Annotated in this window: 42 protein-coding genes and 1 pseudogene (1 of these 43 running past the window's edge); 29 read left to right on the top strand and 14 right to left on the bottom strand. The window is 44.7% G+C overall.

Annotation, left to right across the window (positions count from 1 at the left end; all coding sequences use genetic code 11):
* The 9 genes from ACYQ2M_RS16615 to ACYQ2M_RS16575 form a co-directional block, all read left to right on the top strand.
* Positions 1-1199, top strand: partial view of an acetoacetate--CoA ligase gene (locus ACYQ2M_RS16615; RefSeq protein ID WP_459917487.1) — the 3' portion only. 751 nt of this gene lie to the left of the window's left edge; the window shows 1199 of its 1950 coding nt (coding positions 752-1950); the start codon falls outside the window, past its left edge; the stop codon is at positions 1197-1199.
* A gap of 208 nt (positions 1200-1407) precedes the next feature.
* The gene (locus ACYQ2M_RS16610; protein WP_459917486.1) at positions 1408-2835 is read left to right on the top strand and encodes an NAD-dependent succinate-semialdehyde dehydrogenase; all 1428 of its coding nucleotides are present in this window, start codon (positions 1408-1410) and stop codon (positions 2833-2835) included.
* Positions 2836-2916: 81 nt separating this feature from the next.
* Positions 2917-3351 (top strand): DUF1499 domain-containing protein, encoded by a 435-nt coding sequence (locus ACYQ2M_RS16605; protein ID WP_459917485.1) that lies wholly within the window; start codon positions 2917-2919, stop codon positions 3349-3351.
* A gap of 6 nt (positions 3352-3357) precedes the next feature.
* Positions 3358-4563: an ABC transporter substrate-binding protein gene (locus ACYQ2M_RS16600; RefSeq protein ID WP_459917484.1), complete on the top strand. Its 1206-nt coding sequence runs from the start codon at positions 3358-3360 to the stop codon at positions 4561-4563.
* Positions 4560-6413: an ATP-binding protein gene (locus ACYQ2M_RS16595; protein WP_459917483.1), complete on the top strand. Its 1854-nt coding sequence runs from the start codon at positions 4560-4562 to the stop codon at positions 6411-6413. The genes ACYQ2M_RS16600 and ACYQ2M_RS16595 overlap by 4 nt, the downstream gene beginning before the upstream one ends.
* 35 nt (positions 6414-6448) lie before the next feature.
* Positions 6449-7147, top strand: coding sequence for a response regulator (locus ACYQ2M_RS16590; protein ID WP_459917482.1), 699 nt, complete (start codon positions 6449-6451; stop codon positions 7145-7147).
* Between the two features lie 18 nt (positions 7148-7165).
* Positions 7166-10465 (top strand): AfsR/SARP family transcriptional regulator, encoded by a 3300-nt coding sequence (locus tag ACYQ2M_RS16585; protein ID WP_459917481.1) that lies wholly within the window; start codon positions 7166-7168, stop codon positions 10463-10465.
* Positions 10466-10502: 37 nt separating this feature from the next.
* Complete coding sequence (locus ACYQ2M_RS16580) at positions 10503-11858, top strand: HDOD domain-containing protein (protein ID WP_459917480.1); 1356 nt, start codon at positions 10503-10505, stop codon at positions 11856-11858.
* Between the two features lie 44 nt (positions 11859-11902).
* A complete protein-coding gene (locus ACYQ2M_RS16575) occupies positions 11903-13174 on the top strand; it encodes a two-component system sensor histidine kinase NtrB (RefSeq protein WP_459917479.1) in 1272 nt (423 codons plus the stop codon).
* A 161-nt stretch (positions 13175-13335) separates the two neighbouring features.
* Here the strand turns inward: ACYQ2M_RS16575 and ACYQ2M_RS16570 are convergent, their stop codons facing one another.
* The 7 genes from ACYQ2M_RS16570 to ACYQ2M_RS16540 all read right to left on the bottom strand — a co-directional run bounded on the left by ACYQ2M_RS16570 (position 13336) and on the right by ACYQ2M_RS16540 (position 20657).
* The gene (locus ACYQ2M_RS16570) at positions 13336-13941 is read right to left on the bottom strand and encodes a peroxiredoxin (protein ID WP_459917478.1); all 606 of its coding nucleotides are present in this window, start codon (positions 13939-13941) and stop codon (positions 13336-13338) included.
* 212 nt (positions 13942-14153) lie between these two features.
* Complete coding sequence (locus ACYQ2M_RS16565) at positions 14154-14705, bottom strand: peroxiredoxin family protein (RefSeq protein WP_459917477.1); 552 nt, start codon at positions 14703-14705, stop codon at positions 14154-14156.
* Between the two features lie 306 nt (positions 14706-15011).
* The gene (locus tag ACYQ2M_RS16560; protein ID WP_459917476.1) at positions 15012-15881 is read right to left on the bottom strand and encodes a formate dehydrogenase accessory protein FdhE; all 870 of its coding nucleotides are present in this window, start codon (positions 15879-15881) and stop codon (positions 15012-15014) included.
* Positions 15882-16207: 326 nt separating this feature from the next.
* A complete protein-coding gene (locus ACYQ2M_RS16555) occupies positions 16208-16921 on the bottom strand; it encodes a 4Fe-4S dicluster domain-containing protein (RefSeq protein ID WP_459917475.1) in 714 nt (237 codons plus the stop codon).
* A 15-nt stretch (positions 16922-16936) separates the two neighbouring features.
* Positions 16937-20032, bottom strand: a complete 3096-nt coding sequence (gene fdnG, locus ACYQ2M_RS16550) for a formate dehydrogenase-N subunit alpha (RefSeq protein ID WP_459917474.1) — start codon at positions 20030-20032, stop codon at positions 16937-16939.
* Between the two features lie 245 nt (positions 20033-20277).
* A complete protein-coding gene (locus tag ACYQ2M_RS16545) occupies positions 20278-20421 on the bottom strand; it encodes a hypothetical protein (protein ID WP_459917473.1) in 144 nt (47 codons plus the stop codon).
* A gap of 83 nt (positions 20422-20504) precedes the next feature.
* On the bottom strand, positions 20505-20657 hold the full coding sequence (locus ACYQ2M_RS16540) for a hypothetical protein (RefSeq protein WP_459917472.1): 153 nt from the start codon (positions 20655-20657) through the stop codon (positions 20505-20507).
* 282 nt (positions 20658-20939) lie between these two features.
* Here ACYQ2M_RS16540 and ACYQ2M_RS16535 point away from each other — a divergent pair, with 282 nt between their 5' ends.
* Both ACYQ2M_RS16535 and ACYQ2M_RS16530 read left to right on the top strand, forming a co-directional pair.
* Positions 20940-25187, top strand: a complete 4248-nt coding sequence (locus ACYQ2M_RS16535) for a PEP/pyruvate-binding domain-containing protein (protein ID WP_459917471.1) — start codon at positions 20940-20942, stop codon at positions 25185-25187.
* 9 nt (positions 25188-25196) lie between these two features.
* Positions 25197-26462 (top strand): type I glyceraldehyde-3-phosphate dehydrogenase, encoded by a 1266-nt coding sequence (locus tag ACYQ2M_RS16530; RefSeq protein WP_459917470.1) that lies wholly within the window; start codon positions 25197-25199, stop codon positions 26460-26462.
* 78 nt (positions 26463-26540) lie between these two features.
* Here ACYQ2M_RS16530 and ACYQ2M_RS16525 read toward each other — a convergent pair whose 3' ends face one another.
* Entirely contained in the window at positions 26541-27176 is a 636-nt protein-coding gene (locus ACYQ2M_RS16525; RefSeq protein ID WP_459917469.1) for a LysE family translocator, read from the bottom strand.
* Positions 27177-27284: 108 nt separating this feature from the next.
* On the opposite strand from ACYQ2M_RS16525, the gene ACYQ2M_RS16520 reads away from it, so the two are divergent.
* The 5 genes from ACYQ2M_RS16520 to ACYQ2M_RS16500 all read left to right on the top strand — a co-directional run bounded on the left by ACYQ2M_RS16520 (position 27285) and on the right by ACYQ2M_RS16500 (position 38640).
* Positions 27285-30404 (top strand): PAS domain S-box protein, encoded by a 3120-nt coding sequence (locus ACYQ2M_RS16520; protein ID WP_459917468.1) that lies wholly within the window; start codon positions 27285-27287, stop codon positions 30402-30404.
* Positions 30405-30580: 176 nt separating this feature from the next.
* Entirely contained in the window at positions 30581-35224 is a 4644-nt protein-coding gene (locus ACYQ2M_RS16515; RefSeq protein WP_459917467.1) for a beta-ketoacyl synthase N-terminal-like domain-containing protein, read from the top strand.
* Complete coding sequence (locus tag ACYQ2M_RS16510; RefSeq protein ID WP_459917466.1) at positions 35221-36273, top strand: 3-oxoacyl-ACP synthase III; 1053 nt, start codon at positions 35221-35223, stop codon at positions 36271-36273. The genes ACYQ2M_RS16515 and ACYQ2M_RS16510 overlap by 4 nt, the downstream gene beginning before the upstream one ends.
* A 153-nt stretch (positions 36274-36426) precedes the next feature.
* Entirely contained in the window at positions 36427-37356 is a 930-nt protein-coding gene (locus ACYQ2M_RS16505; RefSeq protein ID WP_459917465.1) for an alpha/beta fold hydrolase, read from the top strand.
* A 387-nt stretch (positions 37357-37743) separates the two neighbouring features.
* A complete protein-coding gene (locus ACYQ2M_RS16500; protein ID WP_459917464.1) occupies positions 37744-38640 on the top strand; it encodes a glycosyltransferase family 2 protein in 897 nt (298 codons plus the stop codon).
* A gap of 74 nt (positions 38641-38714) precedes the next feature.
* Here ACYQ2M_RS16500 and ACYQ2M_RS16495 read toward each other — a convergent pair whose 3' ends face one another.
* Complete coding sequence (locus ACYQ2M_RS16495) at positions 38715-39350, bottom strand: YdcF family protein (protein ID WP_459917463.1); 636 nt, start codon at positions 39348-39350, stop codon at positions 38715-38717.
* Between the two features lie 167 nt (positions 39351-39517).
* On the opposite strand from ACYQ2M_RS16495, the gene ACYQ2M_RS16490 reads away from it, so the two are divergent.
* On the top strand, positions 39518-40660 hold the full coding sequence (locus tag ACYQ2M_RS16490; protein WP_459917462.1) for a radical SAM/SPASM domain-containing protein: 1143 nt from the start codon (positions 39518-39520) through the stop codon (positions 40658-40660).
* Between the two features lie 4 nt (positions 40661-40664).
* Positions 40665-41852, top strand: coding sequence for a glycosyltransferase family 4 protein (locus tag ACYQ2M_RS16485; RefSeq protein WP_459917461.1), 1188 nt, complete (start codon positions 40665-40667; stop codon positions 41850-41852).
* 587 nt (positions 41853-42439) lie between these two features.
* Here ACYQ2M_RS16485 and ACYQ2M_RS16480 read toward each other — a convergent pair.
* From ACYQ2M_RS16480 to ACYQ2M_RS16470, 3 genes and pseudogenes are all read right to left on the bottom strand, one after another.
* Entirely contained in the window at positions 42440-43417 is a 978-nt protein-coding gene (locus tag ACYQ2M_RS16480) for an IS91 family transposase (RefSeq protein ID WP_459917460.1), read from the bottom strand.
* Positions 43418-43535: 118 nt separating this feature from the next.
* Positions 43536-43946, bottom strand: a pseudogene (locus ACYQ2M_RS16475) (tyrosine-type recombinase/integrase); the annotation flags it as partial.
* A gap of 173 nt (positions 43947-44119) precedes the next feature.
* Positions 44120-44239, bottom strand: coding sequence for a phage integrase N-terminal SAM-like domain-containing protein (locus ACYQ2M_RS16470; RefSeq protein WP_459917505.1), 120 nt, complete (start codon positions 44237-44239; stop codon positions 44120-44122).
* A 479-nt stretch (positions 44240-44718) separates the two neighbouring features.
* Between ACYQ2M_RS16470 and ACYQ2M_RS16465 the strand changes: the two genes are divergently transcribed.
* The 11 genes from ACYQ2M_RS16465 (at position 44719) to ACYQ2M_RS16415 (ending at position 55204) form a co-directional block, all read left to right on the top strand.
* Positions 44719-45216, top strand: a complete 498-nt coding sequence (locus ACYQ2M_RS16465) for a transposase (protein ID WP_459917459.1) — start codon at positions 44719-44721, stop codon at positions 45214-45216.
* A gap of 102 nt (positions 45217-45318) precedes the next feature.
* Positions 45319-46203 (top strand): putative transposase, encoded by an 885-nt coding sequence (locus ACYQ2M_RS16460; RefSeq protein WP_459917458.1) that lies wholly within the window; start codon positions 45319-45321, stop codon positions 46201-46203.
* Positions 46197-46916, top strand: coding sequence for a hypothetical protein (locus tag ACYQ2M_RS16455; RefSeq protein WP_459917457.1), 720 nt, complete (start codon positions 46197-46199; stop codon positions 46914-46916). The genes ACYQ2M_RS16460 and ACYQ2M_RS16455 overlap by 7 nt, the downstream gene beginning before the upstream one ends.
* A gap of 75 nt (positions 46917-46991) precedes the next feature.
* The gene (locus tag ACYQ2M_RS16450) at positions 46992-47747 is read left to right on the top strand and encodes a class I SAM-dependent methyltransferase (RefSeq protein WP_459917456.1); all 756 of its coding nucleotides are present in this window, start codon (positions 46992-46994) and stop codon (positions 47745-47747) included.
* Between the two features lie 5 nt (positions 47748-47752).
* Positions 47753-48598 (top strand): ABC transporter permease, encoded by an 846-nt coding sequence (locus tag ACYQ2M_RS16445; protein WP_459917455.1) that lies wholly within the window; start codon positions 47753-47755, stop codon positions 48596-48598.
* A 3-nt stretch (positions 48599-48601) separates the two neighbouring features.
* Positions 48602-49780: an ABC transporter ATP-binding protein gene (locus ACYQ2M_RS16440; protein WP_459917454.1), complete on the top strand. Its 1179-nt coding sequence runs from the start codon at positions 48602-48604 to the stop codon at positions 49778-49780.
* Between the two features lie 35 nt (positions 49781-49815).
* Positions 49816-50832 (top strand): sulfotransferase domain-containing protein, encoded by a 1017-nt coding sequence (locus ACYQ2M_RS16435; RefSeq protein WP_459917453.1) that lies wholly within the window; start codon positions 49816-49818, stop codon positions 50830-50832.
* Positions 50833-51027: 195 nt separating this feature from the next.
* Complete coding sequence (locus ACYQ2M_RS16430; RefSeq protein ID WP_459917452.1) at positions 51028-52083, top strand: glycosyltransferase family 2 protein; 1056 nt, start codon at positions 51028-51030, stop codon at positions 52081-52083.
* A 246-nt stretch (positions 52084-52329) separates the two neighbouring features.
* On the top strand, positions 52330-53541 hold the full coding sequence (locus ACYQ2M_RS16425; protein ID WP_459917451.1) for a CDP-glycerol glycerophosphotransferase family protein: 1212 nt from the start codon (positions 52330-52332) through the stop codon (positions 53539-53541).
* Complete coding sequence (locus ACYQ2M_RS16420; RefSeq protein WP_459917450.1) at positions 53538-53933, top strand: FAD synthase family protein; 396 nt, start codon at positions 53538-53540, stop codon at positions 53931-53933. Before ACYQ2M_RS16425 ends, ACYQ2M_RS16420 begins: the two co-directional genes overlap by 4 nt.
* On the top strand, positions 53930-55204 hold the full coding sequence (locus tag ACYQ2M_RS16415; protein WP_459917449.1) for a CDP-glycerol glycerophosphotransferase family protein: 1275 nt from the start codon (positions 53930-53932) through the stop codon (positions 55202-55204). The genes ACYQ2M_RS16420 and ACYQ2M_RS16415 overlap by 4 nt, the downstream gene beginning before the upstream one ends.
* 112 nt (positions 55205-55316) lie before the next feature.
* On the opposite strand, the gene ACYQ2M_RS16410 is transcribed toward ACYQ2M_RS16415, so the two are convergent.
* Together ACYQ2M_RS16410 and ACYQ2M_RS16405 are read right to left on the bottom strand one after the other, a co-directional pair.
* Positions 55317-56312 carry an NAD-dependent epimerase/dehydratase family protein gene (locus ACYQ2M_RS16410; RefSeq protein ID WP_459917448.1) on the bottom strand — a complete coding sequence of 332 codons (996 nt, stop codon included), beginning with the start codon at positions 56310-56312 and terminating at the stop codon, positions 55317-55319.
* A gap of 3 nt (positions 56313-56315) precedes the next feature.
* On the bottom strand, positions 56316-57194 hold the full coding sequence (locus ACYQ2M_RS16405; RefSeq protein ID WP_459917447.1) for a class I SAM-dependent methyltransferase: 879 nt from the start codon (positions 57192-57194) through the stop codon (positions 56316-56318).
* Positions 57195-57671 lie beyond the last annotated feature (477 nt).

Below are 57671 nucleotides of genomic sequence, written 5' to 3'. Positions count from 1 at the left end.
CAGAAGAAATCCAATTTGAACAGCTTGACTTTGACCATCCCCTTTACATCATGTACTCATCTGGAACCACCGGACTTCCCAAGTGTATGGTCCAGAGTGGTGGCGGGGTGCTTATGCACCAGATCAAAGAGTTAATGCTCCACACGGATCTTAAGGAAGAGGACACCATCTTTTACTTTACCACCTGCGGATGGATGATGTGGAACTGGCTGACCGCTTCCCTTGCCACCGGGGCCACCCTGGTGCTGTTTGACGGCAACCCCTTTCATCCCGGACCCGATGCCCTGTGGCACATGGCCCAAGAGGAAAAAATCACCGTGTTCGGCACCAGTGCCGGTTACATTGCGGCCCTGAAAGCTGCCGGGGTCAAGCCCGGTAAAAACTTTGACCTTTCCGCCATGAAGGCATTGCTCTCCACGGGCTCGCCCCTTTCCAAAGAAGATTTTCAATTCATCTATGATGAAATAAAATCCGACATGCAGCTGGCATCCATCTCCGGCGGTTCGGATCTTAACGGCTGCTTTGCCCTGGGAAACCCCATGGGACCGGTTTATTCCGGCGAACTCCAGTGCCGGGGCTTGGCCATGAAGGTGTTTGCCTATGACGATGATGGCAACCCCATGGTGGGTCAGCAGGGAGAACTGGTGTGTACAGCCCCCTTCCCTTCCATGCCCATTTACTTCTGGAATGACGAAGACGGCTCCCGGTATCACTCGGCCTATTTTGAAACCTATCCCGGCATCTGGGCTCACGGCGATTTCATTGAAGTCACCGAACGGGGCGGTGTCATCATGTACGGCCGGTCCGATGCCACTTTGAACCCCGGGGGTGTCCGCATCGGCACCGCAGAAATCTATCGACGTCTGGAACAGATGGAAGAACTCAAGGACAGCGTGGTGGTGGGACAGAACTGGAACAACGACGTTCGGGTGATTCTTTTTGTCACCCTTGCTGAAGGACAAACCCTCACCGACGAACTTGTGGCAAAAATCAAGAAGGACATCCGCAACAATGCCTCCCCCCGGCATGTACCTGCCAAAATCATACAGGTACCGGACATTCCCTATACCTTGAACATGAAAAAAGTGGAGCTGGCCGTTAAAAAAGTAATCCATGGCCAGGAAGTGAAAAACAAAGATTCCCTTAAGAATCCGGAATCCCTGGATTTTTTTGAGCATATTTCGGAGCTCCAGGAATAAGACTACCATGAAGTAAAACAAGATGAGGCGTTTTTTTATGCCTATACGAGAAAACTCAAAGAAACGGCATCATCAAAGAACAGACAAAAAAATCTCAGATTTTGACAAACAATAAAAAAGCGGGTAGCTTGGATCCCATTATGCGTTTATATATATTCTATAAGCCCGGGGCCTCAGTACCCGCTTTTTCATATAGAAAGGAGTCAACATGTTCATCAACGGTCAATGGATCACATCAGAAACCGGAAAAACGTTCACCGTATTAAATCCCGCCACCGGTGATGTCCTTGCCACGGTCCCCGACGGCGGAGCAAAAGAAGCACAAACGGCAGTTAAGGCAGCCCATGAGGCCTTCTTTACCTGGTCTGTTCAGACGGCCTACCAGCGCTCGGAATTTCTTTACCGTGCCCATGGATTGATGATGGACAACCTGGAACACCTGGCCCAGGTGATGACAAAGGAACAGGGAAAACCCATCAAAGCGGCCCGCAACGAAGTAAAATACGGGGCTGATTTCCTGCTGTGGTTTGCCGAAGAGGCCAAGCGAGTGTATGGCAGAACCATTCCATCCGCAAGATCGGATCAGCGGTTCATGGTGTTGAAGCAGCCCGTGGGGGTCGTGGCTGCCATCACTCCCTGGAATTACCCGGTGTCCATGATCACGCGGAAGGTGGCCCCGGCTTTGGCTGCGGGATGCACCATTGTGCTCAAACCCGCCGAAGCCACACCCCTTTGTGCCATTGAAATGTTCAAAATCCTGGAAAAGGCAGGGCTTCCACCGGGGGTTGTCAACCTGGTAACGGCCCTTGACCCCGTACCCGTGGGTGAGGTTTTTATCTCAGATAAACGGGTTCGAAAACTGACTTTCACCGGCTCCACCACGGTGGGTAAACACCTGGCCCGGGGGGCAGCATCTCGGATGAAACGCGTTTCCATGGAATTAGGTGGACATGCACCTTTCATCGTATGCAAAGATGCCGATCCGGTTCACGCCGCCAAGGGGCTCAGCTTGGTGAAATTCTTAAACACCGGCCAGGCCTGCATCAGCCCCAATCGTATTTTTGTCCATTCTTCCATGAAAGAACCATTTCTGGCAGAACTTTCAAACCGGGTGGCCCGGATGAAGGCCGGGGAAGGTACCCTGCCAGGTGTCAGCATCGGCCCCCTTGTTAATGCCAGAGCCGTTGAGAAAGTGGACCGTCAGGTGAAAGAGGCCCTGAACAAAGGGGCTGAGCTTATCACCGGTGGATTCAAAATGCTGGAAGATGGTCTTGATAAAGGACATTTTTACGCCCCCACCATTATTTCCGATATCACTAAAGAGATGCTGATTTACAGGGAAGAAACCTTTGGTCCGGTAGCCCCGGTCATTATTTATGACGAGGAAAAAGAGCTTCTGACCATGGCCAATGATACCCACTATGGCCTGGCCGCCTATGTATACACCCAAAATCTGTCCAGGGCTATGCGTTTTTTTGAAGGGCTCCACTTCGGCATCATCGGCATAAATGATATTAATCCGACATCGGCCGCTGCCCCCTTTGGGGGAATGAAAGAAAGCGGCATGGGAAGAGAAGGGGCCATGGAAGGCATAGAAGAATATCTTGAAACCAAGCTGGGAGGGTTTTCAATATAACCCACATGCCAGACTATCCTGTCACAACGAAAAATGGAAATGGCATTACTGCATTTTAAAACGTCCAGGAGGACCAGTGAAATGAAAATAACACAATGGATATTTCGTATGACCGGACTCCTGATGATCTGCATGGGGTGCAAAACCCCGGAAATCGGGTTAACCCCGGCGGGATTGCGCCCCTGCCCGGACCGCCCCAATTGTGTGAGCAGCCAGGAAAATAACGACGAACACAAGATTCTTCCCCTGACATATTCCACAGACAAAGAAACGGCATATGCAAAAATCAAAAAGATAATTTCACACCAGAAAAATGCACATATTGTGGCGGAAAATGCCGATTACATACATGTGACGTTCAAGTCAAAAATAATGGGATTTATGGATGACATGGAATTCTGGTTCCCCAGAGACCAACAGTTAATTCACCTGCGCTCGGCATCACGGGTGGGATATTCCGATTTTGGTGTGAACAAAAAACGGGTGGAAACCATCCGCAACCTTTTTACAGAATAACGGCCCATGGCAAAAATCCCCCCCCGAGCTCTGTTATCCTTTGTTTGCTCCGGCCTCATTTTTCTGGTTTTATTATGCGCTTGCACTCCCCCCCGTGAACAGGACATTGCACCGGAAAACAGAAACGGCATCACGGAAAACGAAATCCGCATCGGCTCCTCCCTGGCCCTGGGCGGCCATGCCGGATACCTTGGCACTCAGATGCTGCAGGGCGCCATGTCCTATCTCCGGCACGTCAATGAACAAGGAGGAATCCACAACCGAGAAATCACCATTATTGCCTTGGATGACCGCTATAATCCCACCCAATGCCTTTACAATACCCAGCAGTTGATTCTCGAACAAAAGGTTTTTGCCCTGTTCTGCTATGTGGGAACCCCCACCACGGTACGGATTATTCCCCTGGTCAACGAAGCCCGGATTCCCCTGGTGGGCATGTTCACCGGTGCCAATCGTCTGCGACAACCGGTGAACCGGTATCTCATCAACATCCGGGCCTCCTATTACCAGGAAACCCGGGCGGCGGTGGATTTTATTGTCAAAGAAAAAAAATTGGATCAGGTGGCCGTGTTTTATCAATATGACGAATACGGATTTGATGGTCTCCGGGGTACGGAAATTGCCCTTAAAAAACACGGACTCGTCCCGGTGGCCAAGGGCTCCTATGTCCGAGGTACGCTTGACATTGACGCAGGCCTTGAAAAAATCATTGCCTCCAATGCCCAAGCCGTTATCATGATCGGTACCTACGATTCCTGTGCTAAATTCATCAACCGTGCCCGGGCGCGTCACTTTTCTCCTCTGTTTCACAATGTCTCTTTTGTGGGCTCCAAGGAACTGGCCAGACGACTGGGGGAAAATGGCGAAGGCGTCATGGTCACCCAGGTGGTGCCCCCACCCACCGTTGATTCTGATGCCCCTGCCCTGCCCGGGGTAAAAGAGTACCTGGCATTGCTTAAAAATTACTACCCCCGGAGTCGACCCAGTTTTGTGGGGCTTGAAGGATATCTCAACGCCAGAATACTGGTGGAGGGCATCACCCGGGCCGGGTCGGACATCACCCGGGAAAAATTCATTAAGGCCATTGAATCCATCGATCAGTATGACCTTGGCATACAAAATCCTCTCTCTTTTGGAAAAAATGACAACCAGGGGCTTAACGATGTTTATTATACCATTATCCACAACGGAGAACTGGTGCTGATAAAATGAACCATTTCAACCGCCTCAGCCTTAAAAATAAAATCTTTGTTTCCTGCCTGGGATTCATTCTTCTGGTGAGTTTTTTCATTGCCCTTTTTACCCGTTCCCTTTTAATCACAGGTCTCACCGGAGAGTTAAAAAAAAGAGGCATCGGCATTGCCCAGGGCATTGCCGACAGCGCCAGGGTGTATATCCTGACAAAAAACCGTGCGGAACTAACCGCCATTGCCTATGATGCAAAGCTTGGCAATCGCAAGGATATCATCACATATCTCATCATAAGCGATAACCGGGGCAATATCCTGGCCCACACATTTACCACGGGCTTTCCACACCACATTGCCACCTTTGTGAGAAATCAGGATTTTGAAAGGGAAAATATCACAAGCATGGATGTGAACCATCAATCAATGTTTCATGTGGTGGTACCGGTGAAAGAGGGCATTTATACCATCGGTTCCGTGCAGGCTGGCCTTGACAAGGGTCACATTGAAAAACTCATCTCCGATCTGCGCTTGCTTTTTTTAAGTTTTCTTTCCATGGTCACTGTTGTTTTCTTTTTTCTAAGCCATCGCCTGGCCCTGCACATCACCAAGCCTGTCTCCTCCCTAATCCGGTACACAGACCAGATCACCCGGGGAAATTTTAATATCCTTTTTGAAAACGATGGTGTTAAAAACAATTGGAACCCCGGAGTCAGGGACGATGAAATATCAAAGCTGACCAACTCGTTTATAAAAATGACTTCCCGGCTGAAACTGTCCACCAACAGGTTAAAGGAATCCCAGAAGAAATACCATGCCATGTTCAGAAGCGGACCCAACCCCATATTTGTGGTAAAAAAAGAATCCTTTGCCATCATGGATGCCAATCCCAATGCCACGGAGATGTTCGGTTACGAACGACGGGAACTGCTTGGCATGAGCCTTTTTTCCATTGGAGATCTAAATGAAACCTCCTTTACCCATAAATACTCCGAAGGCGAAACCATGGTAATCAGTTCCAAGGTGAAGTTCTATAAAAAGAATGGAGATTTTCTATTTGTCAATATCCATGCCAGTCCATCGGAATATCGAAACAAACCGGTTCTTATCGTGGCAGCAACGGACATCACCGAACTTGTGGAAAAGGATTCCCAACTGATCCAGGCCAGCAAAATGACCAACCTGGAAAAAATGTCCGCCGGTATTGCCCATGAAATCAATCAACCCCTCAATGCCATCAAAATGGGCAGTGAATACCTGTGCATGATGAAAGAAAGGGGTCAGATCGTAGAAGAAGATGATCTGAATATGGTGTTAAGCCAAATCAGTACCCAGGTATCCCGGGCTACTGAAATCGTGGGGCGGCTGAAAACCTTTTCCAGAAAAGCAGATTTTTCAAGGGAAGTAATCCAGATCAATGACTGCGTCCGGGCGGTAAACAAAATCATCGGCAGGCAGATCACCCTTCAAAACATAGATCTCATACTGGATCTGGCCCAATGGCTACCCCCGGTTCTGGCCCACAACAACAGAATGGAACAGGTGATATTCAATCTTGTCACAAACGCAAGGGATGCCATCAATGAGCGCATTGAAAAAAAAAAGGATATTGACAGGGGCATCATCACTGTGAGTACATTCTTTGATGAGCGCACCGTGGGTCTTGCCATTGCCGACAACGGCAACGGCATTGACCCGAAACACAGAGATCTCATATTTGAATCCTTTTACACCACCAAGGAAATGGGAGAAGGATTAGGGTTGGGACTTTCCATTATCCAGGGCATCATAAAGGACTATAATGGAACCATCCATGTGGAGAGTTCACCGGGCTCTGGTTCGGTTTTTAAAATTATTTTCCCGGCTCATGGTTGAACTGGGCCTGATCATCCGGTTTTAAGGAAAAATAGATGAAAATTTTAGTTGTAGACGATGAAAAACCCACCCTGTCCATGTTTAAGCTATTTTTAACGGCCTATGGATATGATGTGTACATTGCAGAAGACGGAGAAAAAGGGCTGGAAATTTTTAAACAGATTGCTCCGGACATTGTATTTACGGATATCAAAATGCCGGGCATGGATGGCCTGGAAGTTCTTTCCCGCATCAAACAGACAAAAATTGCCTCACAGGTCATTATCATCACCGGTCACGGAGACATGGAAAGGGCATTGGAGGCCCTGGATTTAAATGCCTCTGATTTCATCAATAAACCGGTGGAACGTCAGGCACTGAATGCGGCCCTGGCCCGGGCAGAAAAAAGAATTGCCCTGCCCTGTGACTTCCCGGCAAAATTAACCGTAACGACAAGGGATGTTCTGCTTATCATATCCATTAAAGGTAAATTATCGGCAGGTGCGGAACCATATTTTCTTTCACATATTTCACTGAAATCCTTGAAAAACATTCAACAGGTTCAACTGGTGATGGATGATAGTTTTTCCATTGACCGCCGGGGCATCGCCCTTTTAATGCAGGTTCTGCAGACCTTAAAGCAGCAGCAGATTTCCATAGTCATGGAAAACCTGACCTGCAATTATGCACGGATATTTAAAATGGCCGGTATGGATAAAATGGCAACTTTAAACGAAACCCCGGCCGAGGACTAAGCCCCAAAGGGTATCAAGATGAACCCAAACCGTCCCCCCAAAAGTTCCCATGCCGTCCAGCGCCTGCGCCTGTTCCAGGTTCTGGACAGCCAGTCTCATAAGCAAAATTTTATTATCACCGGACAGGCAGCCCAAGGTAAATCCACCCTTGTGGCCACATACCTTGAACGATCCCGGGAACAAGCGCTGTGGTTTCATCTTTCCAAGGATCATGGTGACCATGCCAAACTCTTTGATCTTTTACTCCAGGGTATTAAAGAAACATACAGCCTGACCCCGGAAATGGCATCCCCAGGAGAAATCCCACACACAACCCTTGGCACGGGCGGCACGAACAGGGAACTTTTGCGTCACATGGAAAGTCTTTCCGTGATGCTGAAAAACTTCACCCGGCCCCTGATCCTGGTGCTGGACGACTTTGAATCCCTTCAAGAAAACGATTCTGGCTTTCAACTGATCAAACATATTCTTGATCAGCATTTTAACGGGCTTAAAATCTTTGTTCTGTCACGGCGCATGCCCCGGCTTGACCTGAAGCTTTTCAAGATGGAAGGACACACCATGGTATTGGGCAATAAAGACCTGGCATTCACCATGGCGGAAACCCGGCAGTTTTTTGCCGGAAAACCTGTAATGAGCCCCGATGATATTAAAAAAATCCTGAAAATTACCGACGGATGGGCAGGAGGACTTGCCCTGGTGTCCCAGTCCCTTGACAGGTTCAACAACATTGACACACTTCCCGAACGATTGACATGGGAGGTTTTCAATTTTTTTTCCCGGGAGATCTACCAGAGCCTTGCCCCGGCCATCCGCAATTTTTTAATGAAAACCGCCGTGCTTGACACCATTGATCCCGAAGTGGCAAATTATATTTCTGCCTCCCATGACGCCTTTGATGTGCTGTGGGAGCTTGAGAAAAGAAACCTTTTTATCCAGCGCATTGATTCCGGAGGTAAATGGCCGGCATTTAAATATCATAAGCTGTTCCGGGAATTTTTATTACAGGATCTATTGAACGCAAAGGGAGATGAAACCATTCAACAGCTCAACCGGAAAGCTGGTCAATTTTACTGGAACAAAAAAGACCACGAGCTTGCCATGGATTATTTTTTAAAATCCAGTGCCTTTACGGAAATTGCCGACATCATTAAAATAAAGGGAACCGATTACCTCATCAAACAAAAAATATCACGTTTGAAAAAATGGATGGATTCCCTGCCCGAAGAAATGAACAAAAATGATCCCTGGCTTTTATTTTACCGCACCATGACCCGGCGTATCCAGGGGGGAAAAAAAAATATCCGGGATCTTAAAAAAGCCATTTCACTTTTTGAGAAAAACCAGGATGTCCGGGGTATACTGCTAAGTGTGGGCTATCTCATTGAAGCTGCGGTGTTTGTTCGCCAGCCTTCACGTAAAATACGGGAGTGGATCAAAAAAGGAGAAAAACAGCTCCAGAGTATTGGCCGAAAAAATCGATACCCTTGGGCCAGGGCCCTGCTGTGGCAGGAGATAGGACTGGGATACATTGCCGGGGACGGCAACATCCCCAAAGGGATATCTGCCTGCAAAAATGCCATATTACTGGGAAGACAGATACACAATGAAGATCTGGTTCTCAATGCGTCCATTACCTTGACCTTCGGGTATGTACAGGCGGGAGATTTTGCCAATGCACAGCAAATGTTGTCAAAGATAAAAAACCTCACCAGCGAAGGCAGGCACCCGGAGTATCGGGCCTTGAAGGGTATTGTGGACATTGATTTTGCCCTTAAAAACGGTGAATTTGATGTTGCAAAGAATCTTCTAACCCGATCCGAATCCGATATTGATAAATTCGGTTTGATTTTTCTCTATCCAGGATTTGTGGAAGCAAAGGCCCTGTATCTTTTATATACAGGGCAATTTAATGATGCCCGGCAGATGGCAGAACATCTCAATGATTTCTCACTCCTGGAGGGAAACGAATTTTACAATGGTATTTCCCACCGCATCAAAGCCTTAAGTCACCTCCGGGAAAATGCCTGCATCCTGGCACAGGGTGAAATCAACAAGGCGCTAAAGGCTCTGGATCAGGTCCCCAAGGGAGATATCCATTATTTTCTCACCCAGCAGATGGCCGGAATTATCTTGTTTCGCAACAGGGCCTATGACCAGGCCCGGGATCGCCTGATACCTGTTCTGGAATACTTCCAGAGTATTTCTTCGGATCTTTGCACCTGTGAAACCTGTTTAATTCTGGGATTAATCGCCTGGGAACGAAAGGATGCAGACACGGCATTTTACCATTTGAAAAAGGGATATGAAAAGGCCTGTAGAGAAAATTATTCTTTTTTTCCCTTGATTGATGAACAGACGTTGATCAAGGCACTGATCCTTCTGACAGCCCATGGAAAACTCCCCCCCCTTGCCCCCTACCCCCTTGGCCTTTTCCTGAACCAAGAACCCATGCAGGTGATGAATGCCATGGACGACATTCTTACCCAATACAAGGCAAAGTATCAAGACAAACCCCTGGAAAATATGTACCCATTGTACAAAAGACTGCTACCACGGATCAGAATTGAAACATTGGGGCAATTCATCATCCAGCGAAATGATAAAATATTGGACCATAGAAGCTTTGGCGGCTCAAAACCCATCCTGCTGCTCAAGGCCATCATATGCAATGGCTCAAAGGACATACCCAAGGAAATCCTCATTGATAAGCTCTGGCCCGATGCCACGGCAAAGGCCGGGGAAAAAAATTTCAAAATAAATCTGCACCGTCTGAGAAAGGCCCTGGAACCCCAGCCCAAAAAAGAATTTGGTTATTCCTATATTATCCACAAGGCAGGCCTGGTTTCCCTGGATGGAGATATTGTAAGTCTTGATGTGGACGAATTCATGGCCTCTGGAGCCCTGGGCATGGCAAAAGAGCAGGAAGAGGCATTTGAAAGCGCCATCGAGTATTATGACCATGCCATGGAATTATACAAAGGCGATTATTTCAGTGAAGAACCTTACATTGAATGGATGGCCCGGAAAAGGGATTTTTTCAGAGCTAGATTCATGGAACTGATGCAGAAAAAAGCAAGGCTCCATGAAGAACTGGACCAGACGAACAGAGCCATTGCCTCCTGGCACCGCATCCTTGAAGTGGAGCCCTGCTTTGAAGCCGCCTACAGGAATTTGATGATTTTGTATGCCGATGCCGGACGAAAAAACAAAGCACTGGCGTTGTTCAGACAGTGCCGGGACATCTTATCAAAAGAGCTGGCAACGGAACCTGATGCCCGAACAGTGAGGCTGTATGATCATATTTTATCCAGATAATTACTCAAGAATGTAATTAAGCCCGAATGAGGAGAGCATGCATAGATTTGAAAAACATTATGTCCCCGCCGGCAGCTACTATGTTGGTAAGTCAGCGCCTTTAATACTGAAGGCCTGGCTGGGAACCTGTGTCGGGGTCGCCCTTTTTGATCCAAAAAGCAAAATCGGCGGAATGATTCATATACTGCTTGATAAGCCACCCGCACACGCGAAAAACCAGGATTATTCGAAATATGCCACAACCGGCCTGCCTGTTTTATTTGAGAAGCTGCTGGCCCTGGGAGCTTCAGCAAAACATATCGTCGCATGCATTGCCGGTGGTGCACTTGTGGGACCAATGCATAAATATGACTTGGAATTTGATGTTGGCGGGCGTACCATGGAACGTGTTGTGAATTTTCTCACAGAAAAACAAATACGCATAACAAAGTCAGAAAGCGGCGGTTTTTTCACCTGCGCCTTAAACCTCAATATGCAAACCTGGGAATGTACTATTGACCCCATTGTATTTGAAAATGCGACCCCCAGGGATCATATCCGGATATCGACTGTGGATGAGATCAAAGATTCCATGCAGAACCTCCAGCCCATCCCACAGGTTGCATTAAAAATTCTACGACTCATCAACGAAGATACGTATGATATATCCTTGCTCAGCTCAGAAATAAAACAAGATCAGGTGCTCAGCGCCCGCACCTTAAAGCTTTGCAATTCAGCTTTTTTCAAGAAACGTAAAAAAATAGAAACAATGGATCATGCATTGGTCTATCTGGGTCAGAAAGTATTGGTTAAATTTATAATTTCGTCTGCCTTAAACACTTTTTTTGAACAGACAGGTATGGGTTACTCCCTCTGCAAAGGAGGAATCTATCACCATGCCGTTGGAACAGCCATCATTGCTGAGAAAATTGCAGAAAAAACAGGAAAAGCGGATATGGCTCTTGCTTATACCGGAGGGTTATTGCATGATATCGGCAAAGTACTCCTGGATCAATTTATTCAAGAATCATTACCGTTATTTTACAGACAATTATTTGAACAAGGAAAAGATTTTCAAGAAGCTGAAAAAAAGATCCTCGGAATCAATCACTGCCAAGCGGGAAGTCTCCTTGCTCAGCAATGGTTTTTTCCGGAGTCACTCAAAGAGGTCATAACATATCACCACAGCCCAGAGAATACAGTCCATTACAAAACGCTTGTCCACATCATTTATCTGGCAGACCTCGTCATGTCAAGATTCCATGTTGGATTAGAAGTTGAACAGGTAAATACCGACCAGTTACCCCAAAGATTGGATACACTGGGTTTATCAATGAAATCATTTCAGGATATTATAGACATGCTTCCCGTCAAAGCATTGGAGCCATCCCCACGCATGGTCTCCATGGCCTAAGGAATTTAGAGTGTAGCGCTTCGAGGAGGTTAAACCCAATTTATATGAAATATTATCTTTTATTGATTGCTTCAGTCATTGTTTGTGCCTTGTTTGTGATTGGATTTCCAAATTTATTATTAAAACGAACACGACGCGTTAAGGCAAAATCACTTCATCAGGATAATTTTATAGTGAACAACCTCCTTGAAGGCATTCCGATTCCCACCTTTGTGGTTGATAAAAATCATGTGGTAACCCATTGGAACAAGGCCTGCGAATCATTAACAGGGAAAAAGTCAGTTGAAATGGTGGGGACTAAAGACCATCCCAAGGCATTTTATGATGCTCAATCATATTCAATTGCTGACTTGTTGCTGGATAATGCTCTTAGCAAAACCATACAGAGGCACGGCAATGGAATATACAAAAAGTCATCTACAATGGCAGGGGCATACGAAACAGAAATTTTCTGCAGGCACCTTGGCATTAACGGAAAATGGCTTTATGGATCAGCAGTTTTAGTCAAAGACGAAAGCGGTAATATAAACGGTGCCATTGAAACCTGGCAGGATTTAACGGAATCAAAACAGCTGGAAAGGCAACTTATTCAGTCACAAAAAATGGAGGCCCTCGGTACCCTTGCCGGCGGTATCGCCCATGATTTTAACAATATTTTATCCATGATAATTGGATATGTGGATCTGGCGATTTTCAACCTGCCAGAAGACTCACCACTGAAAAATAGTATAAAACCAATACTTTCTGCTGCCAACCGAGGAAAAGGACTGGTCAAACAGGTTCTAACATACAGCCGCAAGGCTGAAATCAAAACAGAACCCCTTCTTGTCCGTCCATTAGTGGAAGAAACACTTGAGCTTTTTACCATCTCCTTACCAGCAAATATTACAATAAACAAAATCATACAGTCCAATGCGATGGTAATAGCAGATCCATCCCATATCCACCAAATTGTCATGAATTTATGTACCAACGCTCTCCATGCAATGAAAGACACGAATGGAAGTTTGACTGTGGCCCTGGAGGATATACAGGTGGATGAAAATCAGGTCAGCCATGAACTATGCCTGATACCTGGAGAATTTGTCAAATTAACCGTTGCCGATACAGGTCATGGAATCCCCACAGGTATCCAGAACAAAATTTTAACCCCATTTTTTTCAACAAAAAAAAGGGGGGAAGGCACCGGCATGGGGCTGGCCATGACCCATGGAATCGTGCAGCAATATAACGGGATAATTATGTTTGACAGTGATCCAGGTAACGGTACGAGCTTTTACGTATATTTACCCAAATATATTGATCATCAGGATTAATTTATTTAAGCATGGTCACAATATAGGCCACTTTTGGGTGGGCTCACCAATTATCATGACGACCCGATGTAAAGATCAATCCAAATTTTTATCATTTTTTTATACCCACTATTGATCCCGAGCTCCAACCTGAATCTTTTAAAGCGTGGGGTGCAGAAGCCTTAAAAATTAATTTTTTCCAATTCATCCACAATCATTTTAAGATCCGGACGAACATTAATATCACCCACATGGACAAACCGAAGTTTACCGGTTTTGTCAATAAGGAAAAGAGCTCTGTCTGCCATGCCGTCGGATCGCAACACCCCATAGCGACGGCTGACATCGCCATGGGGCCAGAAATCTGATAACACATCAAACCAGAGTGTTCCCATCTCTCCGGTCCAGGCAAAAAGTGTGGGGATGTTATCCACACTTATACCAAGGACAATGGTATCTGCTCCTTCAAATATTTCCCGGGTAATATTGTAACCCGGCCATTGATCCGAACACACCGGCGTCCATGCCGCCGGAATAAAAGAAATCAGGACATTCTTTTTTCCCCGGAAGGACTTCAATGCAACGGATTTTCCTGAGACGGCGGGCAATTCAAAATCCGGGGCCATGTCTCCAACCTGAACCTTGAGCTGACTGTCCACGGGCAGTAATTTTCCCGGATCAAAAATTTTATTTCCAAATCCCAAGGAACCGGCCATGGCACTGCCAGTGAAACCCGCAAAAAGCATGAATAGTACCAGACATCCAAGCCTTCGATGTATCATGGACATGACTGTTTATTTCACTCCTGTTTTTTTACGTAACGACGGGGTAACGATGGGGTCAGGCTTGCGTTATTGGCATTATCAGTGCTTTTGGCATTTTAACAGGCTGGGTTCGATAACGTTAATAACACAAGCCGTTGGTCTGAAATTCAGATCCATATACGGCTATGATAATACCGGAAACATGGAAATGGCACCCCCATGATGATCACATGGGATCATTGCGCTTTTTTCAAAAGACTTTTAAGAAATACTTCCGGGTGGGGTGCATCCCCGGGACCGGAGTAGAACAGATCAAAATCACCCTTTTCATTGCGCTTCAAGCCAAAGAAATGAGGGGTTCTGACCTCTCCTATTTTTTTATGAATGACAAAATCGCCGTCACTGAAAAGGGGGAAGTCAATGGCATATTTCTTTCGGAAAAACTCAACTTCAAAGGCGGAATTGCCAGCACCAATGCCCACCAACCGGATACTTTTTCCCTGGGACGGCAGGGCCTGAATCAGGTAAAACAGGGTGTTGACATTGGCGGCCTCCCGCTGGCAGATGGGGCAATACATGGAAAATATTTCAATAATAACAATATCTGCCTTGATCTGCCCCAGAACAAAAGGTTCCCCATTCTCCAGCCCCAGATATTGGCGATGAACGTCACTTGCTGGCGCAGACAGTGAAAAATCAAGTGTCGGTTCACTCGCCTGCCCCGGAACAGGACCGCACCAGATGGTGAGGGTCAGCAGGATCAGGCATATGAATTCAATACATCTCATGGTCATCTCCCCAGAATAGTGTATTTTTTTATTTAAAAATGCCGATAGCAGCCCCCCCAAGGGCCGTCCGGTCCAGCCCGATCGGCCCCAAAGGCGATCAGCCCTTTTGCCCTGCCGGGCGTTAAGGAGCGCAGGCTGTTTGAGGACAAACCTGCCCGCAGTTCCTGCGCTTTAGACCGGCAGTGCAAAAAGGCCGCCGACGGTCCCGGGCTGGATCGGATGGCCGTTGGGGGCGTCATATTGCCATTTTCATCAGTTGTTATTCTCTACCAATAATATCAAATCCAGGCGCATAGTAGCGTCGTATCAGACAGCATTGATCGGAGAAGCGCCATTGGTGTACCCCTTTTCCCGGGCCTTGATATCAAGGTGCAGGGAAGAGACCATCTCAAGACCGGGGAAAAACGCACGCTCCATGTTCCTTAAATCCACCACCTTAATATATTGATGGCAATGATCACAGAGATTGACCCGGTATTCGGCCTCTTCATCGCTGAAAAAATAAAGCTGCATGTCTTTATCGGTATTTTCACAGAAAACACACCCCATTCTTCCCACAACCCATTGATGACTGCAGAAGGCGCACTTTAAATGGCGCTTACCAGTCTCATCAAAAAATGCCATGTCCGGCTGATTGCCACAGATGGGGCAATAGTTTTTTTTCATGTCCGGCAGGGGGGCAAGATAGCTTGCAAGCTGTTCTGAACAGGCCTGAATACTTGGCAGCATACCCGAATAGGTAAAAAACATAAGTTGTGTAACAAGAACCCCTGCCGTTTGGGCCTGTTCTGCCAGAACGGTTTCCTGATTATTTAAAATGGCGGTTACCACCTTTTCCAGTTCAATGGTTTTATCCGTCAGTGCTTTTTTCAGCAAACCCGCCGCCTCGGACAGTTCCGGAGCCAGCCCATGGGCCAGATCACAGAGTTTCAAAAACAACCGGGAGGTCTCTTCCATATCAATTAAAAAAGCGGAAGGATCTATTAAGGGTAACTGGTTTTTCTGTTTCAGGGCAAGTTGTTCGCGTTCAATAACAATGGGGGACAACATAATTTCACCCCGACTTTCTTCCTGGGCCAGAAATACCTGGCTGTAAAAGTCCAGGATAGGCTGGTAAACAGGTCTGATCTTTTTAATCACATCGGCGGTCTGTTTTATCTGGTCCATGGTGTTCATAGGGCATTCCTTGTTTCTTGTTATGTGGGGTTTTTATATGAAAAGGCAACCTCCAAGGCAACCTCAGCAGAGCCGCCCCCCCGATGGGTAATAGGAACCGGACAATCGAGCTGTCTACAGTTCCGGTCCGAGCCCATTGCCCGTCGGGGCGGCGGCATAATACCATTTGGCTCCGCGTCTACGACCCGTTATTCGTTGTGACAGGATAGTCTGTCATGTGGCTTATATGAAAGGCTCATCTTGTTGAAATCGGGCTTGATCACAAGACCGGACACTTTGAGATAACAGGTGAGTGTCCTCATGATCAAGCCCATATTACCAACAAATTACACGCGCATCATCCTTGCAAAGGGCCCTATCATTTTTCGAAGGGCCACACTGCGGCTCATACCTCTTGGTGTAAGACGAGCCACTGCATATTCCGAATAAAGTTCCGGGTCAAATCCCACCAGATAGATAACATTGACCAGATCGGGATTCAACAGCCTGGCTTTGGGATATCTGAGCCTGACCCTGTCAAGACGTTTTTCTGCAAGGGCAAGCATCTCATCACGATCCCCAAAATTCATGGCCCCGGTGGGACAGGCCGTAACACATGCGGGCTTCAACCCGTTGTGCACCCGATCGTTGCACATATCACATTTGGCAAGGGTTCCATCAGCTGCCTTTCTGGGAATATCGTAGGGACAGGCGGCAATGATGTCATCTGCCTCAAGCTTTCGGGTTTCCCGGGAATAGAGAATAGCCCCGGTGGCATCATCTCTGTAAATGGCGGTTTCGTCATAGGCGGTTTCAAGGCAGGGTGCCTCTTCACAATGTCGGCATTGATCCGGAAAAAACAGCCACTGAAGTTTTCCATCAATGACCTCTTCTTTCATCCTGACAAGCTTATAGGTATCAAAGGAGAGATCCTGGGGATTCTGATGACTCCCTATATTTTTTGTTTCTTCTGCAGGAAGATCATGCCATTGCTTGCATGCCACTTGGCAGGCCCTGCAGGCGGTACAGACTGTTGTATCTATGAAAATTGATTTTGACATGGTGTCATCCTCTCCTTAAAGCTTTGTCACGTTGACCATGAAGGCTTTGGTCTCAGGAATCCGGGTATTGGGATCTCCCGCCGGCGGGGTCAGAAGGTTGGCACTCTCTTCTGTGCCGGTGGAAGGCCATCTCCAACCATAATGCCAGGGAATCCCCACCTGGTGAACGGTGGCGTACCCGACCTGAAAGGGTTTAAAGCGTTTGGTGACAATGGCGGTGCACTCCAGATTGGACCTTGCACTGGACACCAGAACCCGTTCTCCGTTTTTAATCCCCCGAAGTTCTGCCAGCTCTTCACTCATTTCCACAAACACATTGGGTTCCAGCTCCATGAGCCATTTCTGGGGGCGGGTCATAAGCCCCGTCTGCCAATGCTCGGACACCCGATAGGTGGTGCCCACAAAAGGGAATCTGGGATCGCAAGTGGCATGACCGTCCTCTTTGGTGGAGTACACCACCGCTGTGGGATTGACCATGCGGGAACTGAAATAATTCTTTTCCACAGGACATTCCAGGGGTTCGTAATGCTCGGGGAAGGGGCCATCTGCCCTGCCAGGCCCAAAAATCTGCCCAAATCCGTGTTTTCTCATGATAAAGGGCTGTTTGGCATCGGCACGCTTTGTTCCATCGGGATTTTCCAGGGGATACCATCCGCCGTCGGGCACATCACCCAGCCATTTTTTGGAGGTATATTTGCCGTTTTTGGCATCTCCGGCAAATTTGATCACCCACTGTTTGTCATCCCAGGGTTGACCCTTGGGATCCACCGATGCCCGATTGTAAAGAATCCGGCGATTCACCGGCCAGCACCAGGCAAATTCCGGGTAAATACCGATGTTATTTTCTGCATCCTTCTTGCTTCTCCGGGCGGACATGTTGCCTTTTTCCGTGTATGAGTTGCAATACAGCCAGTTGCCCGAAGAGGTGGAACCATCTGCCTGGAGAAATGCAAAACTGGGTACAAGGGTACCTTTCTTAAAGGACTTGCCGTTCACCGTCACATCTTTGATAAAATACCCGTTGATCTCCTTGGCTGCCTTGTGGGGATCATAGGCACCGTTGGTTTCATAATCCCATTTTAAATTGGCAATGGGTTCTTTAAAAACCCCATCGGATGCGGCGTATTTTTCCTTGATGCGATGGCCAAGCTCCATGATGATGTCCCCGTCGGGGCGGCTGTTGCCAAGGGGTTTCGGGCCCTGGTAACGCCACTGCATCCATCGACCGGAATTGGTGATGCTGCCCTCTTTTTCCACGGACACCGACGCCGGAAGCATAAATACTTCGGTGGCGATTTTGGAAGAATCAGCCCCCGGTCCCCGCCAGAAAGAGCCGGTTTCATTGTCAAAGATATTGACATTGACCATCCAGTCCAGTTTTTCCATGGCCTTTCTGATTTTTGAGGCGTTGGAACCGGAACAGGCCGGATTCTGACCCCAGGCAAAGAAACCATTCATTTCGCCTTTATACATGGCATCAAAGAGATCAAACCATGAGTAGACCCCGCCGTCATCGGTCTTTGGCAACCAGTTGAACCCGAACTGATTGTCAGGGGTACCCTTGTCTCCGAAAAAAGATTTCAAAAGACTCACGGAATATTTAGGGTAATTCTGCCACCAGTTGGCGGATAGCGGATCATTACTTTTGGGGGTAAATTTTTTGTTGTAGGCTTCAAGGCTGGCCGTGGAGGCACTGGGGGTTTTGAGGTAGCCAGGCCAGATATGCCATAACAGGCAGTGATCTGTGGAGCCCTGAACATTGGACTCCCCACGAAGGGCATTAACGCCACCACCGGCAACGCCCATATTGCCGAGCAACAGCTGAATCATGGCCATGGTGCGGATAATCTGGGTCCCCACGGTGTGCTGGGTCCAGCCCATGGCGTACATGATGGTACCGGCTTTCCCCCTTGCACCGGTTTCACAATAGGTCTCATACACCTTCAATAGATCTGCTTTGGAGGTCCCTGTAACCTTGGAAACCGTGTCCAGATCATATCGCTGGTAATGGGTTTTCAAAAGTTGAAAAACACATTGCTTGTGGGAAAGGGTTCGGTCCACTTTCGGAATGCCTTTGTCATCCATTTGAAAGGCCCAGGAGGACTTATTATAACCGCCCATGGAGGGGCCGGCCCCTTCATTCTTTGAGTATCCGGAAAAAAGCCCGTCCTTGAATCCAAAGGAATCATCCACAAGAAAAGGGGCATTGGTATAGGCTGCCGTGTATTCTTTGTTGTACAGATTGTTGTCCAGAAGATACTTGATCATGCCTCCCAGAAAGGCAATGTCTGTCCCGGATCGTAACGACGCATAGATATCTGCCTTGGATGAGGTTTTGGTAAACCGGGGATCCACACTGATGAGAGGAGCCCCTTTTTCCATGGCCTGGGTCACATATTTAAAAGAGATGGGATGATTTTCGGCAGCATTGCTGCCCATGATGAGAATACAGTCACTATTTTTGATGTCAATCCAATGATTTGTCATGGCACCGCGTCCAAACGACTCTGCCAGAGCCGCTACAGTTGCGCTGTGTCAGATACGGGCCTGATGTTCGACATACACAAGCCCAAGGGAGCGCATTAATGCCTGATAAATCCAGCACTCCTCATTGTCCATGGCCGCAGAACCCACAGATGCCATGCGCCTGGTTCGGTTAACAACCTGGCCCTTGGCATTGGTTTTTTCAAAGGTCTTATCCCTGGTTTCTTTCACCTTTTCAGCGATTTTGTCCAGTGCCCAGTCCCAGGAAACCGTCTGCCACTTGTCCGAATAAGGGGCACGGTACATGGGTTCGGTGAGGCGATTTTCATTTTCGGTGAGCTGTTTGATGGCAGATCCCTTGGAACAAAGGGACCCTCGGTTGATGACATGATCCGGGTCACCTTCAGTGTTGATGACACGACCATCCCCCCGCTTGCTGGTGTGGACAATAATACCGCACCCCACTGCACAATAACAGCAGATGGAGGTGGTTTCCTTTGCATACCGTGTTTTCAACATGCCGGCATGGGATTTGACCGGCTTAAGGTCAAACCCCAGTCCGCTGACGGCAATACCGGCAGCGGTGGCACCGGAAAACTTCATAAAATCTCTTCTGTCGAGTTTCATGTACATACATCTCCCTTTAAAATTAGGCCCATGCTTACAATCCTTGGGCTTGGTCACAACATGGGCCACTTTGGGGTGGGGTCACCAATTGTGACGGGCGGCCCACGCTGTGACCAAACCCTAATCTTCAATACCTTATTGATTATATGGCAATAACATAAAGGGGGTTACAGAAAGGTTACAGGGGATAATTATCACTGGGTATTTCTGGGATGCAGCCTGCATGCCCGTGTTTATTTTTTACGTCAGGTATTGCAGAAACTCCCATCACGGCTGGCCTTTTCCGTGCCTTTGGATATCCACTTCAAAAAACGATTGAAAAAACCGTCTTGCTTCCGATCATTGCCCTTACTTTCCGTCTTGTTTTCTTCCTGAATATTTTTTTCCATAATTTCTCCCATGATGTTGTGAATAAGCCCAACAGAGGTGCATTCCCATTTCCTCGGCATTGTATCATACAATTCCATGGAGCTTATTTCTGGGCCAACGGGGTCAGGCTTGTTTTATTGACATTATCGACCACAGCCTGTGCAAACGCCAAAACCACCGATAATGCTAATAACGCAAGCCTGACCACATTTTCAATTAAGCCTGAGATCAGGAAGATGTGAATGCGCCTGTCCAACAGTTACATCCCTTGACATTGTGGCATTTTATCACTAATAAATAATGTTGAACATAAGGATTCTCAGCCAATGGAGTGCATTCCCCTTTTCCCGGTAGAGGGGCATTAGCGATGGGGGCCAGGCGTACCTTAAAATCAGAGGCTTGGTCAAAATCAGATTCACAGGATACTATGATGATACCGGAAAAATGGGAATGCACCCAGGTAAGGCTTTATCCGGACCCTGGAACCATGACCGAAATATGTTGCACAACAGATGGTTGACCCAAGACAGGAGTGGAAGTGGCAATAAAATCAAAGGCATGGCATGATAACATGATGGAAACCCGGGTTCACATTGAAATAGAAGCCCGCTATCTCTTCCTTCTGGAGGTTTTTAAAGACTACCCTGCCCTTGGACAGGAACTGACGCTGTTTTTAAAAGAGCTGTGCAACCCCATGAGAAACTGGGATTTTCTGGTGAAAGAGGCCAGAAAATATTGCCTGGACAATCTTAATATACTTCGATCCCACCCCTTTGGTATAAGGGCTGTAGCCGGTTTTATTGATATATTTCACCGGGCAGTGGAATGCGCAGATACCCGGGAAACCCGTCAGGAAGCCGTGGACCAGTTACTGCAGTTTCTCCAACGTATTCTCCGGGAATATGGGCCTGATGCCGTAACCATAATGCCGGAAATAAATCGATCCCTGGTACGCATGCATCAGTACGATGACGACCGTTTTCTGCTGTTTGTAAAAAGTTACTACCGCCTGAACCGGCTGGCAGCTCTGATGTTAAAACTTTCCTCCCCCGAGGTCAGCCAGTGGCAGCCCCTGAACCGGGTGCTGTTTCGGTACCACGGGATGAACTGCACCATATGGCTCCTTGAAGAGGATCCCTTCACCGCCTTTGAAAGAGAGACAGGGGAGTCAAAACTTTCCCCCCGCGTGAAATCACTTTTTGATCCCATCTCCCATGAATCCATGGAGCGGATCCGTACACAACTTAAAAAAATGAAGCAGGACAATGAATTTCACAATGCAGCCATGACATTGCAGTTAATGAAATTTCCTGAATTCAACCAAATAACATCTGTGTATAAAGAGTTACCAAGACAGCTATTTCAAGCCGGAGAAACCCGCCGTCAGGGAAACCACTGGAAGGTCATTTCTCTGTTTCAGATCATAAACATCCCCGATCTTGCCATGATCCATGATGCCACATTGAAGGAAATCAACGCCACTTTAAGGTGGCTCATCGGCCATGAAAGTAGCCCCTACATCACGCAATTAATTCTCCAGACATTTACCATTTTAAAACTCAGGTCCCAGGCCTTTCCCGAGGCAACTCTGAATGCCATTTTAAATATGGGAAAAGGGGTTTACAACACCGGAGACAGCTATCTGGTAAAATTCTTTATTAAATGTGTTATCAGTTCAGGATTTCAGTTCCCGGACATAAAAGGGGTGGGACACAACTGGCAGGTAAAATCCAACCATGCCCACCTTTTAAATATACGGGTGTGGCTGGAGCTCATTTCCATGAATCCCCACTGGTCCATCAGTCTTATGTCCCGCCTGACCATTTATCTTTCCATATGTGGCGTATTTATAAAAGATACGGATCTTTTCCCCCGGGATATTACCAACCTTTTAAACAGCCCCATTGAACCGGTGTATCACCTTTTAAAGCAGCTGACCCGGCTTTTTCCTGTTTATTACAATGAAATCGGGGCAGAAGGCACCATACGGGATCTGTCCACCCGCATTGATGAGCTCAGCCAGCGACAGGATATTTTAATACATTTTTACCGTAAAAGAATCCATGTGGAGAGCAGTAACCGCATCATAGCCATGACCGAAGCCATTTTTACCTTCTGGCAAACGAAACGGATAAAAGGTCTTCTTCACTATGTGCCCAAGGATTTCACAGAACAGATTACCGCAGATACCCGCTATATTGACGGGGTACACGAAATAACCCAGATGCTGCTAGCCAACGGCATTGATATCCCCGAAGATCTGCTTTATTTGCCCGAAGACGAGCTCAAGGACATCATTTACCAGAGTGGTTCTTACAAAACAAGTCAAGTGGATCGCGAACGGGTGATGCTGCTCATCAGACTTTACCGCCTTCTCTATCAGAAATACACCCCCTCCTGTACGGAGATCAATCAGTACTTGGCCCACATCAACACGGCCCGGATTCCCCGGTTTAAAATTTTACGAGATGCCCTGGATGCCCAGAAAAATCCCGCTGTAAAGGTAAAGGCCCGACTGCAGAAACTTTTAAATTATCTGGGCCTGCTCAAAAAGGAACTGTTGTCAGAAGACAAATCCGAAGCCCGGGAGGATATTTTTAAGAAACGTCATTTCACGGCGGACATTCCTTCCCTTTACGGCAGTTACCATGAACCCAAATTTGATGCTCTTGGTTTGACTTTCCGCCTGGAATCCATGGTCAACCCCCTTTTTGAACAGCTCATTGAAGAACTGGATCTCACCCTGATCACCAAGGTGACGGTGCACAAGATCAGAAACCGCCTTCGCATGTTCTACACGGCCTTAAAGCTGGACGGCATCTCCTCATCGGAATATGAATTTCAGATGGTGCTGTTGACCCATTCCCTGGAGGTTCAGGGTTTCTCATTTACACAGTTTCTCGATATTTTCCAGAACTTGACCAAGGCCGTGCAGAACATCATGAACGACTATTTTCATACGGTTCACCAGGAGCACCTGGAAGATGCCCTGAAACGGATTCCCCTGGATCTTTTAAAAGAAAAATATGACACCGGAGATGGACTGACCAATGTTGGCGAACAGGTGGCCGAGGTGTTTTTCCGGGAACGCATGGCCACCTCCCTGGGTCTTCAACAGCTGGATCTTTTCTTAAGTAAAATCCTGACCACCCTGCACCAGCAGGCAAAGCAACTTCCCCAGGAACATCTTCAGAAACTGTTAATGTATGATCCCAAACGCATTCTCACCTCATTAACGGAACCAAAATCCTGGATACTGGGAGCCATGGATCTGGGTAACAAGGGAAATAATCTGGTGACTTTAAGTGCCTGCAACCTTCCGGTGCCCCCGGGATTTATCATCACCACAGAGGCCTTTCGATACCGGGAGCTCATTGACTCCTATCCCCCGGCCCTGGCCAATTTCCGGGAACAGGTGCTTTCTGCCCTGGGGGTGTTGGAAAAGACCACAGGTAAAACCTTTGGTGATCCGGAAAATCCCCTGCTGCTGTCTGTTCGAAGTGGTTCTGTCATCTCCCAGCCAGGCATGATGGATACCCTTATTGATGTGGGCATCAATGAAGACATTGCCCGGGGGATTGCAGAGAACACCGGAAACGGATGGCTGGCCTGGGATAATTACCGTCGGTTTCTTCAGTGCATCGGCATGATCCAGGGCATGAAACGGGATGATTTTGATGCCGTCATCCTTAAATTTAAAAAGCAATGGAACCTTCCCTACAAAATTCTGTTCTCCGACGACCAGATGAAAACCGTAGCCCTGGCCTACCGGGACAAGGTTAAAAAAGAAGGGGTTCATTTCAGCGATGATCCTTTAAAACAACTTTTCCAGGCCATTCGTCTGGTATTTGATTCCTGGAATGCCCCCCGGGCCCGGGCATATCGCCACATCATCGGCTTATCCCAGGATTGGGGCACCTCGGTGACGGTGCAGCAGATGGTGTTCGGTAATATTTCCAAAGGGGCCGGCACCGGTGTCATCATCACCCATGATCCGCGTTCCCCCAGAAACCAGATCAATCTATGGGGCGATTTCACACGCAAAAATCAGGGGGAGGACGTCGTAGCGGGTCTTGTGAACACCTTTCCCATTTCCATTGCCCAGCAGGAAAGGGAAATGAGAAACACAGACACCACCCTGGAAAGTCATTTCCCTGACATATACAAGGGTCTTCTGGCCTGGGCCGACACCCTTATCAACAAACAGGGCTGGAGCCCCCAGGAAATTGAATTCACCTTTGAAGGTCCCCGTCGGGAGGACCTTTACATTCTGCAGTCCCGGGATCTTGGCATCCGGGAAAAAAAATCCAGACCCCTGTTCCATTCACAGGCCCGGGCCATGGCCGAAAGCCGATACCTGGGCCACGGCATCGGGGTCAGCGGTGGGGCCATGTCCGGTCGTCTGGTCTTCAGTCTCCAGGATATCCGCCACTGGCGCAGCCAGGAACCCGAAACCGCTCTGATTCTGGTGAGAAACGACACGGTACCCGATGATATCCGGGAAATCCACGCAGCCGACGGACTACTCACCGCCCGGGGCGGCATGACCTCCCATGCCTCTATTGTGGCCTATCGTTTGAACAAAACCTGCGTTGTAGGATATCGTAACATGGTGTGCAACGAACGCAAAAAAGAATGCCGATTTGATGATATTCTGCTGAAAACCGGCGATTTCATCAGCATGGACGGACACAAGGGCAGTGTTTTCAAAGGCAAAATTGACATTGCCGCACCGGGGGAGAAAAAAAATCAAATAACCACTGACTCTTTAACAGTATTAAATTAAGGACAAATTATGAATTTAAACGAAAATGGCGGGAAAATTGGAATTAACGGCTTTGGACGCATCGGCAAACTCACGGTCTGGCACCACATCGGCAGAAAATACTTTGATGAGATTGTCATCAATGTGGGCCGACAGGTGGGCAAGGGCATGGAAGATCTGGCCCATTACATGGAACGAGACTCCACCTATGGACTCTTAAGTTCCTATCTATATGGATTCAAGGGCAAGCCGGTTATCACCGACATCAACGAAACAGACGGTACCATGATGGCGGACGGAGTGAAAATAACTTTTCTTAGATCCGCCAGAAATCCTGCAGACATTGCCTGGCAGGACAATGGCGTAAAACTGGTGGTGGATACCACCGGACAATTTCTTGACCCCCTTGCCCCGGCTGATACCCCCAAAGGCGCTTTGCGGGGACACCTTGCAGGTGGTGCAGAAAAAGTAATTGCATCTGCCCCCTTCAAATTCAAGGACAAGGGACTGGATCTGAAAGGCGCCATGCCAGAAGATGCCGTCACAACGGTTATGGGCATTAACGATCACGTGTATGATCCGAGAAAACATGTGCTTATCTCCAATGCCTCCTGCACCACCACCTGTCTTGCCCATATGATGAAGCCAATGCTGGATGTCATGGGACCCCAAAAAATTTTGTCTGCCTCCATGGCCACCATCCATGCTGCCACCGGTTCACAGCAGGTACTGGATCGACTGCCAGGATCAGGTGCCAAGGATTTACGAAAAAACAGAAGCATCCTCAACAATATTATTCTGACATCCACCGGTGCCGCCAATGCCCTTCGACTGGTTATCCCGGAAATGGAACGGATTGGGTTTATTGCAGAATCCGTTCGAATCCCCACCAGCACGGGATCACTTGTTATTCTGGTACTCAACCTGCAGGAAGATCTGTCAGGCGAGCCCATCCGCCGGGATGTCATCAACAACGTCTACCAGCAAGCAGCAAAGAACGACACCCGGGGATATCTGCACTACACAGAAAAACAAAACGTGTCCTGTGATATTGTCGGCATGCCAAGGGCCGCCGCCACCATTGAAGGCCATGAAACCCACACCCGGACGGCTGAGATCAATATAAATCTGTCCAACGTGCCGGGGTTAGACCAGAGCATCATTGCAACACTTGAAAATAAAAACATCCATGTACCCGTGACCCAGACCGTAATTTACGGCTGGTACGACAATGAACTGGCAAGTTACGTTAATATGCTGGGTGACCGCACAGTTACCATCGCAGAGGACATGTAAGATATTTGGTCCATGGGGGTTATATGTAAAAATAGCCCCCATTTTCATGCTTCGCTGTGTCGACAGGCCGACATTCTGCTAACGGTCCACGGCCAGCTTTAAACCAAAGGCAATCATCACGGTGCCTGTTACTCCCCCTATGATTCGGCTGACCCGGGGCCTTTGCAGCCATTTTCCAGCCTGATTCACCGTAATGGCCAGAAAACACTGCCAGATCATTGCAATCATAAAGTGACATGCGGCCAGCATCAGGGACTGCATCAAGGCAGATCCCGAAGGGGTGATGAACTGTGGCAGAAAAGCCATATAGAAAACAGCTGTTTTGGGATTAAGCACGTTGGACAAAAAGCCTTCTCTTAATGAACTCATGGGGTTAAAACCGGTGGACATGGGCTCATAACCGGGCTTGAGTATCGGCTGTTTTATGGAAAGCACCTCCTTCCAGTTATTGATCCCAAGCCACATGAGATAACAGGCCCCAAGCAGTTTAAAAGCCATGAAAGCCCAGGCTGTGTGCAATAAAATAACAGAAATACCCACGGCTGAAATCCCGGCATGGACAAAAAGCCCAGAACATATGCCAAGACTGCTGAACGCCCCATCCCTAAAGCCTCCCCGGGAGGTATTTCGGATAATCAACATGGTATCCACCCCCGGTGTAATGGTCAAAAGGGTGATGGCGATGAGATAACCGGGGAAAAAAGAAATTTCCATGACATGCTGTTCCTTAATATTTGATGTTATTAACAAACCTGGATGTTCAGGCATCCTTCAGGTGCCCCCAAAAATCAACTTGACGGTATAAGAAAAAAAACTATATCTATGCAAATGATTACTTTTCTTGATGTTCGCACCATGCTCGTGGTTATGGGTGCCACCATTCTCATCTCCGGCATTTCCATGATGTGTTATGCAATAAATCGCAAAATATACGGGGGCTTTGGTTTGTGGACCACAGGCCTTTTGTCTGGAGCCACCGGTTTTTTTCTCATCAGCTTTCGTCATATTCTTTCCGATATCATTACCATTATTCTGGCCAATGCCCTGGTTTACCTGTCCGTCATTCTGATTTATCTGGGGTTTGCTGCAATGGCGGAGAAAAAGATTAATTTTAGATTTCATCTTTCAATAATGGCGGCCCTGTCCTTTGCAGTGAATCCTTTTTTCACCTATGTCATTGCAGATCCCCCCGCACGCATCTGCCTGATTTCCTTCACCGCAGCCGTGTATTTTATCCTTGATGCCCGGATGGTCATGTTTCAAATAAAAGACAGTCATTTCAGACAAAATGTTCTGCTTTGCATCACCCTCATACTGCTTGCCGCGCTCTCCGGGTTTCGGGGAGTCTATTATCTTCTTCCACAACATGCAATAACGGATTATATGATCAATGTTCCGGCCCAGGGAATATTTTTACTGCTGATAACCCTTCTTCACATTTCCTTTGTAATGGGACTGATGCAGCTAAACGCCCAGATTCTTGAAAGGGAATTACTCCAGGAACAGGCCCGTCTGAAAAAAAGTGAAGAAAAATACCGGCAACTGGTGGAAGCATCCCGTCAAGGGCTGATCATTGCCCGGGATAACCCCATTGAATTTACGTTTATCAGTACCCCCATGGAAACCATCACCGGCTACAGCCCCAGCGAGTTGAAGCAATTGTCCCAGCAGCAGATGGTTAAACTGATACATCCCGATGATCAGGCCCAATTTCTGCACAACTTCAAAGGCCGTCTGGCGGCTCAGGATCTGCCTTCCATTCAACAGTATCGAATTATTCATAAAACCATGGGGACTCGATGGGTTGAAACCTACACGTCCCGCATTGAATATGAAAGCCACCCCGCCTTACATGCCCATTTTCTGGATATCACCCCCCGAAAACAGGCCGAAGCCATCAACACGGCACTTTTCACCATCGCCAATGCAGTGAACACCACTCCGGACCTCAATGCACTGTACCGCACCATCCACACCGCCCTTGGGACCATCATTGATGTGACCAATTTTTTCATTGCTCTGGTGAATATTAAGGCAAAAACCCTTTATTTTCCATATTTTGAGGATGAACAAGATAAGGATTTCCCACCCATCAGGGATTTCAGCATCAACCAGTCATTGACCGGCATGGTGGTTTCCCGGAAAGCCCCTGTTTTTCTGGATGAATCAACGCTGAAAAAACGTTCGGCGGAAAAAGAAATACAGGGAACCGCCCCCCTGATCTGGATGGGGGTTCCGCTTATTTCCAGAGAAAAGATCATCGGGGTTGTGGCGGTGCAAAGTTATACTAACCCAAACCTTTATACGGAAAAGGATGTGGAAATTCTTTTAGCGATTTCCCATCAGATTGCAATTGCCATTGAAAGAAAACAGGCGGAAAACGCTTTGCAAAAAAGTGAAAAAAAATATCGCCACCTGTTTACCACGGCACCGGCCGGCATTTATGAAATTGATTTTGAAAAAATGAAAATAATCAATGTCAACGATATCATGTGCAGATACTCCGAATATACGGAAAAAGAAATTCTGACCATGAATCCCTCTGATCTGCTGGATAAGGACGGTCAAAAAAACTTTGCCGAACGTATAAAATCCCTGAAAGCCGGCCATAAAATTCCCAAAACGGCGGAGTTTAATATTGTTAAAAAAAATGGTGAGGCATTACCGGTTCTTTTGAGCAGCGATTTAATCCATGAGGAAAACCACTTAAAGGGCGCCGTGGTGGTGGTCCACGACATCACCGAACGTAAAAAGATGGAACAGGAGAAAATACAAGCCCATAAAGTGGCATCCGAACAAAAAAAACTAGCTCTCATCGGCCAAGTCGCCGGTAAAATGGCCCATGATTTCAATAACATTCTGGGCATCATCATGGGTAATATTGAATTGATGCTCCTGGACTGTGAGAATTCGGCCATGACCAAAACTCTGGAATTGATCCTGAATCAGACCATGCGGGGAAAAAGCATGACCCGGAACCTGGTGGCCTTTGCCAGAACACAGGAACCCAGGCAGTCCTACTTTAATATCGCTGGAAAAATCGATGTGGTACTGGCCCTCATGAAAAAAGATCTGGAGGGTATTCAGGTGATAAAGAAATACCAGTCCCATATGCCCGACCTGCTGGCTGATCCAGACATGGTGGAACATGCACTGGTAAACCTGCTGCAGAATGCTATTCATGCCCTGGGACGGACAAAAAAACCCATGATCACCCTCAGCACCCAACACCTTGAAGACACCATCTGCATTAAAATCATGGACAATGGCTGCGGAATTCCCCGGGAACACCTGAAAAAAATATATGATCCGGCCTTTACCCTTAAAGGCGGCAACGACACCAGCGGTGCCTACCCAAGCCATGTGAAGGGTACCGGATATGGCATGGGCAATGTGCAAAAATATGTTCACCAGCACAAAGGAAGCGTTCAGGTAACCTCCAGCATCAATGCAGGCACCACTGTTACCATCACCTTTCCGGTGATTGAAAAGCCGCTTACAAGCTGGAAGAAAAAAGAAACATTACCCCCCCCAATTCACAACGGCAGGCACATCCTGCTGGTTGAGGATGAACAGGATATTTTCCATGTGCAGTACCGAATATTAACCCAATCCCCCTTCCATCACAGGGTGGATGTGGCACACAGCGGTCAAACCGCCATGGAACTTTTTGATAACAACAGCTATGACCTTGTCAGCCTGGATTACATGCTCCCGGGGGAATACAACGGCATGGCCGTTTACCACCACATTCGACAACAAAATTCAAACATCCCCGTTCTCTTTATTTCCGGAAACATTGAATTTCTGGAATCCATTAAAACACTGAAAGATCAAGATCATCGTCTGGAGCATCTGTCCAAACCCTGCAAAAACAAAGCCTACGTGGAAGGCATAAATGCCCTGCTGGACAAGAACTACGGACATGTCCATGGGAGTTGACCACTCATGTTTTTTACAAATATTTTACAATGCCGAATGGGCAGGAAGACCAAAGTATAACCCGCTTAAATAAATAAAAATACTAACTTAACACCAGTACAAATCACCCAAAAAAATCAGGATATGCCAAGGCTCCCCTTGTATTTCCCTTTTTTCTCCATTATATCCTTCGGGTTATGATTCCAAATACAGATAAAATAGCTGTTGTGGGCCTTTCGGGTATTTTCCCCGGGGCCCACGATGTGAATATCTTCAGGGAAAACATCCTGGCAAAAAAAGAGGCCATCGAGAATGTACCGCTCCAACGATGGGCACTCCCACCGGAACAGGTGCATTCCACCACCCATGAACCTGACACTGCCGCCTCAAAACGGGCGGGACTCATCACAGGGTTTAAATTTGATCCCCATGGATTTCGGGTAACACCGGAACTGTTATTAAGGCTTGATCCCCTGCATCATCTGACGCTTTCAGCAGGAAAACAGGTCATCTCCCAATGTTATTGCCCGGATGAAATCAAGGCAAAAACCGGTGTAATCCTTGCCGCCATATCTCTACCCACCCAGTGCACTTCGGATATTGCATGGCGGGTAATCATGGAAAACCAGGGACAGACACTCACAAGGTTTGATGCCCTTTCCGCCGGGGTGGTTTCTGTGCCTGCGGCCCTGCTGGCAAGGTCCATGGGGCTAATGGGGGGATGTTTCACCCTGGATGCTGCCTGCGCTTCTTCCCTTTTTGCCATCAAGCTTGCCTGTGATCAGCTGGTCCGTGGCCGGGCGGATATGATGATTGCAGGGGGTGTGTCCCGGCCCGATTCCCTTTATACCCAGATTGGATTCACCCAGTTAAAGGCCCTGTCTCCTTCGGGACGGTGCGCCCCCTTTGACAGCCGGGCCGACGGGCTTGTGGTGGGTGAAGGCACAGGCATGGTGGTACTGAAACGCATGGCAGACGCTTTGGCCTGTGGTGACACCATCCACGGGGTCATCACCGGTGCCGGATGGTCCAATGACATTGGCGGCAACTTGGTGGCCCCCTCCTCGGACGGGCAGATCCGAGCCATGGCCGCCGCTTATCAACAGGCCCGATGGTCCCCCGGTGATGTCCAGCACATTGAGTGCCACGGCTCCGCCACACCGGTGGGGGACGGTGTGGAATTAAACTCCATGAAGCGGCTATGGGAAAATGCCGGAATCACCCGGGGAAGCTGTGCCATCGGTTCCGTTAAATCCATGGTGGGGCATCTTCTCACTGCAGCCGGAGCCGCAGGGTTTATCAAAACCCTCCTGGCCATGAAGGCAAAACAGTTGCCTCCCTCTTTAAATTTTATTTCTCCACCAACAAACAGCCCACTTTCACACTCCCCCTTTCGGGTGCAGACCGATCCTGAACCCTGGGTGCCCCAGTCCCTTTCCGGAAATAAAACCCTTACTCCGGCCCGGCGTGCCGGTGTCAGTGCCTTCGGGTTTGGCGGCATCAACGCCCATGTACTGGTGGAAGAATTTAGAAAAGAAGCACCCGCCTTTTATTACACCTCTGAAATTAAAAATATAAATAAAATTACTGCCCAGGCAAACGGTTCTGACTGTGCGGATAAAAAGACGTGCCATGATCATGGACGCCATTCCGGGCACCCCATGGAAACCTCATCCCCAAAAAACAGACGACGCTTTTCCCATCCTGACCATGCCGTTGCCATCATCGGCATGGCCCTCTTAACCCCCCGGGCAGACAATCTTGAGACACTTTCCCATTTAATGATTTCCCCTGAAGGGATATCTGCCTTGTGTCAAACCCAGGGACCGGCGCAAAACAACGGTGTGTGGCTGGATGAAATCAAAACCTTTGCCGGTGAATTTCATATCCCCCCCAATCAGATCCCGGATCTGCTTCCCCAGCATCTTATCATGCTCAAAGCCGCCATGGCCGCATTAAAGGATGCAGGCATTGCCCCCCGCCCCGGTAAGGATCAATCTCCAAGGACACGGTTTGGAGCGGCCATGGGTATTGAATTTGATCACGGGGCCACGGATTTTCACCTTGGATGGCTACAAAACCACGAACATTACACATCCCCAGCGCAATCGCTCCATCCACCTGACGGGCATGATTTGCGGTTTGCGCCCCTCACGGCCAACAGAACCCTGGGGGCACTGGGGGGCATTGTGGCCAGCCGCATTGCCAGGGAATTTCAGCTGGGAGGCCCCTGCTTTACCCTTTCCGCCGATGCCGCATCGGGCATAAAGGCCATTGAGGTGGGGATAAATGCCATTGGGGCCGGAGAAACCGATCTGTTTCTGTGCGGAGCCGTGGACATGGCCGGGGATCTGCGCCAGCACCTTCTGGCCCGGTGTCTGGAGGGCACAGATTTTGGGAATTCTGTGAAAAACGGCAATGAAAAAGCCGACAAAAGCACATTTAGCTCAGACCAGATTCCGCCATACTCAGAAGGTGCCGCCGCCGTGGTGCTGAAATCCCTTGAAAAAGCCCTGGCGGACGGGGATCGCATTTACAGTGTCATCACCGGCACAGCGGACAGCAGCGGCGGGGAACTGGCCGCTGAAAATCCCTCCACCACACCGGCACTTGAAAAAGCATATGAATCAAGTCTTGAAACGGCCCTGAAGGCAAGCCACCTTTCTTTTGCCGACATTGATTTTCACATGGGGTCGGGCCATGGCATGGGCCGAGCCATGGCATCCCGGATATTAAAAAAAAACCATAACTCCCAGAAAAAAACCACTGGGAGGGCAACCATGGGAGAAACCGACCGGGTGCTGGGCCACACCTTTGGCATTTCCGGTCTTGTTTCAACAATCCAGGCATCCCTTGGGCTTTACCATGGTCTTCGGCCCACCGGGACCGGGACCATATCTCCCCCTGATCTTTCTGAAAATCGGTCAACCCCAGGCATCACCTGGATCGCCCAAGCCATGGAGAAAAATGACACAGCCCATGCCTGTGTGGCGTGCATCACCCGGGACGGTGCCTGCAGCCACATGATATTGCAATCATCCCCTGCCGGTTTGTCCCCCCTTGAAGACAAACGAAAATCTTCATTTTCAGATAAAGGAAAAAGCATCACTCACCCCACCCTTCATTCCCGGGATATTCCCACAGCTGATTTACCAGGACATGCAATTGTTTTAAAAGCCCATCGTTTTTCTTCCGCACGCCTGGATACCCCCAGGGATATTCCCCCGACAACCACAGGACCTCAAACTCGGCGATTCCCTGACGCAGACCGGCACAAGAAAACACCCCAAGCCCCAGATCCCTCAGCTGACTCCGGTGCAATTCAGTCTGCCATGCATGAAGAGATACCCCCTGCCAAGCCCGGTGAATTGCCATTTTCAAAAGAAAAAGAAACACCATCACCACATCATTTTCCCTCATCCGCAGCCATAACCACCCGTGCCCACATGAAATTTCTGGACCTGTCCCGGGAAAACACCATGGCCTTTGAAGCGCAATTTAAAACTCTCACCCAACTTGCCGCAACCATGGTCAACTCGGGTGGTGCTGCCCCGGAAGGGTTTCCGGCAAGAGACCATATGGAAAAAACGCATATCAATGATCCAATTGACGGAGATAACCAAAAAACAGTGCCACCCCTGTTTAACCGTTCCCAGTGCCTGGCCTTTGCTGTGGGAACTGCCGGCAGTGTCATGGGGGAAAAATTTAACATCATAGATACCTATCCTGTGCGGGTGAGGTTGCCCGATGAACCCCTGATGCTGGTGGATCGCATCCTGTCCATTGAAGGGGAAATGTGCTCCATGGGACCCGGCAAAATCATCACCCAGCACGATGTAAAACCCAAGGCCTGGTATCTTGACGGCGGCAAAGCCCCGGTTTCCATATCCATTGAAGCCGGTCAGGCAGATCTGTTTCTGTGTTCCTGGATGGGCATTGACCATCAGGTCAAAGGACACCGCCGATATCGGCTCCTGGATGCCCGGGTAACCTTTCATCGTCCCCTGCCCCACCCTGGGGAAACCATAGAATATCACATTGAAATTGATCGATTTTTAAAACAGGGAGAGGTGTATCTCTTTTTCTTCCATTACAAAGGATACATCAACAAGACACTGTTCATATCCATGCGGGACGGGTGTGCGGGATTTTTTACGCCCCAGGAGGTGGAAAACTCCGGTGGAATCATCCTGAAAAAACAAGAAACCATAATGGAAGAACGTACCGATTCTTTTCAGATTCCAGTACCGGTTAAAAAAGAATCTTACACGGAGAATCAGGTGGAGGCCCTTCGTACAGGAAATCTGGAAACCTGTTTTGGCAATGGATTCAAGGACATTGTTCTGGGAAAAAACATGAGATTGCCCGGGAACCGCATGCACCTCATTGACCGGGTCCTGTCCTTTGATCCGTTTGGGGGCAGGTTTGGGCTTGGCTGCATCACTGCCGAAGCCGACATCCATCCCGACGACTGGTTTCTCACCTGTCATTTTGTGGATGACAGGGTCATGCCCGGCACATTGATGTACGAATGCTGTGCCCACGCCCTGCGCATTTTCACCCAGCGCATGGGCTGGGTGTCCCCCCGGAATGATGTACATTATGATATCATTCCAGGACTTGAAAGTGACCTGAAATGCCGGGGACCGGTAACCCCGGAGACAAAAAAAGCCAGATACGAAATAGAAATCAAGGAGATGGGTTACCATCCGGAACCCTATGTGGTGGCAGATGCCCACATGTTTTCCGATGACCATCGCATTGTACTTTATAAAAACATGGGAATGAAGCTGGTAGGCCTTTCCCGCCGGGAGATTGAACTGATGTGGAGTAATAGATGAAATATTCAAAGGTCTACATTGATGCCCTGGGCTATGAACTGGCCCCCCACGTACTGACCACCGATGAGATCGAAGAACGCCTTCAACCCTTTTATAAGGCCTCCGGTTTTAAAATGGGACAGCTTGAGGTGTTGACGGGTATCAAGGAGAGACGACTGTGGGATGTGGATCACACCCTGGCCCAAGGGGCAGCAAAGGCCGGGCACAAAGCCCTGGAAGCAGGGGGGGTATCCCCCAACGATGTGGGTGCCCTGGTGTTCTGCGGTGTGGGCAGGGACGGATTTGAACCGGCCACAGCATGTGCCGTGGCCGATGCCCTGAAAATAAGCAACACCGCCCATGTATATGATGTATCCAATGCCTGCCTTGGCATGATTTCGGGCATGGTGGAGGTGGCCAATGCCATTGAGCTTGGCCAGATCCGAGCGGGCCTTGTGGTGTCCTGCGAAACGTCCCAGCAGATTGTGGACGCAACCATTGATGAAATCAACCGGGAAAAAAGCATTCCGTTTTACACAACAACCATTGCCACCATGACCGGGGGCTCTGGGGCGGCGGCCATCCTTCTCACCGACGGAACCCTGGGAAATGATGGGGGACGACGTCATGCCTTAAAAGGTGGTGTGCTGAAACATGACAACCGGTTCCATGATCTGTGCCGCTGGACCTTCAGTGAACCGGGCATGCCCACCCATGCCACAGTGCAGATGCGCACCAACGCCCACGGCGTGCTGGAAAACGGGCTGGCCCTGGCCGGGGCAACCTTTAAGGAATTTATCCATCACATGGATATCCCCAACGGCATGCCCGATAAATTCATCTGCCACCAGGTGGGTTCCACCCACCAGAAGATGTTTCACAAAATTTTAAACATTGATCCGGCACGGGATTTTTCCACCTTTCCCTATCTGGGCAACATTGGTTCTGTATCCCTGCCCATTACGGCGGCCATTGCCCAGGAACGGGGGTTTCTTGTTCCCGGGGATTATGTGGGGTTTATGGGTATCGGGTCGGGGCTTAATTGTCTTATGATGGGTGTTGAGTGGTAAATGGGGGGGGCTGGATTTTGGGTACCGGGTACTGGGTTTTGGATAGAAAAATTTGGTTGGGTTGGGTTTGATCATAAGACTTGATCACTGTGAGAAGCAGATGCACAATAATTGATTGTCATGGATGCCGGGGGCATCCACATAAGGAAACGTATGGAACGTATTATTAATGGGAAGCTTCTTTCTACGCAGGCATTTGCCCCACTTTACCCCTTCACGCCCCATCACCTGGAAACAGAGGGCCATAGTCTTTATTACCTGGATGAAGGCGCCGGTCCGCCGGTGATCATGCTCCATGGCAATCCCACCTGGTCCTTTTATTACCGTCATCTGGTGAAAACCCTTTCCCCGAATTATCGTACCATTGTGCCCGATCACATGGGCTGCGGTTTTTCGGACAAACCCGATGCCAAAGAATACAGCTACACCCTTAAATCCCGGGTGGCGGATCTTGATACGCTGATAAATCACCTGGATCTCAAAGAAAAAATAACCCTGGTGGTCCACGACTGGGGCGGGATGATCGGCCTTGCCTGGGCGCTGGATCATCTGGACCGCATGGACCGCATTGTCATCACCAACACCTCGGGATTTTTTCTTCCCCGGGAAAAAAAATTTCCCCTGCGGTTGTGGCTTTTAAAATACCTTGCCCCCTTTGCCGTTCCTGCTGTCCAGGCAGGCAATGTTTTTGCAAAATCAGCCCTTTACATGGCCCCGCGCCGGCCCCTTTCAAAACCGGTAAAAAGCGGATTGATCGCCCCCTACAACTCATGGAAAAACAGAATTGCCACCCTAAAATTTGTCCAGGATATCCCCCTTTGCCCCCGGGATGAAAGTTATACCCTGGTGAAATCAGTGGAAGATAATCTTCACCGGCTTGAAAACATCCCCATGATGATTTTGTGGGGCCGCCATGATTTTGTGTTTGATCTGTCCTTTTTAAGGGAGTGGCAGCGGCGTTTTCCTGGGGTGCCGGTGCATCTTTTTGAAGATGCCGGGCATTATCTGTTTGAGGATAAACCGGAGAAGACCGCTTCCTTGATTGATCAATTTTTAAAAAATGCTATAGCAAAATCAATTTAAAGGAATTAATGATAATAAAAACGCTGCACTATCAAAACTTGATCCTTCTCACTCTGGGCGATATCATGGGATACAGTAAGCTTAGCTTGACAAATGGGAAATCTATAGACCTGACGTCCTTAGCCTTGACCACATGTGCTGTCCCCGGTTCTGTATGGCGATAAATACCGCACCCAGGGGGACACAACTCAGCTGATCGGGTGGACTATTCCGCACTCCACCCTATCGGAGTGAAATATTCCAACAAAAAATGCAAGTCTAAACCCAAATTTTTGACAAGGAGGATTGATGCCCCCATGACCTTCCTGTTGAATTTCTGACTGTATTCTGTTAGATTTTTAGAAAATTTTTTTTAAAGGAGACTTATATGGGAAAGCACTTCCTGACATGACATCAAAAAAAGTATCCATTATCATCCCCGCTTTTAACGAAGCAGGATCCATTGGAGATGTAATCAAGAGCATCAAAACAATATACCCTGATTTTGAGATCATTGTGGTCAATGATGCCTCTGCAGACAACACCGCTGAAGTTGCAGAACAAGCCGGGGCAACGGTGCTCTCCCATCCCTATAATATTGGCAATGGTGCATCCATCAAAACGGGTATGCGAATGGCATCTGGTGATTTTTTTGTGACCATGGATGGAGATGGTCAGCACAGGCCTGAAGATATTGGAAAATTACTGGCGAAAATGGAAATTTATGACATGGTGGTGGGACAGCGCCAGTTTTCTGGGCAGGCATCATTTGGCAGATATGTGGGAAATCTCTTTTATAACAAATTTGCCTCCTATGTCACCAAATTCAAAGTAAAAGACCTCACTTCCGGATTCAGGGCCGTTAACGCCGGAATGGCAAAGAAGTTTTTGTATCTTTTCCCAAATACTTATTCTTATCCAACCACCCTGACCCTGACGGTTTTAAGAAGTGGCAGAAGTGTTAAGTACGTTCCAATATCCAGCAATAAACGGCAAAAGGGAAAAAGTGGAATCAATTTTTTTAAGGATGGGGTACGTTTTTTTATGATCATCATAAAAATATGTACGCTGTTTTCACCCTTAAGGATTTTTTTACCGGTGAGTGCTTCACTTTTTTTGATGGGCATGTTTCATTACATTATCACCTATTTTACTTCCGGCAGGTTTACCAATATGAGCGCTCTGCTCCTGGTTACAAGTGTTGTCGTTTTCATGATGGGGCTTGTCTCTGAACAGATATGCCAGATGCGGTTTGAACGGTCTGGGGATTTCAGGCTTGAGGATATCATCAAAAAAGTAAAATGATGGGCTTGGTCACAACATGGGCCGCTCTGGGAAGGGTTCCTACGACAATATTGTTTAGGAGGACAAGTATCCGGCTATGGCATCAGAACCTGTTTCCAAAAATAGAAAATCCATGCACCATACTCGGAAAGAACCCACCGGATTTGACGTCCGTCCTTCCACCATTCTTTTTCATCAAAGGGATCTGTTTTGGCGGCCACCATTGTTATGTTCAGACGTTCCTTGAAAGCTCGTTGCCATATGAACAGGGCACGTCGGGTATGGGACTTACTGGTAGTGATGATGATTTTTTTTATTTTTTCTCCCCGGAGGAATTCTCCGACACACCGAGCTTCCGACATTGTATCGTAAACATCTTCACCACTGATGTGAATGATATCTTTTTCGGGGACCCCCATAAAATTTAACAAACCCATATAATCGCTGTACCAGGGACAAGGGTGCCGGAATCCCTGGATTTCCAGATCGCGGAGAATATCCGATTTACGGTTGCCGTTAATTATTACTTTTTTCACAAAATTATTTTTATACAAATCCGCCGCTTCCACCAGGCGGGCATAATATTCAGATCCAGTATAAAGAACCACCACCGCTTCGGACTCCAATGGGAGTTGATCAATGACCAGAAAAGATCCAATACGGGGGCTTATCCAGATAAAGAAGATGGCGGCAACGCAAAAAATAAAAAATGTTTTTTTAATTTTTAACATACAGGTTTTTCCTTTAAAACGTTTTCCCTAATTCTTTAAATAGAGAAAGAATTGGCAGTGGTAAAGCTTAAGATAGCAGTACTCAAGGAACTTATAAAAAACCGAACCAGCTCGACTGAGAAATTAGAAGTAGCTGAATCTTGCATAAAAAAGGAACAATATTTTCAGTGGGATACATCAAAGCCCTTCTGCCCCATATCATCCAGTACAAAGCCGCCAGATACCGTCTGGCAAGGCCTGGCACCCCCATCAATCTGACCTTTTCCGTCACCAATACCTGTCAGTCCAGGTGCAAAACCTGCAATATCTGGAAAATATACCGGGACCAGCCAGAAAAACGCCACACAGAGCTGAACATCCAGGAAATTGAAAAAATTTTTCAGACCATTGGCCATGTCTATATTTTCAACGTCAGTGGCGGTGAACCATTTTTAAGGGAGGACTTCCCGGAAATTGTCAAACTGGCCTGTCAATACCTGAACCCCGGCATTATCCATATTCCCACCAACGCCATTGCCACCCAGAAGATTAAAACCCAGCTGGCCGACATTTTAACCCATATCCGAGCAAAGCATCCCCAGGTGCACTTGACGGTAAAACCCAGTCTGGACCACATCGGCAAAGAACATGACCACATCCGGGGGGTCCCCGGAAACTTCAATAAAGTACTCACCCTGTTTGATCATCTTAAGGAACTGAAACCCGATTTTCCCCAATTGCATGCGGAACTGGGCACGGTGATTTCCAGATGGAATGTCATGGATATTGAAGAGATCTCCCGGTACATTATCTCAACCCTTTCCCCGGACAGCTACCGCAACGAAATTGCAGAACAACGCTCTGAAATGTGCAACCAGAACGATCCCATCACTCCCAATGCCCGGGACTATGACCGGGCCATCCGTTTTTTTGTCTCCTCCATCCGCTCGGACATGGACAGAAAGGTCATGTTTCAAAGACTTACCAATGCCTTCCGGCTGGTATACTATCAACTTGCCATTCGGATCATGAAGGAAAAAAGGCAGGTGATCCCTTGTTATGCCGGTATCTCCAATGCCCACATGACCCCATACGGAGATATCTGGCCTTGCTGTACCCTTGGTTATGCAAAATCCATGGGCAATCTTCGAGATTTTGGATATGATTTTCACAAGCTGTGGAACAGCGCTTTGGCAGGTCAGATCCGCGGGGAGATCAAGGCAAGAGAATGTTATTGTCCGCTGGCCAACCAAGCCTACTCCAATATTCTCATGGATGCCAGTACAATGAAAAATATCTTTACTACTCTTTTTCGTTCAAAATTAAGGTGATGACATGATGTCACCCGTTATTACCATGTTGGGCTCCCTGCCCCCCATTCGAGGCATCAGCAGCTATTGTTTTGAGCTTTCACGGGAAATTGCCGGGCAGTGCCCGGTGCAGTTCATCTCCTACAAGGACAATAAAATTTATCCGTCTTTTCTCTATCCCGGTGGAGACATGACCGACAACACCTTCCCTTCCCTTAATGCCCCAGGTCTCAAGATCATCCCGGGCCTTGTCTGGTACAATCCCTTCACATGGCTGAAGCAGGCCCTGAAAAATTCCGGCGACATTCTCCATGCCCAGTGGTGGAGCCTTCCCCTTTTTCCCATCTATATCACCTTTTGTCTGATGTTCAAACTACGAAGAAAACCAGTGATTCTGACAATTCATAATGTACTGCCCCATGAGTCTTCCCCCATTTTTACCATGGCCTCTAGGATACTTTTCAGCCTGTGCAGTCATTTTATTGTCCATACCCGCATCAACAAAAAACAACTGAAAGACCATTACGGAATCCCGACAAAGAAAATTTCTGTCGTTCCCCATGGGCCACTTGATTTTTTTCACCATGAGCGCACTTGTGGTCCCGTCTCCTTCAAGGAAATCCTGGCAGTCAAAACTAATCTTGGGCTGCCTCTTCAAAAGAAAATTATGCTTGTTTTTGGTGCCGTCCGGCCTTATAAAGGATTGGATACGGCTCTGAAAGCCTTAGCCTATCTGATTTCAAAAAACCCTCATTTCGGAGGACACCTGCTGATAGCCGGAAAAATGTGGCGTGACCAGGACATTTACGAAACTTTTATAAAAGAGCACAATCTGTCAGATTATGTTACCCTCCATCCCGATTATATTCCCACGGATCAGGTGGCCCGTTTTTTTGCCATCTCTGATCTGGTACTGCTGCCCTACAGGAAATTTGACAGTCAGTCCGGTGTGGGAACCCTGGCAACGACTTTCAGAAAACCGATGATTGTCTCCCAAACCGGTGGGCTGCCCGATCTTGTACAAAACAAATCCATGGTCGTCCAGCCGGGCGACTGGAAAGGGCTGGGGGACCGGATCACCCATGTGCTGTCGGATGAGCGCATTTTAAAATCCATGCAACGGGATGCTGACACAACGGCCCAGAAAATTTCCTGGAAAAGAATTGGTGCCATCACGGCAAATATTTACCAAAAATGCCTTGATTCAGGATAAGGATCTGATGTTGATGTGATATGTTTCAGATTGTATACTTGTCACCACGGATCGACATGATCTGATTGATAACCAAATATTTAGTAAACACTAACGAACCACAATCTTATCTGAGGGGTTATGCACAAAACTAAAAAGGATAACCTTTAAACCTTTAGGATTGTGTCGACCTGTAAGGTCGATCTCAATCCTTTGTTCAAGAAGCCCGGCATCGAAGCCAATTCGAATTTTTTGCCATAAGGGTTTTACTTTGGATAGTTCAGGAAGGAGATCCCACCGAAATGGGACAACCTCCGGTGGGAAGGAGGATGGCTTTAAACAATTACTTTTAAATCATGTTATTTCAGCCAGCTCTTTGACATTTTGTAGATAAAAACGCCTCTCTTTTGTAAGCGTAAGCGCAGATATCCTTCTCCGTTCAGACGGAATAAAAAGAACGATTTTTAAACAACTGGTGCTCTAAATTTTACCCGGTATCTGCGGGGATCATTTGATGCGGCAGCACCGAATGGGAATATTTTAGTTCCCCCCCCACAGTCCGGGCAAATAAGCGTTGGTAACACCGTCTCAGTCCCAGAGGATAATTCTTATGCCTTTATCCCATAGGCAGATTTCATGAGTTGTCGAATGTGATCCAGATCAACTGAAGATGAAGGGCTCAAAAAGCCATAATACCTCAACTTCATAAAACCTGTGGGCAGCACATGTTGAAGAAAACGTCTGAGGAATTCCATAGCCTCAAGTTTCATGATGCGCCAGCGCTCACTGCCTGTTTTTTTGTACTTGAAAAAAACATCCCGACCCTCAACTTTGACAATACGATGGTCGGAGATGGCCACCTTGAAAACATAGGGCGCCAGGTATTTGATGCTAGTTTCGCTGTTACCCACGGCTTGACAATTCACATTCCAGGCAATCTTCCAGGCACTTACAGGTATCCGGGACAACAGGCCAGCTTTTTTCATCTCTTCGCAGAATTTTGCCCGGAATATCTTTGACATGGCCCTCACCGGCAGATAAAAATCAATTCTGGAAGGATGCCAACTGCCATCCTCCTTTAAAATTGCGCCACCAGCAACAATGTAATGGATATGAGGGTGGTACTGCAACTGGCGGCCCCAGGCGTGAAGCACTCCAAAGAAACCGGTGAGATCACCTCCGATATATTTGGGATCGGGCGTGAGTGTTTTCAGGGTCTGTGAAGATGCCGCGAACAGGGCTGTATATGCGGCTTGCTGGTTGCTGCGGATGAATCGTCGCAATTGTTCGAGTACCGTGAAGGTCATCATAAAGTGGTGACCCGGCAATTGTCGATTCATCTGCCCTTCCACCCATTGTTTGATTTTATGGTTTTGACATGCCGGGCTATGGCGGTTACCGCAGGATCTGAATGAAATGTGCTGAACATGGCACTTGGTGCATTCATAAACAACCAAGCCGCAAGCTTCTGTGCGACACTCCATGATGGCTTTAATAACCTTTTTGTGGTCATTGGGCATGAACGTTCCAAAGGAAGCCATATGCTCCGGCCCAAAGGTTCGAAAGATTTCATTAATTGAGTACACGGTCAAATCCTTTCATAGTCTTGTCTATGATTTCATAGGCATCTTCAGTGCCTTTGTTGGTGAAATGGAAATAGACCATGGTGGTTTCCAGCTGGCTGTGCCCCATGTAGCGTTGAATAAGCCTGGGGTTGGTACCAGCTTCCAGCAGATGTGTAGCTTATGAGTGCCGCAGAGTGTGGATGGAGACACGCCGCTTGGTGATACCAGCGGCAATTTTTGCCTGAAGAAAAGCACCTTGTACGCCCTCAATAGACATTGGAGTTTCCGAAACGGGGGCTTGACTTCCCCCTCTGCCCATGGCTGGAAATATCAGCTTGGGGTTTTTGTGGGTGACCCAATAATGTCGCAGCAGATAAAGGGTGTTTTGTGGAAGAGGGACGAACCTGTCTTTTGCCCCTTTCCCTCTTTGCACATGGATCATCATGCGATCTTTGTCGATGTCCGATACCTGCAGCGCAAGGCCTTCGGAAAGCCTGAACCCGCAGGAATACACAGTGGAAAGAAAGGCGTAGTTGTGAAAGGTGGTCACGAAACTCAGTATATCGAAGACCTCTTTCTGACTCAAAACACAGGGAAGCTTTTTTCCCTTTTGGCATTCATGTAGGTGAAAACATGCCATTCTCGCTTGAGCACATTTTGAAAAAAGAATCTGATACCGCAATAAGCAATGCGCATGGTGGCGGCAGACCACTGATCCTCGTTTTACCTGTGAAAAAAATAATCTTCCAGCTCAACTTCTGTGATGAGATCTGGCGTTTTGTTGTAAAAGTCTACCATCTGACGAACTGAGCGGGGGTAACATTGTTGAGTTCTCTCACTCATACCGGCAAGCTTGAGGGCTCTCATGGATTTTTCTTAATAATCTTTCATCATGACACTTCTCCTTATATTGGGGTTAAAAGGAACTACCCCTTAAAATTACAAGAAGTGTCTGTTTTTATAAAATTTTAAAAGGAAAAGGCGGATATGTTGGGAAACATCATGGGGCGAAAGTCTTGACGAATCTGCCGCGCAGCGGTTTACTTGAATATATGTTCAGAGTTCGGCACATGAAATCTAAGGTGTTGTAATTTCAAATGATATACTTCTCAGAATTTCGTGTACATTTCAACAATTTAAAAAATTAAATATTTGAATTTATAGGATAATTTTTTAAAAAAATATTTATAATTAAAACTTTACTGTTATAATGCAAATTAATGATAGCAAAGAGGATAAATAAAATTGGTCGATTGGGGATATATACAGAGACCGACGTCAGAAGGAGAACCTTCCGGAAGGTATTTGTGGATTATGTCCCCGTGGCCTATTTTAATGTGGATAAAATTAATGAACGGAAAATGGCAGTAATCGATCTTGTTGAGCAAGCTCATTGTAATCAGAAAGAAGCCGGAATAATCTGTGATTTTCACCGCAACACCGTATTCAAAATATTACGGGTAAAAAGACTTCTTGGTATCGAAGCCGTTTTTGAAGACAATCGTGGGCCAAATGGCCCTTTTAAGTACATTGGGAAAATTCGCTCTCACATCAAAAAAATGATAAGATCACATCCGGACTGGATAGACCAGAAAATTGCGGATGTAGCCTCAAAAGAATTGTCAATGGAAGTTTCCCGCAGTGCAGTTGCCAGAATAAGGTCTGAAAAGGAAAATCAAAACTGGCGGAATCGAAAGAAAAACAGGTCAGAATTATTGGAAGATGCGTATTTTGCCGATGCCCTGGACAAAGTTGATTTTGAAAAGAAGCAACTCGAATTAGATATGATCTGGGATCAGGAAATAAAAGAAGCTGTCTAACGGTGTTCTACAGAAGGTCCGATTGAAACTGAGAATTACTCTCAAAAAAACCTTACTGACCGCCTAATCTGCGGAGAACATTATAATTTTGCTGGGCAATTGATGCATCACTGTTTCTTAAATGAAATTGATTTCGACGAAATCACTTCGGTTTATCCTGTAAGCTCGGACAATATTTATCAGAGACAGGACATTTTGAGCACGATTTTTCATAGTATCAATTTGGGGATTCCTTCTATTGAAGGGCTCAAATTGATCAATCCTAGTGATATGGGCTTGCTTATCGGACACAACAGAGGGCCTGATAAAAAAACGATCAGAAGGCAACTTGCAGAGATTGGAAAACTTTATCAAAGTGATGCGTTGATAGACAACTTTGCGCAAGTTTTGTTGGAACAAAATTTTATTGATCGGGAAGTTTTCTTTATTGACGGACATTTTTTGCCCTACTACGGTCTGAAAGTCATCGCCAAAGGGTATTATACCGTTAGAAGACTGGCAATGAAAAGTAATGAGCTTTACACAATTACGGATCTTCAGGGACGACCATTATTTTTTATTACTGAATCCAATGAGATAGATTTCAGACCTATCATCTCAAGAAGTGTAAAGAAATTGAAGGAATACGGTATAGATCGCCCTATATTGGTATTTGATAGAGGTGGGTATGGCATTCATTTTTTTACACAATTGGATAAAGATGCTGATTTTATTTCATGGGCAAAATACGTTGGAGACAAGGCATTAAACAGTATTACAGACACCGACTTTACAGTTGGGTTATCATTCTGCGGTCATAATTATGAAGTGGCTGAGCAAAGCAGAACCGTGAAAGAATCTGTGCAAACGGCAAAAAAAGAAGGGCGTTCTGAACCTGCGGTCATCGATTTGAGAATGATCGTCCTGAAAAATGTTGATACTGGAAAAAGAATTGCCGTCTATACCAATAATAGAAACCTTCCCATGACATTGCCTTCTACATGCTGAATCGGTGGGGAAAATCGGAAAATAACTTTAAAGAATTGATGGCCCGCTTCAATCTAAATTATCATCCTGGATATGATCTCAAAGAGCTTGAAGATCAACCTCTTGTAGACAATCCGGATATTCCCTTGATCAAGCAGGCACTTCGTCAGTTGAAAAAAGAGATTGCAGGGTATGAAAATGAAATTTTGATATTGGAAGCAAAAGAGAGCAAACGTAAGGATATCGGACGACAAAAAAAGATATCTGTTTATCTTGCCCAAATAAAGGAATATCACAAAGATATAGCCGGTTTTGAGAAAAAACTCACTGAACTTCCGGACAAGGTATCCATTCTTGACATTTTGAATGGCAAACCAATGAATCGTTGTGATTTGGAAAAGAAAAAGATCTATGATGCAATGCAGTTTTTGGCATACAACTCGCGTGAAAGGTTGGTTGAGATTTTTAGAGATTGTTACAACGATAAGCGTGATGTCAAACAGGTACTGGACAGGATAACCTCCAGTCCCGGCAACATAAAACTACACGGAAAAACCTTGTTTGTTGTTTTAGAATGGATTGAAAACAATATCCATAGAGAAGCTGCGATTAAATTATGTCAAAAATTAAATAAAATGGATATTCGAATGGTAGGTGATTTAAATTTGAAATTAGCATTTTATATTTCAAAGTATCCCAAACATAGTCTCAAAAAGAGTTCATGCACAAATTGACATGAGAAAAAGTACCCTCATGTGCCGAGCTCTGATGTTTAAGATTTTTTCTAAAAAAAAAGAAGGTTATCTGAATTGGGATTAAAGTTTAAACCTGGTGATGAACACTATCGTGCCTATGTAGGCCCTCCTCAAGATTATGACTTAATTTCTGCTATGGTTTTTAATCTTCTTACCTGTATAGGCCTTCGTCAACATAATCGAATTTTGGATGTTGGGTGTGGTTCTCTTAGAGTCGGGAGGCTCTTAATTCCATATTTAAATGCTGGCAACTATTTTGGAGTGGAGCCAAACAAGTGGTTAGTGGACGATTGGGTCATGAATGAAATTGATCAAGATGTGGTAACGATTAAGAAGCCCATTTTTTTATTTAAAAATTCGTTGGATAAGTTTGACAAAACGTTAAATATCGACTTTGCTATAGCTCAATCCTTTTTTAGTCATACAGGAAAGGACTTAATAAAAAAGTGGTTGTCTGATATTTCATTTCACCTAACAACCAAAGGGGTTTTGTTGGCGACTTTCTTGATTGATAATGAGGACTATGTTGGAAGTGGTTGGATTTACTCAGAATATGCTAAATATAAGCAGGAAACAAGGAGGGAACTGGCATCTGAATTTGGGCTTGATTTTCAGATCATTGATTGGTTGCACCCTCGTCAAACATGGGCAATTTTTTCTAAAGGAAACTATGATAAAAGCTTAGTTGAAGGTGGTGCAATTTCATGGAACCGATTTTTGTCCACAGTAACCGATAAAGAAATGGTACCAAACACTCTTTATGTCCTTTCACACAGCGGCTTTGAAAGGATTAAGTGTAAGGCTATATAAAACATATGCTCAAAAAAAAAATCACAATCAACTCTCCCGATATAATGAAAACTAAAGGAATCTCAGTCTGGTTGACCATGTTCAGTGAATTATGGGGGAGCAGAGAATTGATATGGAGATTAATGATTAGAGACATATCGGTTCGCTACCGGCAATCTGTTTTTGGTTATGTATGGGCGATATTGCCTCAAATAGTCACGGTTGCTATTTTTACTTATTTATCTCAGCACAGGGTTTTGGATATAGGGCAGACGCAACTACCGTATATTGTTCATGCGTTATGGAGTATTTCAGTTTGGCAATTATTTTCAACCTGCCTGACGGGGTGTACTAATAGTCTGGTTAATGCCGGCTCTCTGGTTACAAAAGCAAATTTCCCAAAAGAGTCTTTGGTAGTGGCCTCAATTGGGCAGGCCATATTCGATTTTTTGATTCGCTTGCTTCCTGTTACAATAGTAATATTCTGGTATGGTTTTGTACCTTCATGGCATATTATATTTATACCATGCCTTTTATTTTTCATCATAATGATGGCCATAGGCGTGGGTTTTATTCTGTCAATAATTAACCTTGCCCTTAGGGATGTGAGCAATGCGGTCAGTATTATGCTGACCTTTGGCATTTTTCTATCTCCCATATTGTACCCTCCCCCTATGCAAGAGCCATTGTCATTGATTAACTGGGTCAATCCGTTTAGCCCATTATTGATAAGCACACAGGAATTCTTATCAGGTGTCCCACTATCCTATCCGTATATAATGAGTTTAGTGATGATAGGAGCGATGATTCTTTTCATGATGGGGTGGCGTATCTTTCATATAACAATGCCAAGAATAGCTGAAAGAGCATAATCAATGGAAAATAACGCATTAATAAAAGTTGAAAATGTAAGCAAGAAATTTTGTCGTTCATTAAATCGGTCCATGTTGTATGGGGTGCAAGACATTTCAAAAGATATTTTAGGTATAAACTCAAGCAGAGATAAATTAAGGAAAAATGAATTCTGGAGTCTAAAAAACATCTCGTTTGAAGTTAGAAGAGGGGAATGTCTGGGTATTATAGGACCTAATGGCGCAGGGAAAAGCACTTTACTAAAAATGATAAATGGTATCATTTTACCAGATAAAGGCAAGATCACTACGAAAGGAAAAGTGGGATCCCTAGTTGAGATCGGTTCCGGCTTTCATCCTATGCTATCCGGACGAGAGAATATCTATATCAATGGCTCAATACTGGGAATGAGTAAGAAAAAAATTGATAAAAATTTTGACAGCATAGTTGAATTTGCAGAACTGGCAGACACAATAGACATGCCAGTTAAACATTATTCCAGCGGTATGTATGTGAGGCTCGGCTTTGCTGTCGCAGCCCATGTTATACCCGATGTATTAATTCTTGACGAAGTTTTGGCAGTGGGTGATATGGCTTTTGTGGCAAAATGTTTTCAACATTTAAGTGAAATCAAAAAAAAGACTGCCATCATTTTGGTCTCCCATGATATGAGAAATATTTCAAGAATATGCAATAGATCCTTATTTATAAATAATGGTGAGCAACTTTACTTGGGAAATACTGAACAAGCGATTAAAATGTTTAGGACCCAAATTAGTCATGATGATAAAAAGAGTGACTGCTATAATAGTGATATTGTTGAAATTAAACATGTAAATGTAAAAAATTCAGTAGAACAATTTAATGATATTAAAATTCTTATAATCATTAAAGTCAACAAAAAAATCTCTTTGTTTTATAATGTAGCTATTCACAGAATAGACGGTGTTCATTGTTGCGGTATTTTATCAAAAGAAGATGATTTATATACATTTGATAAAGGTAAATTTGAGATCAAATTAAAATTGAATAAATGTTCTATTATGCCTGGAAGATATAAAATTACTGTGGCTCTATGGAATGATGATAAAACGGGCTTATTATCACTGTGTGAAAACATAACTGCTTTTACAGTTGTGGGGAATGAAGACACTCAAGGTGTTTTTATGCCAGAGCATAATTGGTTTGTAAAAACTGTATGAACTAAAAAAACAATTAAAGTTTAAAAAATAAAGATATGAAAAATTTAATTTTTGTTTTGGGTATGCATCGAAGTGGCACATCAGCTATGACAGGTGTGTTAAACCAACTAGGATGTTCATCAGGAAAGGATGAAGAATTATTATCATCAACTCAGTATAATGAACTTGGTTATTTCGAGCGAGAAGATTTTGTTGAATGTAATGAAGCAATTTTATGTGAAAATTTCCTTGGATTATTTCCGGAGTTGAAAACCTTGAATTATTTTGAAGACCTTAATACTCTTGATGGATTTGGTTGGCTTTTTGGTGCATGGGTTCCATATATAAAAGAAAACTTATCTGCAAATATCTATAAAAAAATCGATAAGTTTATCAACAATATTAAACTTTTCAAACAATCGTATGGATCGCCAATAACTATTAAAGACCCAAGACTGTCTCTTACATTTTCAATCTGGAAAAAATTTCTTAAATCCAAGGCACCTGTTATTATAATGATAAGAAATCCGTCAAATGTAGCAGATTCTCTATATAAGCGTGATAAGATCATACCTAATATATCAATGGACATGTGGTTAACATATACTAAAGCAGCCTTTAAAAATGCAACCGATTGTCCTTCAAAGGTTATTGATTATGATGATTTAATTAATAATACAGCCGAAACGGTTCAGTCTGTTATCTCTTTTTTACAAACCAATAATGTCGAAATCAATTTTAATTTCAATCAAGCAAAAAAACATATAAAAGCGACTCTGAGACATGAAAAGAAAATGGAGTTCAATTATATAAACCATGCTGCTTTAGATGTGTACAGCAATATAAAAAATGGTGATCTGAGTATTATTGAAAAAAAAAGTTGGCCTTTCAGAACGGATAAAAGAGGATGGGAAAAAGCTTTAATTCAGCCATTGTATGTTCAAAAAGAGTTTCAGAAAATTGCATTAATTCAAAGGACTAAACGACTTTTATCCCATCCAATTACAGGCCCCGTTATTAAAACAGTCCGGGCACTAAAGAATGATACTTCTTTTGGTAATTGTGAATATTGATCGTTTTCTTGAACGATAGAAATATTTTTCTCGTAGTATAAAAAGAAAAAATACTACTTATACTTTAATGACGTTGAAAAAAAGCCGCAACCATACGAGTTCAGTGTTTTGGCCTTATAAAACAAAATCACGATTCATAAGATATAAAATTATATATCCATTACCTTGTTACAAATGATTTTCAAGAGAAAATATATGTATAAAAGCCCTTTCGTTTCAATTTGCATCCCGGTATATAATGGTGCACAATATTTAAAAGAAACCATCCAGAGTGCGTTAGCTCAGAGTTTCTCAGAGTTTGAACTTCTAATAATTGATGATGGGTCGAATGACGAAAGTGTTATAATCATTTCAGAATTTGAACGCATTGATTCAAGAATTGTGTTTTTAAAAAACAACAATCGTTTAGGCTTAGTAGGCAATTGGAATGAGTGTATAAAAAACTCACATGGAAAATGGATCAAGTTTATTTTTCAAGATGATTTACTTGAACCCAATTGTCTCGAAAAAATGATTCATTGTATGGAAAAATCATCAGGTAAAGAAAAAATAATATTTTGTAAAAGAGATTTTATTTTTGAAAACATTTTGCGCAGTAAATTTGAGCTTGATTTAAATCAAAAAAAATTTATATGGGATATTTATCCAAAAAAAATTCATATCAAACCTATAGATACAATCAAAATTATTACAAGGTACCCAGGACAAAATATTTTTGGAGAACCTTCTTCCTTTATAATACACAGAGATATTTTTAACCAATTTGGTATGTTCGATTCTACTTTCCAACATATATGCGATCTTGAGTATTGGCTGCGTTTAGGGGTGAATAGGCAGATGCTAATGATTCCTGAGACACTGGTTCATTTCCGCGTTCATAATAAATCAACTACAAGTTTCAACCGTAAGGAAAAGTGGATACAAACGCGATACTTGGATAGACTTCAGCTATTTATAAAATTTATGAATGATAGTTCATATACCTTATTGAGAAAAGAATTAAATAAATGGCCTTCCAGAATGTTTTTAAAAAATCAGACAACAATTTTTGCAAGAAGAGTGAGAATAGATGTGCTATCAGAAAAAAACGATCAATGGGAAAAGGACTTTACCAACTTTTGTGAAAAATACCGTGATATTAAGACTCTATCTAATACAAATTACTTTATCTTGGCAATTCGATATTTTATTTCAAGGTTTTATCTTGAAATAAAATGGTCCCTAAGCAACATAGGTCAGAAATTGATATAAAGATTCTTGATGAGATAATATAACTTTAGGATTGACTGAAATATTAAAAACCATATAAAAGAACTTGAATTTAACTAAATAGAGCGTGTCGCAGAACTCAAATCAAATATTTCAGGGTGTTAGGTCAGATATCAAACTTTTTTTGAAAAATTAGCCGGAAATTAGACACCATAAAAAAATATAATTGCTTAATATTATAAATATCTTATTTCTGAGACACGCTCTAAATACAAAGAACTATTTGCGATGCTTATTTGGCGATTCATTAAGATAGTAGGCAATTACTTAATTCCGATTTTAGCCCCGGTTCCGTGGGTATTTGTAATATTTCAGAAATTAATAAAAGAAATATTATTTTCCAATAAGGACGGGAATAAAAAAATTTTATTAATTGCACAAAATAAAATAGCAGCAGATCATATAAAGCTTATTTGGGATTTATTTAAAAATGATTCAAAGCTTATTTTTTTTGTTACGGACGATCAATTATTTAGTAAACATTTTTCAAAAAAAGATTTGTCAGCCATAATTAATGTGAAATATATAAATATCTTACATGCCCTTTTATGTTATTGGGATTTAATAATTTATGTTAATCATCCATGGGGCTTTGGCATTTGGTTTGCACCATTTATTAAAAAAGTTTTTATTAATCATGGAATTTGTACTGGAAAAATAAATAATATGATGGGAGAAGACGGTGTTTATGGAAAAAGTAGAGTAATTCGACCATACTCTAAACCTTTTTACGATAAAATGTTTGCTGCCAGTTCCTTCGAAAAAGAACACGCCATTTCTTCAACTAAAGAACTTCTATATCGGGTTGCGGTTACTGGCTTCTTGAGAGCTGATTTGGTTGAAAAGTTGCAAAAAAAACAAAGGGATTTTATTAGAAAAAAACTTGGCTACACAAAAGAAGATATAATAATACATATTATATCAACATGGGGACAGACATCATTGTTTCAAACGATAGGTGAGAATTTACTTTATGAAGCAATCAAAATTTCAGACAAATATAAATTTATTTTTTCGTTGCATCCGCGACATGATGAGTTTGGTGATATAAAAGGAAGAAAAAGAAAAGATATATTAAATAAATATCAATCTCAAGGAATTCGACCAGCCAGCGAGTTGGCATGGGACGAGTATGTTGTTGCTAGTGATATTGCTATTTCAGATCAGTCTTCTTTATGTTTGTATCATGTTCTGTTAAATAAACCTGTTATATTAGTCCCGGTTAATAGTGAATCCTATGTTAAAAATTCAGTATTTTATCAGTTAAAAAATTTAACACATATATTAGAATGCCCTAATAAACTTGATAACATAATACAAATTGCCATAAACGAAAGTAACAAAAAAGAAATTTATGAACTTAGCTTAGCAATCCGAAGTTATCCAGGTTGTGCAGCTGAACGTTATAAAGAAGAAATATATAGGTTGTTATTTATATGAAAAAAAGAGTTATAACCTTTGGTACATTTGATGTTTTTCACGTCGGCCATTTACGCATATTGAAGCGCGCCAGCAACTTTGGCGATTATTTAATTGCAGGTGTTTCTACTGATGCATTGAATTTTACAAAAAAAGGGCGTAATCCCTTTTATCCTCAAGAAGAACGTATTGAGATCATCGCTGCTCTGCGTTGCGTAGATGAGGTATTTTTGGAAGAATCGCTTGAGCTTAAACGTAACTATATTAAAACTTATAATGCGGATGTTTTGGTAATGGGCGATGATTGGGCTGGAAAATTCGATGAATTCAAAGATATTTGTCAGGTTAAATATTTACCCCGCACACCTTCTATATCAACAACTGCTGTAATTGAAAAGATAAGGATACAATGAAACCACTGATTAACCACCAATTAATTAACGCATGGATTATTGCCATACGTCAAACTTTGGTAGCAACAGCGGCAAGATTGTTTGGATTTACCTTAACCTGTTTAATAAAACGAGATCCTGAATTAACAGTGGTCATAAACCGTCCAGGAACTTCTTTTGCAGATAATAGTAAATATTTTTTCGTTCATGCCACTGACTTGGCAAGGAAAGACGAACGGGTTGTTATGTTGACAGTAGATCCTTTCATACAAAAAAGGATTGCTGATGCAGGAGGTAAATCAGTTTTACACCCATCTTGGAGTTCTATCAACCTCTTGCTTCGATGCGGTAAAGTAGTAACTGATATGGACTGGTTTAATTTTGGTTCATATCCTTTAACACAGGGTGCTAAATTAATTCAACTCTGGCATGGTGCACCACTTAAACATATTGAGTTGGATTTATACAGAAAACGACTTAACAAGATGCCTGCATGGATGAGGCCTTTATTAAAAATTCAAAAAACGGTGATAGGGCGTTACCCGGTCTATGATGTGGTTGTATCAACATCCCAATGGTTTATTGACAGAGCATTTAAACAATGTTTTAAAGCCAGGCAATTTGTCGCAACAGGTTATCCTCGTAATGATATTTTATTTGGCTGGCCTCCATCTGATAGTGTTGCTTATAGGCTGGCCCAGATCAATGTGGATAAAAAAGCATTGGAAACCGTTACAGCTGCAAAGTCCCAAGGGCAAAAAATTTGTCTGTATGTTCCCACGTTTCGAAAAGATATGGCTGACCCGTTTAAAACTGTAATTGATCTGGCACGTATTTCCGATTTTTCACAAAAAAATAATCTGCTGTTTTTATTAAAACTGCATCCATTCATGCATGGACATTCCCAAATCAATCAGTATTCCAACATACTCGAATATGCACCCCTTTGTGATGTATATCCGCTCATGCCCTTGTGTGATCTGTTAATAACAGACTATTCCTCAATCTTCTTTGATTTTTTGCTGCTTGACCGGCCTGTTCTTTTTTTTGCGTATGATCTGGAAGATTATTTAAGTCATGATCGGAACATGTATTTTGATTATGGAACCATGACTCCTGGAAGCAAATGTCAGACCTATGATGAACTTGAAATACATATTAAGTCTATTATTAATAATGATTTTCAGGATGAATATGCTGAAATGCGAAAAAAAATTAGGCATTATACGCATGACCACACAGATAACCAGGCCAACCGGCGACTTATTTGCGATCGTTTAAACAAAATGTAAAAGACATGGGGAATGCCCCTTTTTTAAAAGACTGCAGGGTTACCGTCTCACTGCTTGAATAGTAAGGGGGCAGGCACACTCTTTATTTTTTTCAATAGTAAGTCCACCTGTATCAAATTACTTTTTTTTCTAAATACCACTTGATCGTTTCTGAAATACCATCATTAAATTTAATTTTGGGTTGATAATTAAAATCTTTAAATGCTTTTTGAATTGAAAAAACCCTGTCTGTTATCGTTGAATCAATATTTTTATATGTTACAAAAGGTGTTGTTTTAGTTATTGTTGCAGTTATTTCAAAAAAAAGAGCTATATACTTGGCAAAGGTTTTGGGTATATAGATATAAGGTCGTTTTATTTCCAAAGATGATAAAATCAAATTTCTGAATGTATCCATTTCTATCGATTGAGCGGATGTCAGCAGGTAAACATTATTTCCGATCCCACCTACTCCAGATTTAATTGCGCCTTGAACAACATCCCTAACATGAACCAAAGGGGTTAAATTTTTTCCGGTTCCCACTTTTGGAAAGAACCCTTTCTTCATCAATCTGCAAATTTTTAAAAATTCCCCTTTTCCTCCAGGCCCGTAAACCAAACACGGTCTTAATACAATCCCTTTCAAACCATTCTCATTGCTATACTTCAATACTATTTGTTCAGCTTCATATTTACTGTTTTGATAAGGGGTTGATGGCCGGCAAGGTGTTTTCTCATCGACTATAGGAATATTTTTAATAAGCCCCATGGCGGCAGTGCTGCTAAAGTGAATAAATTTATCAACATTATTTTCAAGGGCATCTTGAATTAGATTAATCGTTCCTTGCACATTGATATGTATAAATTTCTTATATGCATCGTCCGACACAGCAGAAACATGGCCCGACCCTGCCAGATGAAAAACAGTGTCAATATTATTTGTTATCCCTTTAAGCGAATTTCCATCGGTAATATCACCATAAAAAAAATCATTCGTGAAACTTTTTAAAGTTGAAATATCCGAATTCCTTCTGACAAGGCATCTGCAACGATAGCCCTTGTCTGAAAGCTCTTTTACAAGATATCGGCCAATAAATCCGGTTCCACCTGTAATGAGAATATTTTTCATAGCTTAACCTTGACTCTTTTTTTGTGCGACAGCCACTATATATCTGCTCATTTGGAAAAACACATCAAATTTAAGTTTACAAAACATCAATGCAAATTGCATCAGAAAACTTTTCTTTTTGAAAACATTTGTTTGTGTACGGCTATTTGAAAAAAATCCTTCTTCACGAAATATTTGAATGTTAAATTCGGCTAATTTTAAAGCATGTTTCAAGGATTTAGGAGTGAAAAGACAAAAGTGGGAATGAGAAGTATGACGTTTTGATATATGCGTTGGCAAAAACATATTGATAATTTTATAGTTAAAAGGAAATAATTTCTCATTGGGGACTTCAATTAAAAGTAATCCTCCTGGTTTTAAAACCCTGTTAATACATTTTAAGGTCTTAATAGGATCAAGCACGTGTTCAAGTGTATGATTGATATTTATGACATCAAAATAATCATCTTTAAAGTCTACATTTTCTATATCAGTACAAAAAATATTTTGAAATCCATTTTGTTTTAGATAGTTACATGCCCATTCAGACACATCAATTCCTGTCACTTCCCACCCTCTAATTTTTGCAACGTTTAGAAAAGTCCCTGTTGCACAACCAATATCAAGAATTTTTCCCGGGTTTAAATGGTTTAAAAATTCATTAAATTTTTCTTCAAAAATCTTTTTATGTGCTTTTTCTGAAATGAGAAATTCGGAGCGATAATATGAATGATCACGGCATAAATCAATATGATTAATGCCCCTTGGATTCTGAAACATAAATTTACAATTAGTGCAACGGACAACAGTTATTGCTTTATTAGAATAGATACTCTTGTATTTGTTCGACTCACATATCGCACATGCCGAATATGATAATTGTTTTTTATGATTGTATTTCATTATTGTTTTCTCAAAAACATATTTAACCCCATTTTCAATAAACTATGGGCGTGGCAAATAATATTTGAATAAGCCTGATTTGTTAAGAGGCAAAAACATGTTTTATCTGGTTGATCCATTTATGGATACTTTCCTGTGTTGTTTTTGCACCAAGAACTTCACCTTTGTCACTAATGCCTATCAAGACTATTCCACCCAGACTCTTGGCAAAAGCGGATCGGTGGCTGTCAAGATACTTGTCGCATTTTTTGAAATTTTCTTCTCTTACAACAATACGTTTTCGGTACTTTCGGGGTAGCCCTTCTCCCCGGCCCTGTAAAGGGTCAAGATGAACGATCTGCAATCGCCCTTGACAGGGCCGGGGAGAAGGTTTTTTCGGTAATCACGAGATGATTATCATCATCTCGATTTAACAATCGATCTTTGATAACTTAATGGTTGCCTCTCATCCTGTTTGTCTGAATCCATCGGGAAAGT

The organism is Desulfocicer niacini, assembly GCF_054657595.1.
Note: the sequence above shows the minus strand (reverse complement) of the source record. Positions and strands in the feature narration are given on the sequence as shown.

What these genes read in the sequence shown, in the direction of transcription:
- ACYQ2M_RS16510 (WP_459917466.1), top strand. Translation starts at nt 35,221, where the DNA reads ATGAAATATTCAAAGGTCTACATTGATGCCCTGGGCTATGAACTGGCC.
- ACYQ2M_RS16430 (WP_459917452.1), top strand. Translation starts at nt 51,028, where the DNA reads ATGTATAAAAGCCCTTTCGTTTCAATTTGCATCCCGGTATATAATGGT.
- ACYQ2M_RS16485 (WP_459917461.1), top strand. Translation starts at nt 40,665, where the DNA reads ATGATGTCACCCGTTATTACCATGTTGGGCTCCCTGCCCCCCATTCGA.
- ACYQ2M_RS16515 (WP_459917467.1), top strand. Translation starts at nt 30,581, where the DNA reads ATGATTCCAAATACAGATAAAATAGCTGTTGTGGGCCTTTCGGGTATT.
- ACYQ2M_RS16525 (WP_459917469.1), bottom strand. Translation starts at nt 27,176, where the DNA reads ATGGAAATTTCTTTTTTCCCCGGTTATCTCATCGCCATCACCCTTTTG.
- ACYQ2M_RS16575 (WP_459917479.1), top strand. Translation starts at nt 11,903, where the DNA reads ATGAAATATTATCTTTTATTGATTGCTTCAGTCATTGTTTGTGCCTTG.
- ACYQ2M_RS16500 (WP_459917464.1), top strand. Translation starts at nt 37,744, where the DNA reads ATGACATCAAAAAAAGTATCCATTATCATCCCCGCTTTTAACGAAGCA.
- ACYQ2M_RS16530 (WP_459917470.1), top strand. Translation starts at nt 25,197, where the DNA reads ATGAATTTAAACGAAAATGGCGGGAAAATTGGAATTAACGGCTTTGGA.
- ACYQ2M_RS16585 (WP_459917481.1), top strand. Translation starts at nt 7,166, where the DNA reads ATGAACCCAAACCGTCCCCCCAAAAGTTCCCATGCCGTCCAGCGCCTG.
- ACYQ2M_RS16600 (WP_459917484.1), top strand. Translation starts at nt 3,358, where the DNA reads ATGGCAAAAATCCCCCCCCGAGCTCTGTTATCCTTTGTTTGCTCCGGC.
- ACYQ2M_RS16595 (WP_459917483.1), top strand. Translation starts at nt 4,560, where the DNA reads ATGAACCATTTCAACCGCCTCAGCCTTAAAAATAAAATCTTTGTTTCC.
- ACYQ2M_RS16610 (WP_459917486.1), top strand. Translation starts at nt 1,408, where the DNA reads ATGTTCATCAACGGTCAATGGATCACATCAGAAACCGGAAAAACGTTC.
- ACYQ2M_RS16470 (WP_459917505.1), bottom strand. Translation starts at nt 44,239, where the DNA reads ATGAGTGAGAGAACTCAACAATGTTACCCCCGCTCAGTTCGTCAGATG.
- ACYQ2M_RS16440 (WP_459917454.1), top strand. Translation starts at nt 48,602, where the DNA reads ATGGAAAATAACGCATTAATAAAAGTTGAAAATGTAAGCAAGAAATTT.
- ACYQ2M_RS16425 (WP_459917451.1), top strand. Translation starts at nt 52,330, where the DNA reads ATGCTTATTTGGCGATTCATTAAGATAGTAGGCAATTACTTAATTCCG.
- ACYQ2M_RS16565 (WP_459917477.1), bottom strand. Translation starts at nt 14,705, where the DNA reads ATGAGATGTATTGAATTCATATGCCTGATCCTGCTGACCCTCACCATC.
- ACYQ2M_RS16415 (WP_459917449.1), top strand. Translation starts at nt 53,930, where the DNA reads ATGAAACCACTGATTAACCACCAATTAATTAACGCATGGATTATTGCC.
- ACYQ2M_RS16420 (WP_459917450.1), top strand. Translation starts at nt 53,538, where the DNA reads ATGAAAAAAAGAGTTATAACCTTTGGTACATTTGATGTTTTTCACGTC.
- ACYQ2M_RS16445 (WP_459917455.1), top strand. Translation starts at nt 47,753, where the DNA reads ATGCTCAAAAAAAAAATCACAATCAACTCTCCCGATATAATGAAAACT.
- ACYQ2M_RS16580 (WP_459917480.1), top strand. Translation starts at nt 10,503, where the DNA reads ATGCATAGATTTGAAAAACATTATGTCCCCGCCGGCAGCTACTATGTT.
- ACYQ2M_RS16520 (WP_459917468.1), top strand. Translation starts at nt 27,285, where the DNA reads ATGCAAATGATTACTTTTCTTGATGTTCGCACCATGCTCGTGGTTATG.
- ACYQ2M_RS16570 (WP_459917478.1), bottom strand. Translation starts at nt 13,941, where the DNA reads ATGTCCATGATACATCGAAGGCTTGGATGTCTGGTACTATTCATGCTT.
- ACYQ2M_RS16555 (WP_459917475.1), bottom strand. Translation starts at nt 16,921, where the DNA reads ATGTCAAAATCAATTTTCATAGATACAACAGTCTGTACCGCCTGCAGG.
- ACYQ2M_RS16605 (WP_459917485.1), top strand. Translation starts at nt 2,917, where the DNA reads ATGAAAATAACACAATGGATATTTCGTATGACCGGACTCCTGATGATC.
- ACYQ2M_RS16590 (WP_459917482.1), top strand. Translation starts at nt 6,449, where the DNA reads ATGAAAATTTTAGTTGTAGACGATGAAAAACCCACCCTGTCCATGTTT.
- ACYQ2M_RS16405 (WP_459917447.1), bottom strand. Translation starts at nt 57,194, where the DNA reads ATGAAATACAATCATAAAAAACAATTATCATATTCGGCATGTGCGATA.
- ACYQ2M_RS16460 (WP_459917458.1), top strand. Translation starts at nt 45,319, where the DNA reads ATGCATCACTGTTTCTTAAATGAAATTGATTTCGACGAAATCACTTCG.
- ACYQ2M_RS16505 (WP_459917465.1), top strand. Translation starts at nt 36,427, where the DNA reads ATGGAACGTATTATTAATGGGAAGCTTCTTTCTACGCAGGCATTTGCC.
- ACYQ2M_RS16435 (WP_459917453.1), top strand. Translation starts at nt 49,816, where the DNA reads ATGAAAAATTTAATTTTTGTTTTGGGTATGCATCGAAGTGGCACATCA.
- ACYQ2M_RS16545 (WP_459917473.1), bottom strand. Translation starts at nt 20,421, where the DNA reads ATGGAAAAAAATATTCAGGAAGAAAACAAGACGGAAAGTAAGGGCAAT.
- ACYQ2M_RS16495 (WP_459917463.1), bottom strand. Translation starts at nt 39,350, where the DNA reads ATGTTAAAAATTAAAAAAACATTTTTTATTTTTTGCGTTGCCGCCATC.
- ACYQ2M_RS16560 (WP_459917476.1), bottom strand. Translation starts at nt 15,881, where the DNA reads ATGAACACCATGGACCAGATAAAACAGACCGCCGATGTGATTAAAAAG.
- ACYQ2M_RS16455 (WP_459917457.1), top strand. Translation starts at nt 46,197, where the DNA reads ATGCTGAATCGGTGGGGAAAATCGGAAAATAACTTTAAAGAATTGATG.
- ACYQ2M_RS16410 (WP_459917448.1), bottom strand. Translation starts at nt 56,312, where the DNA reads ATGAAAAATATTCTCATTACAGGTGGAACCGGATTTATTGGCCGATAT.